At 66.8% G+C, this 43,626-nt stretch carries 41 protein-coding genes and 1 pseudogene; 27 read left to right on the forward strand and 15 right to left on the reverse strand.

Features of this window, described 5'->3' with window-relative positions; genetic code table 11:
* The 5 genes and pseudogenes from APY03_RS43420 to gspG form a co-directional block, all read right to left on the reverse strand.
* Positions 1-218: pseudogene (locus APY03_RS43420) on the reverse strand (type II secretion system protein GspK); the annotation flags it as partial.
* The gene (locus APY03_RS08070; RefSeq protein WP_068675645.1) at positions 215-877 is read right to left on the reverse strand and encodes a PulJ/GspJ family protein; all 663 of its coding nucleotides are present in this window, start codon (positions 875-877) and stop codon (positions 215-217) included. The pseudogene APY03_RS43420 and the gene APY03_RS08070, both read right to left, overlap by 4 nt.
* Complete coding sequence (gene gspI, locus APY03_RS08075; protein WP_068675647.1) at positions 877-1,242, reverse strand: type II secretion system minor pseudopilin GspI; 366 nt, start codon at positions 1,240-1,242, stop codon at positions 877-879. Before gspI ends, APY03_RS08070 begins: the two co-directional genes overlap by 1 nt.
* A 38-nt stretch (positions 1,243-1,280) precedes the next feature.
* The gene (locus APY03_RS08080) at positions 1,281-1,787 is read right to left on the reverse strand and encodes a prepilin-type N-terminal cleavage/methylation domain-containing protein (RefSeq protein ID WP_068675649.1); all 507 of its coding nucleotides are present in this window, start codon (positions 1,785-1,787) and stop codon (positions 1,281-1,283) included.
* Positions 1,762-2,202, reverse strand: a complete 441-nt coding sequence (gspG, locus tag APY03_RS08085) for a type II secretion system major pseudopilin GspG (protein ID WP_068675651.1) — start codon at positions 2,200-2,202, stop codon at positions 1,762-1,764. The genes APY03_RS08080 and gspG overlap by 26 nt, the downstream gene beginning before the upstream one ends.
* Positions 2,203-2,266: 64 nt before the next feature.
* On the opposite strand from gspG, the gene APY03_RS08090 reads away from it, so the two are divergent.
* Positions 2,267-2,800 (forward strand): type II secretion system protein N, encoded by a 534-nt coding sequence (locus APY03_RS08090; RefSeq protein WP_068675653.1) that lies wholly within the window; start codon positions 2,267-2,269, stop codon positions 2,798-2,800.
* Here the strand turns inward: APY03_RS08090 and ilvA are convergent.
* Positions 2,797-4,350: a threonine ammonia-lyase, biosynthetic gene (ilvA, locus tag APY03_RS08095; protein WP_068675655.1), complete on the reverse strand. Its 1,554-nt coding sequence runs from the start codon at positions 4,348-4,350 to the stop codon at positions 2,797-2,799. The genes APY03_RS08090 and ilvA overlap by 4 nt on opposite strands.
* Before the next feature lie 247 nt (positions 4,351-4,597).
* Here ilvA and APY03_RS08100 point away from each other — a divergent pair, with 247 nt between their 5' ends.
* The gene (locus APY03_RS08100; protein WP_068675657.1) at positions 4,598-5,047 is read left to right on the forward strand and encodes an OsmC family protein; all 450 of its coding nucleotides are present in this window, start codon (positions 4,598-4,600) and stop codon (positions 5,045-5,047) included.
* A 13-nt stretch (positions 5,048-5,060) separates the two neighbouring features.
* Here the strand turns inward: APY03_RS08100 and coq7 are convergent, their stop codons facing one another.
* Entirely contained in the window at positions 5,061-5,690 is a 630-nt protein-coding gene (gene coq7 / locus APY03_RS08105; RefSeq protein ID WP_068675659.1) for a 2-polyprenyl-3-methyl-6-methoxy-1,4-benzoquinone monooxygenase, read from the reverse strand.
* A 279-nt stretch (positions 5,691-5,969) separates the two neighbouring features.
* Here coq7 and APY03_RS08110 point away from each other — a divergent pair, with 279 nt between their 5' ends.
* The 8 genes from APY03_RS08110 (at position 5,970) to APY03_RS08145 (ending at position 15,933) form a co-directional block, all read left to right on the forward strand.
* Entirely contained in the window at positions 5,970-7,214 is a 1,245-nt protein-coding gene (locus APY03_RS08110; protein ID WP_068675661.1) for a porin, read from the forward strand.
* Between the two features lie 187 nt (positions 7,215-7,401).
* On the forward strand, positions 7,402-8,982 hold the full coding sequence (locus APY03_RS08115; RefSeq protein WP_068675663.1) for an ABC transporter substrate-binding protein: 1,581 nt from the start codon (positions 7,402-7,404) through the stop codon (positions 8,980-8,982).
* Positions 8,983-9,095: 113 nt separating this feature from the next.
* A complete protein-coding gene (locus tag APY03_RS08120) occupies positions 9,096-10,076 on the forward strand; it encodes an ABC transporter permease (protein ID WP_068675665.1) in 981 nt (326 codons plus the stop codon).
* A 2-nt stretch (positions 10,077-10,078) separates the two neighbouring features.
* Positions 10,079-11,335 carry a M20 aminoacylase family protein gene (locus APY03_RS08125; protein WP_068675667.1) on the forward strand — a complete coding sequence of 419 codons (1,257 nt, stop codon included), beginning with the start codon at positions 10,079-10,081 and terminating at the stop codon, positions 11,333-11,335.
* Positions 11,336-11,360: 25 nt separating this feature from the next.
* Positions 11,361-12,959: an ABC transporter substrate-binding protein gene (locus tag APY03_RS08130; RefSeq protein WP_068675669.1), complete on the forward strand. Its 1,599-nt coding sequence runs from the start codon at positions 11,361-11,363 to the stop codon at positions 12,957-12,959.
* Between the two features lie 60 nt (positions 12,960-13,019).
* Positions 13,020-13,931 (forward strand): ABC transporter permease, encoded by a 912-nt coding sequence (locus APY03_RS08135; RefSeq protein ID WP_068675671.1) that lies wholly within the window; start codon positions 13,020-13,022, stop codon positions 13,929-13,931.
* 17 nt (positions 13,932-13,948) lie between these two features.
* Entirely contained in the window at positions 13,949-14,941 is a 993-nt protein-coding gene (locus tag APY03_RS08140; protein ID WP_068675673.1) for an ABC transporter ATP-binding protein, read from the forward strand.
* The gene (locus tag APY03_RS08145) at positions 14,938-15,933 is read left to right on the forward strand and encodes an ABC transporter ATP-binding protein (protein ID WP_068675675.1); all 996 of its coding nucleotides are present in this window, start codon (positions 14,938-14,940) and stop codon (positions 15,931-15,933) included. Before APY03_RS08140 ends, APY03_RS08145 begins: the two co-directional genes overlap by 4 nt.
* A 51-nt stretch (positions 15,934-15,984) precedes the next feature.
* Here the strand turns inward: APY03_RS08145 and zwf are convergent, their stop codons facing one another.
* On the reverse strand, positions 15,985-17,460 hold the full coding sequence (zwf, locus tag APY03_RS08150; protein ID WP_068675677.1) for a glucose-6-phosphate dehydrogenase: 1,476 nt from the start codon (positions 17,458-17,460) through the stop codon (positions 15,985-15,987).
* 139 nt (positions 17,461-17,599) lie between these two features.
* Here zwf and APY03_RS08155 point away from each other — a divergent pair, with 139 nt between their 5' ends.
* Positions 17,600-18,265, forward strand: coding sequence for an HAD-IA family hydrolase (locus tag APY03_RS08155; protein WP_068675679.1), 666 nt, complete (start codon positions 17,600-17,602; stop codon positions 18,263-18,265).
* Here the strand turns inward: APY03_RS08155 and APY03_RS08160 are convergent.
* On the reverse strand, positions 18,211-18,885 hold the full coding sequence (locus tag APY03_RS08160) for a lipocalin family protein (RefSeq protein ID WP_068675785.1): 675 nt from the start codon (positions 18,883-18,885) through the stop codon (positions 18,211-18,213). The two genes, APY03_RS08155 and APY03_RS08160, sit on opposite strands and share 55 nt — an antisense overlap.
* Positions 18,886-18,992: 107 nt before the next feature.
* On the opposite strand from APY03_RS08160, the gene tal reads away from it, so the two are divergent.
* From tal to APY03_RS08180, 4 genes are all read left to right on the forward strand, one after another.
* On the forward strand, positions 18,993-19,946 hold the full coding sequence (tal, locus tag APY03_RS08165; protein ID WP_068675681.1) for a transaldolase: 954 nt from the start codon (positions 18,993-18,995) through the stop codon (positions 19,944-19,946).
* The gene (gene pgi / locus APY03_RS08170) at positions 19,943-21,496 is read left to right on the forward strand and encodes a glucose-6-phosphate isomerase (RefSeq protein WP_068675683.1); all 1,554 of its coding nucleotides are present in this window, start codon (positions 19,943-19,945) and stop codon (positions 21,494-21,496) included. The genes tal and pgi overlap by 4 nt, the downstream gene beginning before the upstream one ends.
* 42 nt (positions 21,497-21,538) lie before the next feature.
* Entirely contained in the window at positions 21,539-22,813 is a 1,275-nt protein-coding gene (locus tag APY03_RS08175; RefSeq protein ID WP_068675685.1) for a phospholipase D-like domain-containing protein, read from the forward strand.
* 170 nt (positions 22,814-22,983) lie between these two features.
* Positions 22,984-23,325, forward strand: coding sequence for a DUF805 domain-containing protein (locus APY03_RS08180; RefSeq protein WP_068675687.1), 342 nt, complete (start codon positions 22,984-22,986; stop codon positions 23,323-23,325).
* 77 nt (positions 23,326-23,402) lie between these two features.
* Here the strand turns inward: APY03_RS08180 and groL are convergent, their stop codons facing one another.
* Complete coding sequence (gene groL / locus APY03_RS08185) at positions 23,403-25,055, reverse strand: chaperonin GroEL (protein ID WP_068675689.1); 1,653 nt, start codon at positions 25,053-25,055, stop codon at positions 23,403-23,405.
* A gap of 32 nt (positions 25,056-25,087) precedes the next feature.
* Entirely contained in the window at positions 25,088-25,378 is a 291-nt protein-coding gene (gene groES, locus APY03_RS08190) for a co-chaperone GroES (protein WP_068675691.1), read from the reverse strand.
* 500 nt (positions 25,379-25,878) lie between these two features.
* Between groES and APY03_RS08195 the strand changes: the two genes are divergently transcribed.
* From APY03_RS08195 to APY03_RS08215, 5 genes are all read left to right on the forward strand, one after another.
* Positions 25,879-27,927: a TonB-dependent siderophore receptor gene (locus APY03_RS08195; protein ID WP_068675693.1), complete on the forward strand. Its 2,049-nt coding sequence runs from the start codon at positions 25,879-25,881 to the stop codon at positions 27,925-27,927.
* A gap of 20 nt (positions 27,928-27,947) precedes the next feature.
* Positions 27,948-29,132 carry a PepSY-associated TM helix domain-containing protein gene (locus APY03_RS08200; protein WP_068675695.1) on the forward strand — a complete coding sequence of 395 codons (1,185 nt, stop codon included), beginning with the start codon at positions 27,948-27,950 and terminating at the stop codon, positions 29,130-29,132.
* A complete protein-coding gene (locus APY03_RS08205; protein ID WP_068675697.1) occupies positions 29,129-29,323 on the forward strand; it encodes a hypothetical protein in 195 nt (64 codons plus the stop codon). The genes APY03_RS08200 and APY03_RS08205 overlap by 4 nt, the downstream gene beginning before the upstream one ends.
* A gap of 74 nt (positions 29,324-29,397) precedes the next feature.
* Positions 29,398-31,515, forward strand: a complete 2,118-nt coding sequence (locus tag APY03_RS08210; RefSeq protein WP_068675699.1) for a TonB-dependent receptor family protein — start codon at positions 29,398-29,400, stop codon at positions 31,513-31,515.
* A 29-nt stretch (positions 31,516-31,544) separates the two neighbouring features.
* Positions 31,545-32,180: a phosphoribosyltransferase gene (locus tag APY03_RS08215; RefSeq protein WP_068675701.1), complete on the forward strand. Its 636-nt coding sequence runs from the start codon at positions 31,545-31,547 to the stop codon at positions 32,178-32,180.
* A gap of 21 nt (positions 32,181-32,201) precedes the next feature.
* On the opposite strand, the gene metK is transcribed toward APY03_RS08215, so the two are convergent.
* Positions 32,202-33,383: a methionine adenosyltransferase gene (gene metK, locus APY03_RS08220; protein WP_068675703.1), complete on the reverse strand. Its 1,182-nt coding sequence runs from the start codon at positions 33,381-33,383 to the stop codon at positions 32,202-32,204.
* 182 nt (positions 33,384-33,565) lie between these two features.
* Here metK and APY03_RS08225 point away from each other — a divergent pair, with 182 nt between their 5' ends.
* The gene (locus APY03_RS08225) at positions 33,566-34,459 is read left to right on the forward strand and encodes a lysophospholipid acyltransferase family protein (RefSeq protein ID WP_068675704.1); all 894 of its coding nucleotides are present in this window, start codon (positions 33,566-33,568) and stop codon (positions 34,457-34,459) included.
* Positions 34,456-35,340: a lysophospholipid acyltransferase family protein gene (locus APY03_RS08230; RefSeq protein ID WP_068675706.1), complete on the forward strand. Its 885-nt coding sequence runs from the start codon at positions 34,456-34,458 to the stop codon at positions 35,338-35,340. Before APY03_RS08225 ends, APY03_RS08230 begins: the two co-directional genes overlap by 4 nt.
* On the opposite strand, the gene APY03_RS08235 is transcribed toward APY03_RS08230, so the two are convergent.
* Entirely contained in the window at positions 35,334-36,248 is a 915-nt protein-coding gene (locus APY03_RS08235) for an alpha/beta fold hydrolase (RefSeq protein ID WP_068675708.1), read from the reverse strand. The genes APY03_RS08230 and APY03_RS08235 overlap by 7 nt on opposite strands.
* Positions 36,245-36,982 (reverse strand): ribosome biogenesis GTP-binding protein YihA/YsxC, encoded by a 738-nt coding sequence (yihA, locus tag APY03_RS08240; protein WP_068675709.1) that lies wholly within the window; start codon positions 36,980-36,982, stop codon positions 36,245-36,247. The genes APY03_RS08235 and yihA overlap by 4 nt, the downstream gene beginning before the upstream one ends.
* A 72-nt stretch (positions 36,983-37,054) precedes the next feature.
* Here yihA and APY03_RS08245 point away from each other — a divergent pair, with 72 nt between their 5' ends.
* The 5 genes from APY03_RS08245 to APY03_RS08265 all read left to right on the forward strand — a co-directional run bounded on the left by APY03_RS08245 (position 37,055) and on the right by APY03_RS08265 (position 43,116).
* Positions 37,055-37,732, forward strand: coding sequence for a c-type cytochrome (locus APY03_RS08245; RefSeq protein WP_068675712.1), 678 nt, complete (start codon positions 37,055-37,057; stop codon positions 37,730-37,732).
* 103 nt (positions 37,733-37,835) lie between these two features.
* A complete protein-coding gene (locus APY03_RS08250) occupies positions 37,836-39,971 on the forward strand; it encodes a cytochrome c biogenesis protein ResB (protein ID WP_068675714.1) in 2,136 nt (711 codons plus the stop codon).
* 61 nt (positions 39,972-40,032) lie between these two features.
* Entirely contained in the window at positions 40,033-41,349 is a 1,317-nt protein-coding gene (ccsB, locus tag APY03_RS08255; RefSeq protein ID WP_068675717.1) for a c-type cytochrome biogenesis protein CcsB, read from the forward strand.
* A 116-nt stretch (positions 41,350-41,465) separates the two neighbouring features.
* Complete coding sequence (msrP, locus tag APY03_RS08260) at positions 41,466-42,464, forward strand: protein-methionine-sulfoxide reductase catalytic subunit MsrP (protein WP_068675718.1); 999 nt, start codon at positions 41,466-41,468, stop codon at positions 42,462-42,464.
* Positions 42,465-42,471: 7 nt separating this feature from the next.
* Positions 42,472-43,116: a sulfite oxidase heme-binding subunit YedZ gene (locus tag APY03_RS08265; RefSeq protein WP_068675720.1), complete on the forward strand. Its 645-nt coding sequence runs from the start codon at positions 42,472-42,474 to the stop codon at positions 43,114-43,116.
* Between the two features lie 6 nt (positions 43,117-43,122).
* Here the strand turns inward: APY03_RS08265 and APY03_RS43425 are convergent.
* Positions 43,123-43,626, reverse strand: a 504-nt coding sequence (locus APY03_RS43425) for a diaminopimelate decarboxylase family protein (RefSeq protein ID WP_443082804.1), incomplete at its 5' end; no start/stop codon positions are given.

Raw genomic sequence — 43,626 nt, forward strand, 5'->3', positions numbered from 1 at the left:
GCGTCTTCACGCAGGATCAAACGCGACCAGTCGAGCGCGCCGACCAGCACCCAGGCCGATTGCACTCGCGCGCGCTCGGCCGCCTCGACCTCGACGGCGCGCCATTGCTGCCAGAGCGACGCCGCGGCGAAGGTGGCAACCAGCGTGACCGTGAGCATGGCGGTCAGCAAGGCCGCGCCGCGCTGCGGTCGTGAGGCGAGGTGATCAGGCCGCTTCATGAGGACTTGGGCGCCGAGGCGGTGGGCCGCACCCAGTCGCGCGTGAGCACGCCGGCGAGCGCCGGACCGGGCGGAAGGCTCAGCACGAGGCGGACGCCGTCGGGCAGGGGCGTGCCGGCGCCGAGCGCTGCTGCACCGACTGCAGGGCCCCAGACGTCGTTGCGGAAGTAGAAGAGCTGCCAGGCTTCCAGCGGCACCAGGCCAAGCTCGGTGCCGCGCACCTCGTTGCTGCTGCTGTCCTGGCCCCACGCCGCGGCGCGATCCCAGGCCTGCTGCCATTCGGGGCGGCCGGTGAGGCCGGGCGACTGCCAGCGGTACCAGCGCGCGACGCCGGCGGCATCGGCCCGCAGGGTCCACGCCACGACATAGACCACCGGCAGGGCGCTGTCGGTGCTGCGCCGGGTGAGGCGCAGCGTGCGGCCGTCCCAATCCATCGCTCGGGTCTGCGACAGGGCGACCGTTGCGTCGAGGTCGGCCGTCCATTGCGACAGCGCGGTCTGCAGCGTCAGCACGGCGTCGCTGCGCTCACGGTTGATGGACTGGGCGCGCGCCATGCCTTCGAGGCCTTGCCAGCTGACCAGCGCGAGCAGCGCCATGACGGTGATCGCCACCAGCAGTTCGATCAGCGTGAAGCCGCGTGTGGCGCGCCTCGCCGTCATCAGAAGCGCCCCACGACGGTGGAAAGCCGCAGTATCGGCGCCTCGGCCGCATCGCGCACCTGCACGTCGACGCGCCGGAAGTTCGGGTTCAGCGTGGGCGTGGTCGAGATGGTGACGGCGAAACTGGTGTTGACCTGGGTGCAGACCAGGCCGGCATCGCCGATGGCCGGCATCTGGCGCGCGAGGCGGGCCTTGATGAGCTCGTTTTCGGCGCAAAGCTGTGCCAGCAGCAGGTCCGACTGGCGCTGCGCATTGCGCGTGATCGCGTTCGTGGCCTGCGCGCCCGCCGCCAGCGCAATCGCGATGATGCCCAGCGCCACCAGCACCTCGACCAGGGTGAAGCCGCGGCCCGGCCTGCGCTGCATTGCGCAACCGGCGCTACGCGGTGCGATGCCATTCGACTTCATGGCGTGGTCACCGCGAACGGCCGCAGGCCATCGGTCGCGATGCGCAGGGTGCGCACCGGCGGGCCCTCCGCCGTGAGCAGCACCTGCTGCGCCGCGATGATCGGCTCGGGCCCGAGCTGCAGCGCCGCGATCGCCGAGCCATCCCCTGCCAGCGGCTGCGCCACGATGCCGGCGGAAAGCCATGCCGTCGGCAGGGTGCCGGGCGGCAGTCCATCGAAGCTGAAGTTGGTGGGGCCTTCGGGCGTTGTGCGCCAGCGCACCGCCATCCCGCTGGCACGCGACTGGGCGCGCGCCGCTTCGAGCAGGGCCGAAAGACGCTCGGCTTCGCGATCCAGGCTTTCCTGGCCCGTGTTGCGCAGCGCGAGACCGACGCCGGCCGTCGCGATCGCGATGATCGCCATCACCACGAGCAGCTCGATCAGGGTGAAGCCGCCGGGTCCCCGGCGCCTGGCGCCGTCGAAGCGGAAAGCGACGCGCCTATTGCCAGCTGCCGATATCGGCATTCTTGCCTTCGCCGCCGGGTTGGCCGTCAGGGCCGAGCGAGAACACGTCGATCTCGCCCTTCAGGCCTGGGTTCATGTACTGGTAGGGGCGGCCCCAGGGGTCGTTGGGCAGCTTTTCGACGTACTGCTTCCAGTTGGGCGCGGCGGGACCGGTGGTGGGGCGGGCGAGCAATGCCGGCAGGCCCTGCTCGGCGGTCGGATAACGCTGGTTGTCAAGCCGGTAGAGCTTGAGCGCCTGCATCAGGTTGTTGACGTCTGTGCGGGCGGCGGTCACGCGCGCGTCGTCGGCGCGTTCGATCACGTTCGGCACGATCAGCGCCGCGAGCACGCCGATGATGACCAGCACGACCATCAGCTCGATGAGCGTGAAGCCGCGCTGCAGGGCGCGCGCGAGAGGGCGGTGGATAAGGGACATGAAAGTGGGAGGGGGAAGGTGAGGAATGCGCGTTGGTGCCTGCGCTGCATGATAATCCGGCCCCATGTCAGCTTCCTACGCTCCCGCCCGCTGGCCCTCGGCCACCGCGACGACCGTCCTGTGGGCCCTGGCCGCGGCGGCCGTCGTGTTCTGGGGGCTGCGGCTGATGTCTCCGTCCGATGCAGTCGCGCCGCCCGCGCTGAGCAGCAACGCCGCGGTCACGGTGGATACGGCGGCAGTCGCGCAGATGCTCGGTGTGGTGCCGAGCCAGGCCGCGATCGTGGCGGCGCCCGATGCGGCCAGCCGTTTCCAACTGCTCGGCGTGGTGGCCGACGCCGACCAGCAGGGCGCGGCGTTGATCGCCGTTGACGGCAAGCCCCCGCGGCCTTTCCGCGTGGGCGCCACGTTGGCCGATGGCTATGTGCTGCATTCGGTCAGCGCACGGAGCGCATCGCTGGGCGCGAGCGTCGACGCCGCGCCGGCCTTCACGCTGCAGCTGCCGGCGCGGCCGCTCGCCGTCAACGGCCCGCCGCCGTCCGTGTCCGATGCGCCGCAGCCTGTGGTCGCACCGCCTGAGCGTGGCGGCGTCCGGCGCTAGGCCTGCAGGAACAGTCGGTAGACCGGGTTGCCGGTTTCCTCCACGAACGGGTAGTCCAGCGTCCGCAGGAATTCGTCGAAGGCCGCATGGTCGGCCGCCGGGACCTGCAGCCCGACCAGGATGCGACCGTAGTCGGCGCCCTGGTTGCGGTAGTGGAAGAGGCTGATGTTCCAGGTCGGCCGCATGAGGCTCAGGAACTTGAGCAGCGCGCCTGGCCGCTCGGGGAACACGAAGCGCAGCAGCCGCTCATCGTGCGCCAAGCCGCTGCGGCCGCCCACCAGGTGGCGGATGTGCTCCTTGGCGAGCTCGTTGTGCGTGAGGTCGATGGCGCCGTAGCCGTGAGCCAGGAAGGTCTCGGTGATCGTCTTCGACTCGCCGCGCGTCTGAGTGGTCAAGCCCACGAACACATGCGCCTCCTTGGCGTCGCTGATCCGGTAGTTGAATTCGGTCACGCTGCGCGAGGCGCCGGGCAACTGTCCCACCAGCTCGCAAAAGCGCCGGAAGCTGCCGCGCTCCTCGGGAATGGTGACGGCGAAGAGAGCCTCGCGCTCCTCGCCGACCTCCGCGCGCTCGGCCACGAAGCGCAGCCGGTCGAAATTCATGTTGGCGCCGCAGAGAATGGCCACGTACGTCTGCCCCTGCGTGCCGTGTGCCTCGACGTACTGCTTGATCGCAGCCACCGCCAACGCACCCGCGGGCTCGACGATGCTGCGGGTGTCGATGAACACGTCCTTGATGCCGGCGCACACCGCGTCCGTGTCGACGGTGATGAACTCGTCCACCAGCTCGCGGGAGATCCGAAAGGTCTCCTCGCCCACCAGCTTGACCGCCGTCCCGTCGGAAAACAGGCCGACGTCGGGCAGCGTTATCCGTTCGCGGGCAGCGACGGAGCGCAACATCGCGTCCGAATCGTTCATCTGGACGCCGATCACCTTGATCTCGGGTCGCACGGCCTTGATGTAGTTGGCCACGCCCGAGATCAATCCGCCGCCGCCGATGGCGACGAAGACCGCATCGAGCGGACCCTGATGCTGGCGCAGGATCTCCATCGCGATCGTGCCCTGGCCGGCAATGACGTCGGGGTCGTCGAAAGGGTGGACGAAGACGAGGCCGTGGAGCCTCTGTTGTTCCAGCGCGTAGCCGTAGGCGTCGGAGTAGCTGTCGCCGTGCAACTGCACTTCTCCGCCGAGCGCGCGCACGGCGTCGATCTTGAGCTGCGGCGTGGTCACCGGCATCACGACCACGGCGCGCGCGCCGAGCTTGCGGGCACTGAGCGCGACTCCCTGGGCATGGTTGCCTGCCGACGCGCAGATCACGCCCCTGGCGAGCTGCTCAGGACTCAGGTGGGCCATCTTGTTGTAGGCACCGCGCAGCTTGAAGCTGAAGACCGCCTGCTGATCCTCGCGCTTGAGCAGTACCGTGTTTCCCAGGCGCGCGCTCAGGGCCCGCGCCGGCTCGAGCGCGGATTCCACCGCCACGTCGTAGACACGGGCCGTGAGGATTTTCTTCAGGTAGTCGGCAGGCGAAAGCGGGGCAGGCGGCGTGGACATAGGGTCGGGATCATAGGCCTGCCTTCCCCTGCCGCGGCGTCAAGAAAAAAGCCCCGGGCCTTGCGGCTCGGGGCTAAATCCACCAATTGGGAGGGTGGAGGAGACAACTGGTGCACACGTTTCCGTGGGCGATGAAATAAAGTATATCGACTCTTTGTTGCATTGCAACAAGAGAGTGACTCTTTCCCAACACAAGTCGACGTCGGCGTGATTTTTCTTGCTGCGCGTCGTGACTGGAGCCTGCAAGATGGAATGCACAGTGAGCTGGACGGGCAGCGCCGGGACGGTATCGGCCATGGGTTTCGTCGCCGAGACCGGCAGCGGTCATGTCCTGATGATGGATGGCGCGCCGGATGCGGCGAAGCCCGGGAACGGCGGCCAGAACCTGGCTGCGCGGCCGATGGAAACGGTGCTGGCCGGCACCGGCGGCTGCACTGCATATGACGTGGTGCTGATCCTGAAGCGAGGCCGACATCAGGTCGAGCGCGTCAGCGTCAAGCTGAGCAGCGAGCGAGCAGAGAAGGATCCGAAGGTCTTCACCAAGATCCACATGCACTTCACCGTGGCTGGCAAGGGCATCCCGGCCGTCGCCGTCGAGCGCGCAATCGCGCTGAGCCACGATACCTACTGCTCGGCGAGCGTCATGCTGGCCAAGACTGCCGAGATCACGACCAGCTTCGATCTCATCGAGACCTGAGCACGGACTGCGGTCATATGCGATGAGCGACCTTGGTCATCACTCGGGCCGCCAACCGCATGAGAGCCTTGGCTGGCGCCGGTAGTTCCTTTGCGCCTGCGCTCCAGGCCTGTGCCGCATGGCGCGCCTCGTCCAGCTTCATCTGGGTGACCACCGCCCGCGAGGCTGTATCGCCCGCAGGCAGGCGGTTGAGGTGGCCGTCCAGGTGGGCTTCGACCTGCCGCTCGGTCTCCGCAACGAATCCCAGGCTCAAGGGATCGCCGAGGCGGCCGGCTATGAGCCCGAGCCCAAAGGCACCCAGGTACCAGAGCGGGTTCAGCGCCGAGGCGTGCGTGCCCAGTTCCTCGAGTCGTTGCTGCGTCCAGGCGAGATGATCCGTCTCCTCGCGCGCGGCTTGTTCGAAGTGCGCTCGCAGCTTCGGGTCCCTCGTGACCGCCGCCTGTGCCGTGTACAAGGCCTGGGCACAGACCTCCCCGACGTGATTCACCCGCATCAATGCGCCGGCTTCACGACGCTCGGCTTGACCGAGCTCGATACCCGGGCTGGCGGGCTGCGGGAAGGCGCGGGTCGCATGGGGCTTGGCAAACAAGGTACGCAGGGCCGCGTCCGCAGTGCCCAGGAGAGCGTCGAGCGAGGAGGTCATGGGGCGATTGGAACGCATGTGCAAAAGCTACCTGCATGGTGGGTCTTGTTTCATATCGTGGAGTTTCAGGGTTGTGGTCCTTTGTTGCACGAGTGCAACGAAACGGCGAAGCGTGCCGCGTTTTCGGGAGAATTCTTTTGCCCAGACGAAGCGGCTCTGGTGCAATAGCGACAACTTCCCAAAAGGAGGTTGGCCCGGGGTCCGGTGGGAGCACAGAAGTGCCAGTCACGGTGAGCCCTTCGCACCGGAGCCCTATGTTTAACCTTGGAGAAACTTGCAATGAAAAAATCTCTAGTTGCCCTGGCTGCCCTGGCTGTTGCCGGTGTTGCCTCGGCGCAGTCGTCCGTGACGCTGTTCGGCGTGGTTGATGCTGCGATCAGCGGCACTTCGAACAAGTCGGACAACATCAGCTTCCCGACGCTGGCCAATCCCTTCTACGTGGATAGCGTCAAGACCAGCCGCACCGAACTGCGTAACTCGGGCTACAACTCCAGCCGTCTGGGCTTCCGTGGCACGGAAGACCTCGGTGGTGGCCTGGCTGCCAGCTTCTGGCTCGAAGCTCCGATCTCCAATGACAACGGCCAAGAAGGCATTGCGACCTTTGCTCGTCGCTCGACCGTGAGCCTGTCTGGTGGTTTCGGTGAAATCCGTCTCGGCCGTGACTACACCCCGACGTTCTGGAACGACACCGTGTTCGATCCGTTCGGCACCAACGGCGTCGGCACCAACCTGATCAGCACTGCCAACAGCGGCTTTGGTGCATGGCTCGGCGGCGGCACGACCAGCGTCCCTGGCTTCACGAACGTGACTGGCAGCAACTACGTTCGCGCCAGCAACACCGTCGGCTACTTCCTGCCCCCGAACCTCGGTGGCTTCTATGGCCAGGTGATGTACGGCTTCCACGAGCGCACCAAGTACGATCCGGGCGCTGCCACGCCGGACGTGTTGAACAGCCAGCGCACCGGTCGTTATGTCGGCGGCCGCTTCGGCTATGCCAACGGTCCTCTGGACGTTGCTGCTTCCTACGGCCAGAGCACCATCGGTGACGACTTCTTCGAAGGACTTACGAGCTCGGTCAAGACCTTCAACGTCGGCGCTTCCTACGACTTCGGCGTCGTGAAGCTCTTCGGTGAGTACTCGAAGGCCAAGAACGAGATCGACAACGAAGCGATCTTCTTTACCCCGACGGCCGACATCGACCTGAAGGGTTACCTGCTTGGCGTGACCGTGCCAGTCGGCCCTGGCCTGATCCGCGCGTCCTACTCGGCTGTCAAGTACGACCTGAACGTGCCTGCCACCCTGTTCGGCACGTTCGACGATCCGAAGGCCAACAAGTTCGCCATCGGCTACGTGCACAACCTGTCGAAGCGCACGGCTCTGTACGCAACGGTGGCTCGCATTCGCAACAAGAACGGCGCTGGCCTGACCGTGGGCGGCCCGTCCTTCGTGACCTCCTTCGGCGGCTCGGCCTTCCAGCCGAAGACCTCGACGGGTTACGACTTCGGCATCCGTCACGCTTTCTGATCCGAGGCTGGCGCAAGCCAGTTTCGAACGGGAAGTTCTTGAAAGCCGTCCGACGAAAGTCGGGCGGCTTTTTTCGTTTCCGGGCTTCCGCGTACAGGGATATCCCTCGGGTCGGCGTTCTCCCGTCTGGAAAGCTGGCGTGGCTGTTGCATAGTCCGCGTTTTCACTCCGTGACGGAAGGTTACCCATGGGTTCAAAGCTCGTCTTGTTTCCCGTCGCCCTTGCGGCTGCCATGCTGGTTGCGCCGACGCTGCACGCGAAGACCTTCAAGTGGTCGAGTGCAAGCGACATTCCCACGCTCGACATCCACTCGCAGAACAACGCCCTCGGCAATGGCGTGCACGCGGCGGTCTATGACTCGTTGGTCTACTACAACAGCAAGACCTTCAAGCCTGAGGCGCAGTTGGCGAGCAGTTGGAAGAACGTCTCACCCACCCAGGTGCGCTTCACGTTGCGCAGCGGCGTCAAGTTCAGCGACGGTTCCGCGCTCACTGCAGAAGATGTGGTGTATTCGCTCACGCGTGCCATGGCCAAGACCTCCAATTACGCTGTCTACACACAGGGCATCGACAAGGTGGCCAAGGTCGACGACAACACGGTCGACATCCTGCTCAAGGGCCCCAATCCGGTGCTGCTTAACCAACTGACCGAGCTGCGCATCATGAGCAAGGCTTGGGCAGAGAAGAACAAGTCCTTGGAGCCCAAGGACATCAAGACACCCGAGGAGAGTTACGCGCATCGCAACGCGATGGGCACCGGGCCCTTCATGGTGAAGGAATGGCAGCCGGATCAACGCCTGGTGCTGGTGAAGAATCCGCACTACTGGGGCAAGAACGATTCGAACGTGACCGAGGTGGTCTATGCCCCGATCAAGCAGGAGGCCACGCGTGCCGCCGCGCTGCTTTCTGGCGAAGTCGACTTCGTGCTCGATCCCAGCCCGCAGGATCTGGGCCGTCTGCGGCAGAGCGGCAACCTGAAGGTCATCGACGGAATCGAGAACCGCACCATCTTCTTCGGCATGGACCAGTTCCGTGACGAGTTGCCCGGCTCCAACGTCAAGGGCAAGAACCCCCTGAAGGACCAGCGGGTGCGCAAGGCCCTCTACCAGGCGATCGACATCGCGAGCCTGACCCGCGTCACCATGCGCGGCCTGAGCCAGCCCACCGGCGCGCTGGTAGCGCCGCAGGTCAACGGCTGGACCGAAGGGGTGCATAAGCGCCACCCCTACGACCCCGAAGCCGCGAAGAAGCTGCTCGCCGATGCGGGCTACCCCGGCGGCTTCGAAGTGGATTTCGCCTGTCCCAACAACCGCTACATCAACGACGAGGAGATCTGCCAGGCGGTGACCGCCATGTGGGCGCGCGTCGGCGTCAAGGCCAAGCTGCGGACGCTGCCGCTGGTGACCTACTTCCCGATGATCCAACGCTACGAGGCCAGCATCTACATGCTCGGATGGGGCGTGCCGACCTTCGACGCGCTCTACAGCCTGCAGTCGCTCACCCGTTCAGTGGGCAGCGGCGGAGATGGCAACTACAACGTCGGGCGCTACAGCAATCCGAAGATGGACCAGATCGTCGACCGCGTGAAGACTGAAACCGACATCCCGGTGCGCGACCGTCTGCTGACCGAGGCGCTGCAGTTGCAGAACGACGACGTCGCGCACATCCCGCTGCACAACCAGATCATCCCCTGGGCGATGAAGAAGAACATCGAGGTGGTCCACCGCGCGGACAACCGGCTCGACTGGCGTCTCATCAACGTGAACTGATCCCGGCAAGCTCGCCTGCCTTCCTGGCGAGCTCGAGCGGGCCGCAACCCGGGGAACCACCTCTTGGGCATGCGGCTTGCTCTGCTAGCATCGTTGAACACGTGCTCTGCTGAATGATTGCCTTCATATTGCGCCGCCTGATCCAGGCCGTGATCGTCATGGTCGCGGTCGCCTTCATCGCCTTCCTCCTGTTCCAGTACGTGGGCGATCCTGTGGTGTTCCTGCTCGGTCAGGATGCGACGCCCGAGCAGATCCGCGAGCTGCGCGCCGGCCTTGGCCTGGACAAGCCCTTCTTCGTCCAGTTCTGGCATTTTCTGGTCAACGCCTCGCAGGGCGAGTTCGGCCTCAGCCTGCGCCAGGGCAGCAAGGTTTCGCGCCTGATCGGCGAGCGCTTCCCGGCGACCCTGGAGCTTGCGCTGGTCGCCGCCTTCCTGGCCTTGGCGATCGGCGTTCCCATGGGCGTCTATACGGCGCTGCGGCGGGGCACCTTCATGAGCCAGGTGTTCATGACGGTCTCGCTGCTGGGCGTCTCGTTGCCCACCTTCCTGATCGGCATCCTGCTGATCCTGGTCTTCGCCGTGCTGCTCGGCTGGTTTCCCAGCTTCGGGCGCGGCGAGACGGTGCAGTTGGGCTGGTGGAGCACCGGTCTGCTGCGCGCCGACGGCTGGATGCATATCGTGCTGCCGGCGGTGACGCTCGCCATCTTCCAGCTCACCCTGATCATGCGGCTGGTGCGCGCCGAGATGCTGGAGGTCCTGCGCACCGACTACATCAAGTTCGCGCGCGCCCGCGGCCTGTCGGACCGCGCCATCCATTTCGGGCACGCGCTCAAGAACACGCTGGTGCCGGTGATGACCATCACCGGCCTGCAACTCGGCGGCCTGATCGCCTTCGCAATCATCACCGAGTCGGTCTTCCAGTGGCCGGGCATGGGCCTGCTGTTCATCCAGGCCGTCACTTTCGCCGACATTCCGGTGATGGCCGCCTACCTGTGCCTCATTGCGCTGATCTTCGTCGTCATCAATCTCATCGTGGACCTGCTGTACTTCGTGGTCGATCCGCGACTGCGCGTCGGCAGGGCGGGGGGGCATTGACGATGGACGCCCCCCGCTACCAAGCCTCGGGACGGGCCTTTGCGCACATCGCGCGCTTCCATCCCGAGATCACCGCTTTCCGGCGCGACCTGCATGCGCACCCCGAGCTCGGCTTCGAGGAGATCTACACCTCCGGGCGCGTGCAGGAGTCGCTGCGAGCCTGCGGCGTTGACGAGATCCATCCGGGCATCGGCAAGACTGGCGTGGTCGGCGTGATCCGCGGGCGCTCCACGGCCAGCGGCCGCATGATCGGCCTGCGTGCCGACATGGATGCTCTTCCGATGTGCGAGGACAACGACTTCAAGTGGCGCTCCGCGAAGAAGGGCCTCATGCACGGCTGCGGCCACGACGGTCATACCGCCATGCTGGTCGGCGCGGCGCGCTATCTGGCCGAGACCCGTGACTTCGACGGCACGGCCGTCCTGATCTTCCAGCCGGGCGAGGAGGGCTTCGCCGGCGCACGCGCAATGATCGACGACGGCCTGTTCGACCGGTTTCCCGTCAGCGCGGTCTACGCGATGCACAACTGGCCCGGCTTGCCCGCCGGCACGGTGGGCATCAACCGCGGCGCCATGATGGCGGCGGCCGACCGCATCACCATCGAGGTGGAGGGCAAGGGCGGCCACGGCGCGCATGCCTACCTCACCGTCGACCCTGTGCTGGTCTCGGCACACATCATCACTGCGGTACAGACCATCGTCTCGCGCAATGTGCGGCCCATCGATGCGGCCGTGATCAGCATCTGCGCAGTGCAGGCCGGGGACCTCGGCGCCATGAGTGTGGTGCCCGGCAAGGCGACGCTGGTGGGCACGGTGCGCACGTTCAGCGTCCGGGTGCAGGCGCAGATCGAGCAGCGGCTGGTGGAGCTGTGCTCCGCCGTCGCGGCCGGTTTCGGCGCGACGGCGCAGGTGAAGTTCGAGCGCATCTACCCAGCGACCATCAACACCGCGCCCGAGGCGATGTTCGCCGGCGATGTCGCCCAATCCCTGGTGGGCGCGCACAACGTCGAGCGCAACATGGAGCCCAGCATGGGCGCCGAGGACTTCTCCTTCATGCTGCAGAAGAAGGCCGGCGCCTATCTGCGCATCGGCCAGGATGCGCGTGGGGGTGCGTTCCTGCACAACAGCCGGTACGACTTCAACGACGAGATCCTGCCGCTCGGCGCCGCTTTGCATGCCGGCCTGATCGAGCAGGGCATGCCCCTGAATGCCGTGGACCGGCCCGCCATCACCAGCGTGGCCGCGTCGGCGGTGTCCTGAGTTTTCCAACCCGAGGAGTGCTTCCATGAACCTGAGAAACAAGCTGGCCGCGATGGCCGTCATGTCCGCGCTGGGCACGCTTTGCCTGCCGGTAGGCGCGCAGACTATCCGTGTCGCGAATCAGGGGGACGCGCTTTCGCTCGATCCGCATTCGCTCAACGAGTCGCTGCAGCTCTCGGTCGACCTCAATGTGTACGACGCGCTGACCGATCGCAACAAGGACCTGAGCCTCGCGCCCTCGCTGGCCACCTCCTGGCGGCAGACGTCGCCCACGGTGTGGCGCTTCGAACTGCGCAAGAACGTCAAGTTCCACGACGGCACGCCTTTCACCGCCGATGACGTCCTCTTCAGCATCACGCGTGCGGCCGGTGAAGGCTCGGATGTGAAGGCCAAGGTGAACGACATCAAGGAAGTGCGCAAGGTCAACGACCACGCGGTCGACATCGAGACCAAGGGGCCGTTCCCCATCCTGCCCGACGTCTTGTCCGACCTTGCGATCATGAGCAAGAAGTGGTGCGAGGAGAACAAGGCCGAGAAGCCCGTCGACCGCCGCAAGGGCATCGAGAACACCGCCTCTTTCAAGGCCAATGGTACCGGGCCGTTCCGCGTGCGCGAGCGCCAGCCCAATGTGCGTACGGTGTTCGTGCGCAACGGCACCTACTGGGGCAAGATCGACGGCAACGTGCAGGAGGTGATCTTCACCCCCATTGCCAATTCGGCAACGCGTGTGGCGGCCCTGATGTCGGGCGAGATCGACGTGATGGAGCCGGTGCCGGTGCAGGACATCGCCCGCATCAATGCCAGCCCGAACACCCAGGTGGTCGTCGGCCCCGAGCTGCGCACCATCTTCCTGGGCATGGACCAGAAGCGCGACGAGCTGCTGTATTCGAGCGTCAAGGGCAAGAACCCCTTCAAGGACAAGCGCGTGCGCCAGGCCTTCTACCAGGCCATCGACATCAACGGAATCCAGCGCACGGTCATGCGTGGCGCGTCGCGGCCGACGGGACTGATGGTCGGTCCCGGCGTCAATGGCTGGACCGAGGCCCAGGACAAGCGCCTGCCGCAGGACGTCGAGGGTGCCAAGAAGCTGCTGGCGGATGCCGGCTACCCGAACGGCTTCGAAGTGACGATGAACTGCCCGAACGACCGCTATGTCAACGATGGGCAGATCTGCCAATCGGTGGCCGCGAATCTCGCGCGGATCGGCGTCAAGATCAATCTCGCGGCCGAGACCAAGGGCACGTATTTCCCCAAGATCCTGCGTCGCGACACCAGCTTCTATCTGCTCGGCTGGACGCCGACCACCTACGACTCGCACAACGCGCTCGACGCGCTGATGCGCTGCCCCGACGACAAGACGGGCGACGGCCAGTTCAACCTCGGCTCGTACTGCAACCCCAAGCTCGACGAACTGATCGGAAAGATCAAGTCGAGCACTGACAAGACAGAGCGCATGGCGATGATCCAGGAAGCCTTCAAGATCCACGCGGACGATATCGGGCACCTGCCGTTGCACCAGCAGTCGTTGGCCTGGGGCGTGAGCAAGAAGGTCGCGCTGACGCAGCGGGCCGACAACTTCATGCCGTTCAAGTGGATGAGCATCCAGGCGCCCGCCAAGCCTTGAACCTGGACAGCACAACGACTCCGAGGGCCTGCGACGCAGGCCCGCTTTTTGGGCCTCTCGATGAAAAAGACACTGGCTCGCTGGCTCGACAGTGACGTCGGCCACAGCTTCCGAACCTCGCCGGTTGCGATGCTCGCGGCGGCGATCGCCTTCGTCTGCGTCTTCTGTTCGGTCTTCGCCGGGTGGGTGTCGCCGCACAACCCCTTCGACCTTGCCGCGCTGGAGCTCGGCGATGCGCGCTTGCCGCCCGCCTGGGAGGACGAGGGCAGTACCAAGTATTTGCTGGGCACCGACGACCAGGGCCGCGACATCCTTTCTGCGTTGATCTACGGTGCACGCATCTCGCTGGTCGTCGGCCTGGTCTCGGTGGTGCTGTCCGTCGTGGTCGGTGTGCTGCTCGGCCTGCTGGCCGGCTTCTGGGGCGGATGGCTCGATGCCTTCCTGATGCGCGTGTGCGACGTGATGCTGTCCTTCCCGCCCATCCTGGTCGCGCTGCTGATCGCCGGCGTCGGGCGCGCGCTGTTTCCCAACGCGCACGACACCGTCGCCTTCGGCGTGCTGATCATCTCGATCTCTCTCACCGGCTGGGTGCAGTACGCGCGCACGGTGCGCGGCTCGACCATGGTCGAGCGCAACAAGGAGTACGTGCAGGCGGCGCGCGTGACAGGCGTCGCGCCGCTTCGCATCATGCGCAGGCACGTGCTGCCGAACGTGCTGGGTCCGGTGCTGGTGCTGGCCACCATCCAGGTTGCGACGGCGATCATCACCGAGGCGACGCTATCCTTCCTGGGCGTCGGCGTGCCCCCTACCTCCCCCTCTCTGGGCACCCTGATCCGCGTCGGCAACGACTACCTGTTCTCGGGTGAATGGTGGATCACCGTCTTCCCCGGCCTGATGCTGATCCTGATCGCGCTGAGCGTAAACCTCCTGGGCGACTGGTTGCGCGACGCGCTCAACCCGCGACTGCGCTGAAGACCGGAGCATATCGAATGAGTCTTCTGCAAGTCCGCAACCTCGTCGTCGAATTCCCGCACCGCCGCGGCACGCTGCGCGCGCTGGACGACATCAGTTTCGAGATCGCGCCGGGCGAGATCCTGGGCGTGGTGGGTGAGTCGGGCGCGGGCAAGTCCCTGACGGGCGCGGCCATCATCGGCCTGCTGGAGCCGCCCGGGCGCGTGGCTGCGGGCCAGATCGTGCTGGAAGGCCAGCGTATCGACAACCTGCGCCACGAGGCCATGCGCCATATCCGCGGGCGCAAGATCGGCGCCATCTTCCAGGACCCGCTGACGTCGCTGAATCCGCTCTACACCATTGGGCGGCAGTTGACCGAGACCATCCGGACGCATTTGCCCGTGACCGAGGAGGAGGCGCGCCGGCGCGCCATCGGGCTCCTGCAGGACACCGGAATCCCCGGCGCCGCGCAGCGCATCGACCACTATCCGCACCAGTTCTCCGGCGGTATGCGCCAGCGCGTCGTCATCGCCTTGGCCCTGGCTGCCGAGCCCAAGCTGATCGTCGCGGATGAGCCGACCACCGCGCTGGACGTCTCGATCCAGGCGCAGATCATCACGCTGCTCAAGCGCATCTGCAAGGAGCGCGGCGCGGCGGTGATGCTGATCACCCACGACATGGGCGTGATTGCCGAGACCTGCGACCGCGTGGCCGTGATGTATGCCGGCCGCATCGCCGAGATCGGACCGGTGCAGGAGGTGATCCACCAGCCCGCGCACCCCTACACCTCCGGCCTGATGGCCGCCATCCCGGACATGACGATGGACCGCGAACGCCTCAACCAGATCGACGGCGCCATGCCGCGACTGAACGCCATCCCACGCGGCTGCGCCTACAACCCGCGCTGCCCGCGCGTTTTCGACCGCTGCGTGGTCGAGCGGCCCGATCTGCTCAACGCCGGCGCGACACGTGCCGCCTGCTGGCTGCACGACGCGCACAGCACGTCCTCGATCGACGGGATCTCGCGATGAGTTCACCACTGGTCGTCGCCCAGGACCTCGCCAAGGTCTTCGACGTCTCCCCGCCGTGGCTCAACCGCGTGCTCGAGCGCAAGCCGCGCCTGCTGCTGCACGCGGTCGATGGCGTGAGCTTCTCCATCGAGCGCGGCAAGACCCTTGCACTGGTCGGCGAATCCGGCTGCGGCAAGAGCACCGTCGCGCGCTTGCTCGTGGGCCTGTACGAACCCACCCGCGGCGGCTTGCACTTCGACGGCGTGGACGCCCATGCCGCGTTCAAGAGCGCCGAGGGCCGCAAGCTGCGCCGGCGCATCCAGATGATCTTCCAGGACCCGTACGCCAGCCTCAACCCGCGATGGCTGGTGGAGGACATCGTGGGCGAACCCTTGCGCGAGCACGAGATCCTCAAGGAAGGCCCCGCGCTCAAGGCCCGGGTTGGCGAGCTGCTGCAGTCCGTTGGCCTGAGTCCGCTGGACATGGTCAAGTATCCCCACCAGTTCTCCGGCGGCCAGCGGCAGCGCATTTCCATCGCGCGTGCCCTGGCCACCCAGCCCGAGTTCCTGGTGTGCGACGAGCCCACATCCGCGCTGGACGTCAGCGTGCAGGCCCAGGTGCTGAACATCATGAAGGACCTGCAGCGCGAGCGCGGCCTGACCTATCTGTTCATCTCCCACAATCTCGCCGTGGTGCGCCATGTCGCCGACCAGGTCGGCGTGATGTACCTCGGGCGGCTGGTGGAGGTGGCCGACAAGGCGAAGCTCTTCGGGGCGCCGCAGCACCCCTACACCCGCATGCTGCTGGAGGCCATCCCGAAGATGAAGCACGCCGGCGAGGCGCGCACGCCGGTGCAGGGCGAGGTCCCCAACCCGCTCGACCCACCCGCAGGCTGCACCTTCAACCCGCGCTGCCCGCATGCCAACGCTCGCTGCCGGGCCGAGCGGCCGCCGCTGCAGATGCTTCGCGGCGTGCAGGTGGCTTGCCACGCCGTGGAGGAAGGGCGAATCTGAAGACGGACTGCCGCTACGAGAAGAGCGCGCAGTCCTTCGCGTGACCTTCCTTTACAGCTCTTCGCTCCAGGCGAACCCATCGCGCGCGATCATCGCGCTCGATGCGCTCGGGCCCCAGGTGCCCGCTGCGTAGGGGCGCGGGGGGCCGTCCGATGCCCAGCTGTCGATCAGCGGCTCGACCCAGCGCCAGGCTTCCTCCTGCTCGTCGCTGCGCACGAAGAGGTTGAGCCGGCCGTCGATCACGTCGAGCAGCAGGCGCTCGTAGGCGCCCACGCGCTCGGAGCCGAAGCGCTTGTCGAAGTCGAGATCCAGCTGCACCGGCGCGAGCTGCGGCCCGGCATAGCGGTGGCCGTTGTTGCTTCGGTGGCGACCGTCCTGCGCCTGGGCGAGCATATGCAGTTCCAGGCCGTCCTTGGGCTGCAGGTTGATCACCAGCTTGTTGAAGGCGTTGGTGGGCGCCCGGAAGATCGCATGGGGCGTCGGCTTGAAGTTGACCGCGATATGCGCATCGCGCGAGGCCAGCCGCTTGCCGGTGCGGATGTAGAGCGGCACGCCCGCCCAGCGCCAGTTCGCGATCTCGGTGCGCAGCGCGACGAAGGTCTCGGTGCGGCTCTCCGGGTCCACGCCCGGCTCGTCGCGGTAGCCCTGCACGCGCTCGCCGTAGGCCGTGCCGGCGGTGTACTGTCCGCGGATCGCATGCAGCCCGATGGCTTCCGGCGTCCAGGGTTTCAGCGCGCGCAGCACCTTGAGCTTCTCGTCGCGGATGGCATCGGCATGCGCGTTGATCGGCGGCTCCATGCCGATGGCGCAGACCAGCTGCAGCGCGTGGTTCTGCACCATGTCGCGCAGCGCGCCGGTCTGGTCGTAGAAGGCGCCGCGCTTCTCGACGCCCAGGTCTTCGCCGATCGTGATCTCGATGTTCGCGATGTGCTCGCGGCGCCAGATGGGCTCGAACAGCGCGTTGCCGAAGCGCATCGCGAACAGGTTCTGCACCGAGGGCTTGCCCAGGTAGTGGTCGATGCGGAACACCTGGTGCTCCGCCAGCACCTTGCACACCGCCTTGTTGATGGCGCGGTTGGAGGCCAGGTCGTGCCCCAGCGGCTTCTCCAGCACCACGCGGGTTTTCGGGCCGTTGAGCCCGGCCGCTGCGATCTGTTCGACCACCTGTGTGAACAGGGCCGGGGCGGTGGCGAGGTACATCACGACCGTGCTCGCGTCGCGCTGCGTGAGCAGCTCTGCGAGCTTCGCGTAGTCCTCCGTCCGGGACAGGTCCATCCGCTGGTAGTAGAGCAGGGCGGCGAACTTCTTGAACTCCTCGGGAGTTGGCCGCTTGGCGCCTTCCACAGCCTCGAAGCGCGACTGGATCAGCTCGCGGTAGCCGTCGTCGGACAGCTCGTCGCGCGCCACCCCGATGATGCGCCCGCCCCCGGGAAGGCTGCCGTGGCGAAAGGCCTGGAACAACGCCGGCATCAGCTTGCGCCAGGTGAGGTCGCCGGTACCGCCGAAGAGGACGAGGTCAAAACTCATGAATGAATCCGTGTTGTCGTGGTGATGCGCTCAGCGCTCGAAGCCCGTCGGCGAATGGTAGCGGAGGCTGTCGCGCCGGCGACTTCGCTTAAGCTTCGGGCTGGTCCCTCAGGGCCATTTTTCCTTTGAACGAGCAGGCATGAAGAACGTTGTGTTCGATGTTGGTGCAGTGCTGCTGAGCTGGGAGCCGGTGTCATTGGTGCACGCGGTCGTCGCGCCGCACACGCCGACGGCCCAGGCAGCCCATGCGCTGGCCTGCGAGATGTTTCATCACGAGGACTGGCTGGGCTTCGACCGCGGCACGCACAGCCTGGAAGATGCCATCGGGCGCATGGCGCTGCGCCTGTCACTGCCCGTCGAGCGCCTCAACACGACGCTGGCGCCCGTGGGCGAGCGCCTCGAACCTATCGACGTCACCATCGAACTGCTGGGTGCGCTGCGGGCCAGACGCGATGCCGGCGAGGCGCTGCGGCTCTATTACCTGTCCAACATGCCGGCGCCCTATGCGCGCGTGCTCGAGCAGCGCCACGAGTTCTTTCGGTGGTTCGACGGGGGCATCTTCTCGGGCGACGTTCGCATGATCAAGCCGCAGCGCGAGATCTTTCAGTTGCTCGCCTCGCGATATGCCCTCGAGGCGTCCCAAACGCTGTTCATCGACGACTCGGCTGCCAACGTGGCGGCGGCGCGTGCGCTCGGCTGGGAGGCCATCCACTGCGAGGCACCGAGCGAGCTCCCAGCGCAGCTGGCGACCTACCTGCCGGTTCGTTCCATCTTGTCGACGTCGAAGCCCAGCGAGCGTGCGTAGTCGAGCTCGGCCTGAAGCGTCGCCTCGTCCAATTGCGGTGTGCGCGACAGCACCCAGAGGTACTGCCGGTCGGGGGTGCCGACCAGCGCCACCTGGTAGTCACGATCGAGCTTGAGGATCCAATAGTCGCCCCAGGTCAGGGGAAGCCATCGCATCCAGTCCGGCGCAAAACTCACCTCGAGCCGCCCGGCGCCGGGCTGCCCCGCGACCGGAGCCGGGCGGGCAATGCCGGCCGACTCGTCGACGCGCCCATCCGCCAGCATGCAACGGTTGATTACCTGCATGGTGCCATCCCCGAGGAGCGTGTACTCGGCTGTCACGGCACCAGTGCACTTTTTCTGGAAGCGATTGGGCAGCCGCGCCTGTTCGTGCCACACGCCGACATAGCGCTGCAGGTCGACGGGGGCGACCACTTGCAACGGGGCGCGCATCAGCGGCGCCCCATCGGCGGGTCCCGCCATGCGCCCGTTGCTTGCGGCGCGGGCGGTCGTGAATGCCAGGAGGGTCAGCGCGCCGCCGATGCAGAAGGCCGTGGCCAGGGTGCCGATGGACGCACTGTGAACCCGGTCGTCGAAAACCACGCGTTGCGGCGGCGTGGGCGGGGAGCGGCGAGTGAGCATGAGCATTCCTCCAGATCGGACAGGGTCCAACCGTAGCGCCGGGACCGGAAGGGGCCCGTCAGCCGGGGACCACACGAACTGTAGTTTTGCGGCGGGATAATGCCCGCATGAACCAACTCGATGCCCTCCGACAGTGGACCACCGTGGTGGCCGATACCGGCGATTTCCGCCAACTGGCCCAGTTCAAGCCCCAGGATGCGACCACCAATCCTTCGCTCATCCTCAAGGCGGTGCAGAAGGCCGAGTACCGGCCCCTGCTCGACGAGGCGGTGAAGAAGCACGGTCACCTCGCCACCGACGAGGTCATCGACCGCCTGCTGGTGCGTTTCGGGACCGAGATCCTCTCGCTCATTCCCGGCCGGGTCTCGACCGAGGTGGATGCCCGGCTGAGCTTCGACACTGCCGCCACCGTGGCGCGGGCAGAGCGCATCGTGGCGCTCTACCGTGCCGAGGACATCGACACCGGGAAGCGCTTGCTGATCAAGATTGCCGCCACCTGGGAAGGCATCGAGGCGGCGCGCCAGCTGGAGCAGAAGGGCATCCACACCAACCTCACGCTGCTGTTCTCCTTCGCCCAGGCAGTGGCCTGCGGCGCCGCGGGCGTGCGGCTGATCTCGCCCTTCGTCGGGCGCATCTACGACTGGCACAAGAAGGCGGCCGGCAGCGCCTGGGACGAAGCGGCCCGCGCGGGCGCCAACGATCCGGGCGTCAGGTCGGTGCGCCAGATCTTCGAGTACTACAAGAAGCACGGCATCCGGACCGAGGTGATGGGCGCCAGCTTCCGAAACGTGGGCCAGATCGCAGCGCTCGCGGGCTGCGACCTGCTGACCATCAGCCCCGAGCTGCTGGCCGAGCTCGCCGCCAGCGAGGCGCCGCTGGCGCATGCGTTGGACGCGGATGCCGCGCAAGCACTCGACATCCCGAAGCTGGTCCTGGACGAGCCGGCCTTCCGCTTCGCCCTCAACGAGGACGCGATGGCCACCGAGAAGCTGGCGGAGGGCATCCGGGCCTTCGCGGCGGACGCGGTGAAGCTGGAAAAGTTGATGGAGGAAATCGAATGAGCGCCGTCCGGACGCGTTGCGATCGCACCTCGGCGTGGGGCCGCTTGCAGGCGCACTACGACTCGGCCGGCCGCTATTTCGACCTGCGCCAGGCTTTTGCCGCCGATCCGCAGCGCTTCGGCGCCTTCAGCCAGCCGGCACCGCACATCTTCGCCGACCTGTCCAAGAACCTGATCGACGGGAAGACCGAATCGCTGCTGCTGGCGCTGGCCCGCGAAGCCGGCATCGAGGCACATCGCGAGGCCATGTTCGCCGGCGAGCACATCAATGCGACCGAAGACCGCGCCGTGCTCCACACGCTGCTGCGCGCGCCGGCCTCGACAGCCGTGCCGCCCGAACTGGCGAGCGAGCTGGCCCAGGTGCACACCACGCTCGACGCCATGCTGGCCTACGCCGAGCAGGTGCGCACCGACCACACCATCACCGACGTGGTAAACATCGGCATCGGCGGCTCGGACCTCGGGCCCCAGATGGTCGTGCGCGCCCTCGATGCCTACGTGGCGCCGGGCAAGCGCTTCCACTTCGTCTCGAACGTCGACGGCCACGAGCTCGCCGGGGTGCTGCGCGGCCTGGCGCCCGAGCACACGCTGTTCCTGGTCGCCTCCAAGACCTTCACCACGGCCGAAACCATGGCCAACGCGCACTCGGCCAAACGCTGGTTCGAGCAGTCGGGCAATGTCGACATCGCCCACCACTTCGCCGCGCTCACCACCAACGTCGAGGCCGCCCGTGCCTTCGGCATCGACACCACCTTCGGCTTCTGGGACTGGGTGGGCGGGCGCTATTCGCTGTGGTCCTCCATCGGACTGCCGATCGCGCTGGCCATCGGAGCCGAGGGCTTCCGCCGGCTCCTCGCCGGCGCGCACGCGATGGACGAGCATTTCCGCAGCGCCCCGCTGGCGCAGAACCTGCCGGTGCGCCTCGGCCTGATCGATGTCTGGTATCGCAACTTCCACCACTTCACGAGCCGAAGCATCGCGCCCTACCACAGCGCGCTGCAGCGCCTGCCCGCCTACCTGCAGCAGCTCGAGATGGAGAGCAATGGCAAGCAGGTCGATGCGAGCGGCGCCGCGTTGCCCTTCGGCACCTCGCCGGTGCTATGGGGCGAGCCCGGCACCAACGGGCAGCACGCGTATTTCCAGATGCTGCACCAGGGCACGGACGCGATTCCGCTGGAGTTCGTCGCCGTGCGTGACCCGGCGCACGACCTGGAAGGCCACCATCGCAAGCTGCTGGCCAATGCGCTCGCGCAAGCTCAGGCGCTGATGGTGGGCCAGCAGGACGCCGGCGGGCACCGCAATTTCCCCGGCAACCGGCCGAGCACCTTCTTCGTCCTCGACCAGCTGAACCCGGAGACGCTGGGCGCCTTCCTCGCGATGTACGAGCACCGGGTGTTCACCAGCGGCGCGCTGTGGGGCATCAACAGCTTCGACCAGTGGGGCGTGGAGCTCGGCAAGGTGCTCGCCAAGGACATCGAGCCGCGCCTCGCCTCCGGCGACATGGCGGGGCTCGACGCTTCGACGGCCGGACTGCTGGCCCGGTTGCGCTAGGGCGAACCGCAAGTACTTCCACATGAAACGTCGCCTGCGATCATGAAGCGGCGCATCAAGCTCATTGCGTGGACCTTCGTGCTGACAGTCGCGGCCGCCGTGATCGTGCTCAACTTCACTGGCGGCGAGAAGAAGCTCGAGGAGCAGGTCCGGCATGAATATGCGCTTCACGACGAGCAATACCAGCGCGCCCTCGGCGTCCTGCTGGGCCCTGCCATCACCGACGGCAACCGCTTCGAGGCGCTCCACAACGGTGACCGGATCTTTCCGTCGATGTTGGCGGCCATCCGCGGCGCCCGGCACAGCATTACCTTCGAGACCTACATCTATTGGTCCGGCGACATCGGCAAGGCCTTCGCCGACGCCCTGGCCGAACGCTCGCGCGCAGGTGTCAAGGTTCACGTGCTGCTCGACTGGGTCGGCAGCTCCAAGGTCGACGAGGCGTTCCTGACGGAAATGCAGGCGGCAGGCGTCCAGATCCGCAAATTTCACAAGCCGAGCTGGTACGACCTGACAAAGATGAACAACAGGACGCACCGCAAGCTGCTGGTGGTCGATGGCCGCATTGGCTTCACCGGCGGAGTGGGCATCGCGCCGGAGTGGACCGGCGACGCTCAGGATGCGGCGCACTGGCGCGATTCGCACTTCAAGGCCGAGGGCCCCGTTGTGGCCCAGATGCAAGCCGTATTCATGGACAACTGGGTCAAGGCGACCGGCGACGTGCTGCATGGCGAGATCTACTTTCCGGCGCTGGCCGAGGTGGGCCGGCAGCGCGCCCAGGTGTTCAGCAGTTCGCCGTCGGGCGGCAGCGAGAGCATGCAGCTGATGTACCTGTTGTCGATTGCCGCGGCCACCAGGTCGATCGACCTGTCCAGCGCGTATTTCGTGCCCGACGAGCTCACGGTGCGCGCGCTGGTCGAAGCCATGCGGCGCGGCGTGCGTCTACGCGTCATCACGCCAGGGCCCATCATCGATTCGCAGACCGTGCGCGCCGCCTCTCGCGCGGGCTGGGGCCCACTGCTGGAGGCCGGTGCCGAAATCAGCGAGTACCAGCCCACCATGTTCCATTGCAAGGTCTTCCTGGCAGACGGACTGCTAGTCTCGGTCGGCTCGACCAATTTCGACAACCGCTCCTTCCGCCTGAACGACGAGGCCAACCTCAACATCTACGACGCGGCGTTCGCCGCCGAGCAGACGGCGCAATTCGAAGCGGACCTGAAGCAAGCCAAGCGCGTCACGCTCGAAGCCTGGCGCAATCGACCCTGGTCCGAGAAGGCGCAGGAACACCTGGCGGCATTGCTGGGCTCGCAGCTTTAGCGCCATGCAACAGTCGATCAGGGAGTGAATGCCGGGTCGACGTCATGAAGCGCAAGGTCGCGACCTGGACGACCGCGAGCGGCACGCCTGAAGCAGTGAGCTCAGGGAGAGCCGACCCTTATGATTGCCGCGGGAGCTTTCCCGTGGGAACTATCAAGAGGAGCTGTTCGATGAATTTTCAAGAAGCCGTCAAGACTTGCTTCAGCAAATACGTGGACTTCGGCGGCCGCGCCTCGCGGTCCGAGTACTGGTGGTTCGTGCTGGCCTACGTGATCGTCGCGATCGTCGCCGGCCTTATCCACGAGGTCGTTTATGGCCTTGCCATCCTCGCCTTCCTGCTGCCGCTGCTGGCGGTCGGCGCGCGCCGCCTGCACGACATCGGCAAGAGCGGCTGGTGGCTGTTGCTGGGGCTGATCCCGCTGGTGGGCCTGGTCCTGCTGTACTTCATGGTCCAGCCGAGCCAGCCCGAGAGCAACGAATACGGCGTACCGCCGCTTGCGACTGCTGCCTGAAGCGGCTTCGCCAAGCCCATGAAAAAACCCCGCGGCTCGCGCCGCGGGGTTTTTGTTGGCTGAAGCGCCGGGCCGTCTTACATGCCCATGCCGCCCATGCCACCCATGCCGCCCATGTCGGGCATGCCGCCGCCGGCAGGCGCTTCGTCCTTCGGCGCTTCGGCGATCATGGCTTCGGTGGTCAGCAGCAGCGAGGCCACCGAGGCGGCGTTCTGCAGCGCGGTGCGGGTCACCTTGGTCGGGTCCAGGATGCCCAGCTCGAGCATGTCGCCGTAGGTGTCGTTCTGCGCATTGAAGCCGTAGTTGCCCTTGCCGGCCAGCACCGCGTTCACCACCACGCTGGCTTCGCCACCGGCGTTGAACACGATCTCGCGCAGCGGCGCTTCGATGGCCTTGAGCACCAGGCGGATGCCGGCGTCTTGGTCAGCATTGTCGCCCTTGAGCTTGTCGCCCACGGCCTGCTTGGCGCGCAACAGCGCCACGCCGCCGCCGGCCACCACGCCTTCTTCCACTGCAGCGCGGGTCGCGTGCAGGGCGTCTTCGACGCGGGCCTTCTTTTCCTTCATCTCGACTTCGGTGGCAGCGCCAACCTTGATCACCGCCACGCCGCCGGCGAGCTTGGCCACGCGCTCCTGCAGCTTCTCGCGGTCGTAGTCGCTGGTGGCTTCCTCGATCTGCACGCGGATCTGCTTGACGCGCGCTTCGATGTCGGCACCGGCGCCAGAGCCGTCGATGATGATGGTGTTTTCCTTGCCCACCTCGATGCGCTTGGCCTGGCCGAGGTCAGCCAGCGTCACCTTCTCGAGCGTCAGGCCCACTTCTTCGGCGATGACCTTGCCGCCCGTCAGGATGGCGATGTCTTCCAGCATGGCCTTGCGGCGGTCGCCGAAGCCAGGCGCCTTGACGGCAACGACCTTCAGGATGCCGCGGATGGTGTTGACCACCAGGGTCGCGAGGGCTTCGCCTTCGACTTCTTCCGCGATGATCAGCAGCGGACGGCCGGCCTTGGCGACTTGCTCCAGCGTCGGCAGCAGATCGCGGATGTTGCTGATCTTCTTGTCGAACAGCAGCACGAACGGGTTCTCGAGGATCGCGCTTTGCTTGTCGGGGTTGTTGATGAAGTAGGGCGACAGGTAGCCGCGGTCGAACTGCATGCCTTCGACGACTTCCAGCTCGCTGTCCAGCGACTTGCCGTCCTCGACGGTGATCACGCCTTCCTTGCCGACCTTGTCCATCGCGTCCGCGATGATCTTGCCGATGGTCTCGTCGCTGTTGGCCGAGATCGAGCCGACCTGGGCGATTTCCTTCGAGGTGGTGGTGGCCTTCGAAGCCTTCTTCAGCTCTTCGACCAGCGCGGTGACCGCCTTGTCGATGCCGCGCTTCAGGTCCATCGGGTTCATGCCCGCGGCCACGTACTTGAAGCCTTCGCGCACGATGGCCTGGGCCAGGACCGTTGCGGTGGTGGTACCGTCACCGGCGTTGTCCGAGGTCTTGGAGGCCACTTCCTTCACGAGCTGGGCGCCCATGTTCTGGAGCTTGTCCTTGAGCTCGATTTCCTTGGCGACCGACACTCCGTCCTTGGTCACGGTGGGGGCGCCGAAGGAGCGCTCGAGCACCACGTTGCGGCCCTTGGGGCCCAGGGTCACCTTGACCGCGTTGGCCAGGATGTTCACGCCTTCGACCATGCGTGCGCGGGCTTCGCCGCCGAAGACTACGTCTTTTGCTGCCATGAGATATCTCCGAATTCAGGAAAAAGGGGTGATTACTTCTCGACGACCGCAAACAGGTCGTCTTCCTTCATGACCAGCAGCTCGTCGCCGTCGACCTTGACGGTCTGGCCGCTGTACTTGCCGAACAGCACGCGGTCGCCGACCTTGATGTTCAGGGCGATCAGGTCGCCCTTGTCGTTCTTCTTGCCAGGTCCGACGGCCAGGACTTCGCCCTGGTCGGGCTTCTCGGCGGCGTTGTCGGGAATCACGATGCCCGAGGCGGTCTTGGTTTCGCTTTCAATGCGCTTGACGATCACGCGATCGTGCAAAGGACGAAGTTTCATTGCATCTCCTGGATAAGAAACGGGGTTCGTTCTGGGCGGCGGCTGGATAGCTGCCTGCCTGGCCGCTGGAAGCGGGGTGTTGTTAGCACTCCTCTTTAGCGAGTGCTAATGATAAGCGCAATTCTGACGCTTTCAAGGGTAGTCGGTGCATCGGTTTCACCTGACCCTGAACGGCCGCAACCGTCACGCGATGCTGCCAAGGCGCTGCCGTTCGCATTGCGATGTGCCCAGCTCGAGCCCTGGAATGTCGCCGCCCACGTGCTCTTCTGCGAGTTGATGCCGAGGCAATCGATGGTCCGATGTGCGATTGAGCGCCAAGCTCAGGAACGTTTCCTGTCCATTGGCAGCACCGCAAAGCCGCAGCGCGCCGGGGGCAAATGGTTTCCAAGTAGAACAATCGACAATAGAATGCGAATCACTCTCAACACTATTCGCGGGACGAGGACTTGATTTCCAGCTTTTTCAAGCGGCCGAGGGCCGCATCGCTTCTGGCGGGGTACATGGCCATTTCAGCTTCATCGCCGGTGTTTGCGCAAACGACCAGCGGCGGCGCCCTGCCCGAGGTGCGCGTCGATGCGCACGCCGAGGTAGAAACCGCCACCACGCCTGTAATCGGCTACCGTGCGAAGAACGCCGTCACCGCGACCAAGACCGACACACCGCTGGCCGAGACGCCGCAGGCGGTGACGGTGATCACGCGTGACCAGATCGTCGACCAGGGCGCTACCAACCTGCAGGACGCGCTCACCTACGCGGCCGGCGTGCGCTCGGACGCCTATGGCCTGGATGCGCGCACCGACTCGGTCCGCGTGCGCGGCGCCTACCCGGATGTCTTCCTCGACGGCCTGCGACAGGCCTACGGGTACTACACCAGCACCACCCGCACCGAGCCCTACACGCTGGAGCGCCTCGAGGTGCTGCGCGGGCCATCGGGGATGCTGTTCGGGTCGGGCACGGCGGCCGGCATCGTCAACATGGTGAGCAAGCGGCCGCTGCAGGAGACGCAGCGCGAGATCGGCGTGCAACTCGGCAGCTGGAACCGCCGCCAGCTCCAGGCCGACCTGACCGGTCCGTTGACCGCCGACGGCCAGTGGTCGTACCGCCTGATCGCGGTCGCGCGCGAAGCCGATACGCAAGTCGATTTCGTGCCGGACGACCGCCGGTTGATCGCGCCCTCGCTGACCTGGCGTCCGAGCGCGGCCACCTCGCTCACGCTGCAGGGGCTCTACCAAAAGGACAAGAGCGGCACGACCTCGCAGTTCTTGCCGTGGGAGGGCACGATCCTGCCGAATCCGAACGGCCGCCTGCCCCTCAGCCGCTTCATCGGCGAACCCGGCGACTACTACGACAGCGAGCGCAAGACCTTCGGCTGGCTCTTCGAGCACAGGTTCAACGACCGCTTCACCTTCCGCCAGAACTTCCGCCACGCGCAAAACGAGAACGACAACAGCTACCACTACGGCGACTTTTTTTCGATCACGGGGGGGTGGGGCCTGGACCCGGTCTCCAAGCGCCGCCTGGGCCGCGTCCTCGACAGCTACCTCACGCGAAACCGCATCGACACGCTCGACAACCATCTCGAGAGCCACTTCGAGACCGGCGCGCTCAAGCACACGCTGCTGGTCGGCGCCGACTACTCGCGCCAGCGCGAGAACGTCAGGGGCGCCAGCACGTACAGCGACATCGACGCCTATGCGCCGCTCTACGGTTTCCGCCAGGAGCCCGAGCGCGTCGCGATGCCGCGTACGAAGCAGCGCGCAACCGGCGTCTACCTGCAGGACCAGATCAAGCTGGGCAACTGGAACTTCATCGCCGGCCTGCGGCACGACCGCGTCGTCTCGGGCGCCGAGGGCAGCGAGGATGCGCGGGACAGCGCGACCACCAAGCGCCTAGGTGTGCTCTACGCCTTTCCCGCGGGCTGGTCGCCGTACGTGAGCTACGCCGAATCCTTTACGCCGCAATCGCCACGGATGGGCCACGTGTTCACGCCGCTGCGCGGCGAGCAGTGGGAGGTCGGGGTCAAGTACGAGCCCGCCGGCCGCAGCCTCGCCTTCAGCGCTGCCGCTTATGACCTGCGCGAGAAGAACCAGATCTCGCAGCCGCTGCCGAACGTCTATCGGCAGTTGGGGCAGACCAAGACCCGTGGCGTCGAGCTCGAGGCCAAGGGCTCCATCACGCCCAACCTCGACGTCACGGCGCACTACAACTACACCGACCTCGACGAGCAGCTCGAGGGCGTGCCGCGGCACCAGGCCGCCGTGTGGGCCAAGTACCGCTTCGCCATCGCAGGCGTGCCCGGCTTCTCCGCCGGCGCCGGCGTACGGCACATGGGCGCGTTCCGCGACGTGTCCTTCGGCGGCTACGGCCCGCGCATCCCCAGCGTCACGCTGCTGGACCTGGTGTTCGCCTACGAGACTGCCAGCTGGCGCTATGCGCTGAACATCAACAACGCTACGGACAAGGAGTACTTCAGCACCTGCCTGTCGCGCGGCGATTGCTGGTGGGGCACGCGCCGCAACATCGTGGCCAGCGCCACGTACCGCTTCTAGTCCCGAGGAATACCTCCGCGATGAACACCAGACGAATCAAGACCTGGGCCTGGGTGCACAAGTGGAGCAGCCTGGTCTGCACCGTCTTCATGCTGCTCCTGTGCATCACCGGGCTGCCGCTGATCTTCCACCACGAGATCGGCCACCTGCTGGGCACCGAGGTCGAGGCGCCGAAGATGGCACCCGGCACGCCGCGCGCCAGCCTGGACCGCGTGATCGCGACGGCGCATGCGCTGCATCCCGATCGCGTGGTGCAGTTCGTCTCGCAGCCCGAGGACGACGACGGCCTCTGGTTCGTCACGCTCACGCCCACGCCCGCGCCTACCGACGACTTCAAGTCGGTCGCGATCGACGCGCGCACCGCCCAGGTGCTGGCGCAGCCCAAGTTCGACGAAGGCTTCATGTGGGTGATGTTCAAGCTCCACGTGGACCTCTTCGCCGGGCTGCCCGGCAAGCTGTTCCTGGGCTTCATGGGCCTGCTGCTGCTGGTGGCCATCGTCAGCGGCGTGGTGTTGTATGCGCCGTTCATGCGCAAGCTCGACTTCGGCACCGTGCGGCGCGAGCGCCGGCCGCGCCTCAAGTGGCTGGACCTGCACAACCTTCTGGGCATCGTCACGCTGGTGTGGGCCTTCACCGTGGGCGCCACCGGCATGATCAACACCTGGGCCGACCTGGTGATCAAGTACTGGCAGTACGACCAGCTCAGCGCGCTGCTCGCGCCCTACAAGGGCCAGCCCGAGACGCCCAAGGCCGAGCGCGGCTCGGTGCAGCGTTCGCTGGAGGTCGCGCTCGAGCGTGCGCCGGGGATGAAGGTCTCGTTCATCGCCTTTCCGGGCACGGCGTTCTCGAGCCCGCACCACAACACGGTCTTCCTGCGCGGCAACGAGCCCTTCACCTCGCGCCTGCTGCAGCCGGTGCTGGTGGATGCCCGGAGCAACGAAATGACCGCGAGCCCGAAGCTCCCCTGGTATCTCACGGCCCTGCTGGTCTCGCAGCCGCTGCACTTCGGTGACTACGGCGGCATGCCGATGCAGATTCTCTGGGCGCTGCTGGACATCGCCACCATCGTCGTACTGGGCAGTGGCCTCTACCTGTGGCTCAAGCGCGGCAAGGCGGTGCCCACCACAAAGTCCGAGAGCTCGGGCCAGAGCGCCCCGCCGGCCCCCATGTCGCGGCCGACTGTCACGGCCAAGGCGGGCTCATGACGAGGCCACGCCAAGGTTTCTGGCACCTGTGGGGCTGGCCGGTCGTGCTGGGCGTGCTCACTTCCGTCGGCCTGGTGTCGGCGCTTTTCAGCGACGGCGGACTGGGCGATGCGGTCGCCTGGGTCGCACTCGGCATTCCGACGGGGGTGGGCTTCTGGTACGGCTGGCGGCGCCCGCGCGGAGGCTTCTAATTTCAAGGGCGCACCCGGCGCCATAGGGTCTTGCCCGCCACGGCGGCACGGCGGCTGGCCGCAGAATCGCCGCGATGACATCACGCCTCGCCATGGCCGGCCTGCTCGCCGCCGCCTCCTGTGCCGTCCAGGCGCAGGAGGCTACGCCTTCGCCCACGCTGCCCGAGATCACCGTGTCCACTCCGCGCGGCGAAGTACGGCCTTTCGACGTGCCCGGCTCCGTCGACCGAGTCGAGGGCAGCGAGATGCGCGATGCGCGGCTGGGGGTGAACCTTTCCGAGAGCCTGGGCCCGGTGCCGGGGCTGCAGGTCCAGAACCGACAGAACTACGCGCAGGACTTGCAGTTGTCCATCCGCGGCTTCGGCGCGCGCTCCACCTTCGGCGTGCGCGGCGTGCGCCTCTACGTGGACGGCGTCCCGGCCACGCTCCCCGACGGCCAGGGCCAGACCTCCAACATCGACATCGGCTCCGCCGGCCGCGTCGAAATCCTGCGCGGGCCCTTCTCGGCGCTCTACGGCAATTCGTCCGGCGGCGTGGTGCAGGCCTTCACCGAGGAAGGGGAGGGGCCGCCCACACTGGGCTTCTCGGTGGCCGGCGGCAGCTTCGGCACCTGGCGCGCCGGCAGCAAGCTGAGCGGTTCGGCCGGCGCCGTCGACTACACCCTGAGTGCGAGCCGCTTCCACACCGACGGCTGGCGCGAGCACAGCGCGGCAGACCGCGAGATCCAGAACGGCAAGCTGGGCTTTCGCCTGGACGACGGCAGCAAGCTCACCGTGGTCTTCAACAGCGTGCATGTCCATGCCCAGGACCCGTTGGGCCTGTCGGCCGAGCAATACGCGCTCAACCCGCGCGGCGCCGGGCTGGCGACTCTCTTCGACACGCGCAAGACGGTGGACCAGCAGCAGCTGGGCCTCACGTACGAGCGCCGCATCGATGCGCGCAACGCGCTGCGCTTGATGGTCTACGGCGGGCAGCGCAGCACCGTGCAGTTCCAGTCGATCCCCCCTTCCGCGCAACTGAACCCGTTGCATGCCGGCGGCGTGATCGACCTGGCGCGCGATTACGGCGGCGTCGACCTGCGCTGGAGTGCCAACCTGCAGCTGGCCGACCGACCCTTCGACCTGGTCGCCGGCCTGGCGTACGACAACCTGCGAGAGAAGCGCCGCGGCTTCGAGAACTTCTTCGGGCGCGCGGCGGCCCCGCTGGCGCTCGGCGTGCAGGGCCGGCTGCGACGTGACGAGCGCAACGAGGTGCGCAATCTCGATCCCTATGTGCAGGTCAACTGGCGCTTGAGCGACCGCTGGACGCTGGAAGCCGGCGTGCGCCGCAGCAACGTCCGCTTTTCTTCGCACGACCTCTACATCCTCGGCCCCAACCGCGACGACAGCGGCAGCGCGCGCTACGGCAAGACCCTGCCTGTGGCCTCGCTGCGCTACCAGGTCACGCCTGACCTGGCGCTCTACGCCTCGGCCGGCCGTGGCTTCGAGACGCCGACGCTCAACGAACTGTCCTACCGCGCCGATGGCATCGGCGGGCTCAGTTTCGGGCTGCAGCCTTCGGTCAACACCAGCGTGGAGGTGGGCGCCAAGGCGCGCCTCGCAGGTGGGCTGCTGACCGCGGCCCTGTTCCAGACCCGCACGCGCGACGAGATCGTGACCAGCACCAACGTCGGTGGCCGCGCCACCTTCCAGAACGCCGGGCGCACGAAGCGCGATGGCTTCGAACTCTCGTGGCAGCACGAGACCCTGAACCACTGGCGCACGCAGCTGGCCTACACCTGGCTCGACGCGCGCTACCGCGATGGGTTCTGCTCGCCTTCGCCCTGCAGTGCGGGCAGCACGGTGCCCGCCGGCAACCGCATCCCGGGCATCGCCGAGCACGCGCTCTTTGCCTCCTTCGGCTGGGTGCCGCCCGAGGGCTGGCGCGCCGGCGCCGAGCTGCGCGCACTCAGCCGCATCGCCGCCAACGACCGCAACAACGCCCGCGCGCCGGGCTATGCGGTGGCCTCTCTCTACGCAGGGTACGTGAAGCGCTGGGAGCGCTGGGATCTCAACGCCTTCGCGCGGGTCGACAACCTCTTCGATCGGCGCTATGTCGGGTCGGTGATCGTCAACGAAGGCAATGCCCGCTACTTCGAGCCCGCCCTGGGGCGCAACTGGACGGTTGGCATCGGAGCGGCGTATCGTTTCTGATTTCCCGCTGCCAAAGCTGAGGAGCGCAGATGGAATTCAAGGATCGACACGATGCGGGCCGGGTGCTCGCGAGCGCACTGGGCAAGTGGCGCGGCCAGCCTGATCTGGTGGTGCTGGCGCTGCCGCGCGGCGGTGTGCCGGTGGCCTGGGAAGTCGCCCGGGCGCTGCAGGCACCGCTCGACGTGCTGGTAGTGCGCAAGCTCGGCTTGCCGGGGCAGGAGGAGCTCGCGATGGGCGCGATCGGGCCCGGGGGCGTGCGCGTAATGTCCGATGTCGCGCGGATGTGGCCGGTGTCCGATGCCGAGGTCGAGCAGGTGATCGCACGCGAGCAGGCCGAACTGGCGCGCCGCGAGCGGCTCTACCGTGGCGAGCGTGCGCCGCTGGCACTGGCCGGGCGCGTCGTCCTCCTGGTCGACGATGGCCTCGCCACCGGCGCCAGCATGCATGCGGCCGTGCTTGCGGTGCGCGCGATGCACGCGCAGCGCATCGTGGTGGCGGTCCCCGTGGGGTCGAGGGAGGCCGTCCAACTGCTCGAAACGGTGGCCGACGAGGTGGTCTGCGTCCACGCGCCGGAGCCGTTCCGCGCCGTGGGCATCTGGTACGAGAACTTCGGGCAGACCAGCGACGAGGAGGTGCGCGGCCTGCTGCAGGGCGATGGTGCCTAGCCCGCTGAAGGGCCGGGGCCCTTAGCGCCCGGCGGCGGCTCGCAGCGCCGCTGCCTTGCTCGTGTCTTCCCAGGTGAACTCGGGCTCTTCACGGCCGAAGTGGCCGTAGGCCGCGGTCTTGCCGTAGATCGGGCGCAGCAGGTCCAGCATCTGGATGATGCCCTTGGGGCGCAGGTCGAAATGCTCCTGCACCAGCTCCGCGAGCTTCTCGTCCGGGATCACGCCGGTGCCTTCGGTGTAGACCGTCACGTTCATCGGGCGCGCCACGCCGATCGCGTAAGCCACCTGGATCTGGCATTGGCGCGCCAGGCCGGCGGCCACGATGTTCTTGGCCACGTAGCGCGCCGCGTAGGCGGCCGAGCGGTCCACCTTGCTCGGGTCCTTGCCCGAGAAGGCGCCGCCGCCGTGCGGGCATGCACCGCCATAGGTGTCGACGATGATCTTGCGGCCCGTCAGGCCGCAGTCGCCCTGGGGGCCGCCGATGACGAAGCGGCCGGTCGGGTTGATCAGGTACTTGGTTTCCTTGAGCCACTCCTTGGGCAGCACCGGCTTGATGATCTCCTCGATGATCGCTTCGTTGAACGAGGCCTTCATCCTGGTCGGCGTCTCGCTCTGGTCCGGATGGTGCTGGGTGGATAGCACGACGGTGTCGATGCTGTGCGGCTTGCCGTCGACGTAGCGCATCGTGACCTGGCTCTTGGCGTCCGGGCGAAGGAAGGGCAGGCGGCCGTCCTTGCGCAGCTGTGCCTGGCGCTCCACGAGGCGATGGGCGTAGTAGATCGGCGCGGGCATCAGCTCGGGCGTCTCGTCGCAGGCGTAGCCGAACATCAGGCCCTGGTCGCCGGCGCCGGTGTTGAGGTGATCGTCGCTCGCGTGGTCCACGCCCTGCGCGATGTCGTTGGACTGCTTGTCGTAGCAGACCATGACCGCGCAGCCCTTGTAGTCGATGCCGTATTCGGTGTTGTCGTAGCCGATGCGCTTGATGGTGTCCCGCGCGACCTGGATGTAGTCGACGTGGGCATTGGTCGTGATCTCGCCGGCGAGCACCACCAGGCCGGTGTTGGTCAGCGTCTCGGCGGCCACGCGGCTGCGCGGGTCCTGGGCGAAGATCGCGTCGAGGATGGCATCCGAGATCTGGTCCGCGACCTTGTCGGGATGGCCTTCGGAGACCGATTCGGAAGTGAAGAGAAAGTCGTTCGCCATATCGATGAAACTCCAAGCAGTTGAATTGGCGCGTTGCCAATCCATTTGGAGTGTGGCGAACGCTTTAGCAGTGATGTTTAACGTCGCCCTGCAAGTAGTTCCATAACTCAGCGACAATTTCGATTGTATTCGAGCCGCGCGATAGCCCGCGTGCGCCTCCTGGTTTCACCCCCTCCGACCGGATGATCCTTCTGTTTCGATTGCTCGCCCATGTGCCGCTGCGCTGGATGCATGCCGCCGGCCGTTGCCTGGGCTGGCTGGTGTGGTGGGGTTCGCCCACTTATCGCCAGCGCTTCAAGGACAACGCCGAGCACGCCGGCTTCACGCCCGCGCAATACCGCCCCGCCATCGGCGCCGCCGGGGCCATGGCCGCAGAGCTGCCCTGGCTGTGGGCCCGGCCTCAGGGTGAGAGCGTGCTGCCGCGCATCGTGCGCTGGGAGGGCGTGGCCGAACTGGAGGCGGCGCTGGCGGCGCGCAAGGGCGTGATCGTCGCCTCGCCGCACGTCGGCTGCTGGGAGATCCTGGGGCAGGCGCTCGGCGAGCGCTTCGTCGACGCCTATGGCCCGATCACGGCCCTGTTCCGCCCGGCGCGCAAGAAATGGATGGCCGAGCTGATCGATGCCGGCTCGCGCGAGCGGCGTGGCCTGCAGATGCTTCCCACCAGCGTGGCCGGCGTGCGCGGGCTGATCCGCGCACTGCGGGCCGGCGGCTACACCGGCATCCTGCCGGACCAGGTGCCGCCGCTGGGGCAGGGCGTCTGGGCGCCCTTTTTCGGCCGGCCTGCCTACACGATGAGCCTGCTGCCGCGCCTGGCGCAGCAGACCGGGGCGCGTGTCTTCTTTGGCGTATGCGAGCGGCTGCCGCGCGGGGCAGGCTATGTCATTCGCCTGGCGCCCTTCGACGGCACCGCTTTGGGCGACCCGAAGGCCACGCCGGAGGCCGCCGCCGCCGCAATGAACGAAGGCATCGAGGCGCTGATTCGTGCGCTGCCGGGACAGTACGTCTGGGACTACGCACGCTACAAGCAGCCGCGCGGCGAGGCAACAGCGGTGGCCGAAGCGGAGGCCGCGCGATGAGCGTGTTCTCGCGTCTGGGCATCGTCTTCATGCGTACCCTGGCCCATGTCCCGCTGCCGCTGGTCCGCGGCTTTGGCACCGTGCTGGGCCACGTGCTGCACGCCGTCGCCGCGCCGCGCCGGCGCGTGGTCGACGCCAATCTGGCGCTGTGCTTCCCCGACAAATCGCCCGCCGAGCGGCGGCGCATTGCGCGCGAGACCTTCGTCTACGTGGCCCAGTCCTGGCTGGACCGCAGCTGGCTCTGGCATGCGCCCGAAGAGACCGTAGCCGCGCGGCTGCAGGTGACGGGCTCGCCGAAGGAGATCGACGAGATCGCCAACGGGAAGGAGCCGATGATCCTCTTCGCGCCCCATTTCTACGGCCTAGATGCGGCGGCCACCGCGCTGACCATGCACACGGCGCGGCCTTCCACCACCATCTACACCACCCAGCGCGATCCGATGGTGGACGAGTGGATCCGCGAGGGGCGCAAGCGCTTCGGCAACGTGATCACGCTCAACCGGGTCGATGGCATCAAGCCGATCATCGCGGGGCTGCGCAAGGGCGGCCTGCTGTACCTGTTGCCCGACATGGATTTCGGCCGCGACCAGACCGTCTTCGTGCCCTTCTACGGCGTGCCGGCTGCCACCGTGCCCTCGCTGTCGCGCTTCGCGCGGCTGGGGCGGGCCAAGGTGGTGCCGATCGTCTCGAAGCTCACGCCCACCGGCTACGAGATCGAGGTGCTGCCGGCATGGCAGGACTTCCCGACGGAGGATGTGGTGGCCGACACCGCGCTGATGAACCAGCGCCTGCAGGGCTACATCGACACCATGCCCTCGCAGTACTACTGGGTGCACCGGCGCTTCAAGACGCGCCCCGAGGGCGCGGCGCCGGTCTACTGAGTTCGCTGCAGGAAGGCCTCGATCTCGCGGGCCACGAATCCCGGCTGCTCGTGCACGATCCAGTGCGTGGCGTCGGGCACCTTCTTGAGATCGAGCTTCGGCACGTAGTCTTCGAGGCCCTCGAGCAGCCCCGGCAGCAGGGCCTTGTCGTCCAACGCCCAGAAGACGAAGGTGGGCACCTCCACCACCAGGCGTTCGCGCGGCAGCTCGGGGAGCTCTGCGGCTGGCTGGCCGGGCACTGCGGGCTTCATCGGCGTCACGCGGTAGAGGTTGCAGGCGCCCGTGAGGCCGTGGTCCCACACCTCGCGGTACCTGGCCTTGACCTCCTCGGTCAGCCAGCCGTAGCCCTCGGGCCCGGCCTTCATCTGGGTGAACGAGAGCCACATCCGCTTGTAGTCGTCGGCTGAGAGCAGTGCTTCGGCATCGGGCCGCGCGAGGAAATTCATGTAGGCGCTGGCGGCCTGCTGCGCCGGGTTGTTGCGCAGCTCGCGCACGAAGGTGCCCGGATGCGGCGAATTGATGATGACGAGCCGGCCCAGTTTGTCCGCATGCTGGTTGCCATAACCCCAGCCGAAGGCCCCGCCCCAGTCGTGCGCGACCAGCACCTCGATGCGGCCGTCCTCGCGCTCGCTCTGTGCGAGCTGCTCGATGTCCTGGATCAGCAAGTGCGCACGATAGGCCGACACCTCCGTCGGGGAACTCGACTTCTCGAAGCCGCGCAGGTTCGGCGCCACGCAGCGCCAGCCGCCGTGCTCGGGCCGGCTGAAATGCTCCAGCAACTCGTCCCAGATGAAGGCGGCTTCGGGAAAGCCGTGCAGGAACACCATCAAGGGGCGGCCGGGTTCGCCGGCGGCGCGGCAGCTGAGCGTGGTGCCGTTGGGCAGCGCACGGGCAAAGGTCTGGATCATGGGGGACTGTCTCCTTGTGTCGCTTCTGCGGGCAGCTCGTCCTGCGGATGGGCCCAGCGCCACAGCAGTTCGGCCGCCTCGTCCACTCCCTGCTGCTTCAAGGCCGAGAACAGTTTGACCTCGCCGCCGCCGGCCTGCAGTCTCACGATCGACAGCGCCTTGGCGCCGTCCGAGCGTGTGAGCTTGTCGGCCTTTGTCAGCAGCACGAGGAACTTCAGCCCCTCCTCGACCCGCGGGCGGATCACCTCGAGCAGGATCTCGTCGAGCTCGGTGAGACCGTGGCGCGGGTCGCACATCAGTACCACGCCGCGCAGGCTCTCTCGCGTCATCAGGTAGTTGCCCATGACCCGTTGCCAGCGCAGCTTCGCCTCGCGCGGTACGGCCGCGTAGCCGTAGCCCGGCAGGTCGGCCAGCACGGCGTCGTCCACCTTCTGCTTGCCGACGCCGAAGAGGTTGATGTGCTGGGTGCGGCCGGGCGTCTTGGAGGCAAAGGCCAGGCGGGTCTGCTGGGTGAGGGTGTTGATGGCGGTCGACTTGCCGGCGTTCGAACGCCCGACGAAGGCGATCTCCGGCAGCCCGACAGGCGGCAGATGCTCCAGCTGCGGCGCGCTGGTGAGGAAGTGGGCGGTATGCAGCCAACCGCGCGCGATCCGGATGCGTTCGGCCGCTGCGGCATCCACGACAGCGGCCGTGCGGGGGAAGGGGGCGGCCGGCTTGCGGCTCGGGGTGGTCATGGGTGGAGCCTCGGTAACGGGGCGCCATTGTAGAATCGCGCGGTTTTGCGCCATAAATCCAGAGCCCCCGATATGAAGTTGTTTGCCCGTTTCCTGCTTGCAGCCCTCATGGGCGCCGCCGCCAGCATCAGCTTCGCGGCCGACGATCCGGAGGCCAAGCCGGCTGCCGCCGCCGCGCCCGCCAAGGTAGCCAAGCCAGATCCGGCCAAGGGCGACACCATCTTCAACAACACCCCGGCCAACAGCCAGAGCTGCGCCTCCTGCCACAACGCCGACGGCAACTCGGCCATCGCGGCCAACCCCAAACTGGCGCAACAGCATCCCGAATACATCCTCAAGCAGCTGCAGGACTTCAAGTCCGGCAAGCGCAAGAGCGCGATCATGAAGCCCCTGGCCTCGGCCCTTTCGGAGGAGGACATGCGCAACGTCGCCTGGTTCGTCGGCTCCAAGAAGGTCAAGCCCGGCTTCGCGAAAGAAAAAGACCTGGTCGCCCTGGGCGAGAAAATCTACCGCGGCGGTATCGGCGAGCGTCAGATCCCGGCCTGCGCCGGCTGCCACAGCCCGAACGGCGCCGGCATCCCGGCCCAATACCCGCGCCTGGGCGGCCAGCATGCCGACTACACCAGCGTGCAGCTCAACCAGTTCCGCGACGGCACCCGCCAGAACAGCCCCCAGATGACGGGCGTGGCCGCCAAGCTCAACGACCGCGAGATCAAGGCCGTGGCCGACTACATCGCCGGCCTGCGTTGACGGCCACGGCATCAGCGTGAACTAACCGCCGATAACAAACCCCAACAGGGCGGGCCGGTCCAGCAAGGATGGCCCGCCTTTTTGCTTTCTACCGCCCGCATCCATGTCAGCAGTCTCCACCCACGGCCTCCGCGTTCGCCGCGGTCCCCACGCGGTCCGCGCGGCGGTGGAATTGCTGTCGTCGATGCGTTTCGCCATCGCGCTGCTGACCGTCATCTGCATCGCATCCATCATCGGCACCGTGCTCAAGCAGCACGAGCCGATCAACAACTACATCAACCAGTTCGGCCCCTTCTGGGCCGAGGTGTTCCGTGCGGCGCGGCTCGATTCGATCTACAGCGCCTGGTGGTTCCTGCTGATCCTGACCTTCCTGGTGGTCAGCACCTCGCTGTGCATCGCCCGCAGCACGCCCCGCATCTTCATCGACCTGAAGAACTTCAAGGAGAGCATCCGCGTCCAGAGCCTGCGTGCCTTCGGCCAGCGTGCCGAGACCGCGCTCGACGAAACGCCGGACGCCGCGGCCAACCGCATCGGCCAGCTGCTCGCAGGCGGCGGCTGGAAGGTCAAGCTGCAGCACCGCGAGGCCGAAGGCTGGATGGTGGCGGCACGCGCGGGCGGCGCCCACAAGCTCGGCTACATCGCGGCGCACAGCGCGATCGTGCTGGTGTGCCTGGGCGGGCTGCTCGATGGCGACCTGGTGGTGCGCGCCCAGACCTGGTTCAACGGCAAGAGCGTCTACACCGGCGGCGGGCTGATCGCCGATGTGGCTCCGCAGCATCGGCTCTCGCCGAACAACCCCACATTCCGCGGCAACATTCTCGTGCCCGAAGGCGGGCAGTCCAGCGTCGCCATCCTGAACCAGGCCGATGGCGTGCTGCTGCAGGACTTGCCCTTTTCCATCGAACTGAAGAAGTTCATCGTCGACTACTACTCGACCGGCATGCCCAAGCTGTTCGCCAGCGAGGTGGTGCTGCACGATCGCGCCACCGGGGAGCAGGTGCCCGCGCGGATCGAGGTGAACCATCCGGCCAGCTACAAGGGCATCGAGATCTACCAGTCCAGCTTCGACGACGGGGGCTCCACCGTGAAGCTCAAGGCGGTGCCGATGGCGGCTGCGGCCAAGCCCTTCGAGGTCGAGGGCATCATCGGCAACAGTTCCGAGATCACCAACGGCAGCGAGCGGCTGACGCTGGAGTACACGGCGCTGCGCGTGATCAATGTCGAGAACTTCGGCGACGCCGGGGCCCTGACGAGCGGTGTCGACGTGCGCAAGGTCGACCTGCGCAACGACATCGAGTCGCGCCTGGGCGCGGCCAACAAGACCAACAAGCCCAAGGTGCTGCGCAACATCGGCCCCAGCATCGGCTACAAGCTGCGCGATGCCGCGGGCCAGGCGCGCGAGTACCAGAACTACATGTTGCCGGTCGACACCGGCGACGGCCAACCCGTGTTCCTGCTCGGCATGCGCGAACGGCCGGAGGAGCCCTTCCGCTACCTGCGGGTGCCGGCCGACGAACAGGGGTCGATGGACGGCTTCGTGCGCATGCGCGCAGCCCTGGCCGACGCGGATACCCGCACGCGCGCCCTCGAGCGCTACATCGCGCGTGCCGCCGACCCCCAGCGGCCCGAGCTGGCCGGTCAGCTGCGCATCTCGGCCGGCCGCGCGCTCGCGCTGTTCGCCGGTGCCGAGCGCGCGAAGTCCGACGCGGTGAGCGGCGGCGGCTGGCAGGCGATCGCCGAGTTCATGGAGGCGAACGTGCCCGAGGCCGAGCGCGAGCGGGCCGGCGCGGTGCTGGTGCGCATCCTCAACGATGCGCTGTTCGAGGTGCTGAACCTGAGCCGCGAGAAGGCGGGCCTGGCGCCGCTGCCGGCAGACGAGAAATCCCAGGCCTTCCTGACGCAGGCGGTGCTGGCCGTCAGCGACGCCTATTTCTACCCCGCGCCCGTGGCGATGATGATGACCGACTTCAAGCAGGTGCAGGCCAGCGTGTTCCAGGTTGCCCGTGCCCCTGGCAAGAACGTCGTCTATCTGGGATGCCTGTTGCTGATCGTGGGCATTTTTGCCATGCTGTACGTTCGCGAGCGCAGGCTCTGGGTGTGGCTCGCGAAGGACGCGGGCGCCGGCGGCACGACGGCCACCATGGCCTACTCGGTGAACCGCAAGACCATCGACAGCGACCGCGAGTTCGAGCGCCTGAAGGCCAGGCTGCTCGCCATCGGGAAGGACGGCGCTTCATGAGCAGCGGGGTCGCTCCCAGGGTGACTACCGCAGCGCATCGCCCGGCGCAGAGGCTTAAGCAATGACCACCACCACTCTCACACTGAACGACGGCTTCATGTCGCGCCGCAACGCATTCGACTGGGTGTTCGCCGCGCTGGTCGTGGCCGGCGGACTCTTCGCTTTTGCGCGCTATGCGGGCGCGATGGACGTCTACGAAAAGGTGATCCTGCTGGCCACCATTCCCTTCGCCGTCTGGCTGGGCTGGTTCTGGCGGCCGTTGCGGGTGCTGGCGCTCGTGGTGGCCGCGGCAGCGCTGCTGGGCATCGTTTCCTACCAGGGCGACCTGGCCCGCGCCGACACCGTGTTCTGGCTCAAGTACTTCCTGTCCAGCCAGTCGGCCATCCTGTGGATGAGCGTCCTCTTCTTCATGAGCACGCTGTTCTACTGGATCGGCTTCTTCGGCGGCCGGCAGGCCGACACCATGGACCTGATCGGCTCGCGACTGGCCTGGGCGGCGGTCACGATGGCGTTGATCGGCACGATGGTGCGCTGGTACGAAAGCCATCAGCTGGGCCCGGACATCGGCCATATCCCGGTGAGCAACCTCTATGAAGTCTTCGTGCTGTTCTGCTGGCTCACGGCGACGTTCTACCTGTACTTCGAGTCGAGCTACGGCACGCGGGCGCTTGGCGCCTTCGTGATGCTGGTGGTGAGCGCAGCGGTCGGTTTCCTGCTCTGGTACACCCTGGTGCGCGAGGCCCACGAGATCCAGCCCCTGGTTCCGGCCCTGCAGAGCTGGTGGATGAAGCTGCACGTGCCGGCCAACTTCATCGGCTACGGCACCTTCGCGCTGGCGGCGATGGTCGCCTTCGCCTACCTCATCAAGGAGCAGGCGCAGGAGACGCGGTGGTACAAGCTCACGCCGATGTGGCTCCTGGGCGTGGCGCTGTGCTTCGTGCCGGTGGCATTCCGCCAGCGTGTGCAAGAGGCGGGCGGCAGCTACTGGTTCGTCTACGCGGCCATTTCGGCGCTGATCGCGGCGGGCATCCTGCTGGGCCGCAAGCGCATCGCGGCACGGCTGCCGGCCAACGAAGTGCTGGACGACGTGATGTACAAGTCCATCACGGTCGGCTTCGCCTTCTTCACCATCGCCACCGTGCTCGGCGCCCTGTGGGCGGCCGATGCCTGGGGCGGGTACTGGAGCTGGGACCCGAAGGAAACCTGGGCGCTCATCGTCTGGCTCAACTATGCGGCGTGGCTGCACATGCGGCTGGTCAAGGGCTTGCGAGGTACCGTGGCGGCCTGGTGGGCGCTGGGCGGACTGGCGGTGACCACCTTCGCTTTCCTGGGTGTCAACATGTTCCTGAGCGGCTTGCACAGCTACGGGACCCTGTAGCAGGCGCCGCCTGCAGGCGTGGGCAAGCTGAAACCGGCGGAACGTCCGGCGCGTAACCGAATCAGCATTGGGAACGAATAGATCCCAGTACGGCAAAAACAGGCGAAAGGCGATCCATGTTGATTCGATCCAAGGACCAGGGCTTCCTCCATCCTTTTCCAAGCGAGATCACGCCGCGTGCGGCCTACGAAGGGCGGCGCGACCTGCTCAAGCTGCTGGCGACCGGCGTCGCCGGCGCGGCCATGGCATCGTGGGCCGGGCGCGAGGCACTGGCCCAGGCCGCCGCGCCGGGCAAGCTGGCTGCGCTGAAGGGCGAGAAGTCGGCCGTCGCCGGTGCGCAGACCATGGAAAAGCTCACCGACTACAAGGACGCCACCAGCTACAACAACTTTTACGAGTTCGGCACCGACAAGGGCGACCCGGTGAAGAACGCCGGCACACTCAAGACTCGGCCCTGGACCGTCGAGGTCGAAGGGCTGGTCAAGAAGCCCGGCAAGTACGCCATCGAGGATCTGCTGAAGCTCAGCGCACAGGAAGAGCGCATCTATCGGTTGCGCTGCGTCGAGGGTTGGTCGATGGTGATCCCATGGGTCGGCTACTCGCTGGCCGAGCTCATCAAGCGGGTCGAGCCGCAGGGCAATGCCAAGTACGTGGAGTTCCTCACACTGGCCGATCCCAAGACCATGCCCTTCGTCGGCTCGCGCGTCCTCGACTGGCCCTACGCCGAGGGCCTGCGCATGGACGAGGCGATGCATCCGCTGACGCTCCTCACCTTCGGCATGTACGGCGAGGTGCTGCCCAACCAGAACGGCGCGCCCGTGCGCATCGTGGTGCCGTGGAAGTACGGTTTCAAGAGCGCCAAGTCGATCGTCAAGATCCGCTTCGTCGAGAAGGAGCCGGGCACCGCCTGGAACAAGGCGGCGGCGCAGGAGTACGGCTTCTATTCGAACGTCAATCCCAACGTCGACCACCCGCGCTGGAGCCAGGCGACCGAGCGGCGCATCGGCGATGGCAGCGGGCTGTTCGCCAAGCGCCACAAGACGCTGATCTTCAATGGGTACGAGGCACAGGTGGGCCAGCTCTACGGGGGCATGGACCTGAAGAAGTTCTACTGAGCCTGTCATGAACAAGCTGTTGCTGCACCCGGCCGCAAAGCCGGTGCTGTTCGTGCTGTGCCTGCTGCCTTTCGCCTGGCTGGCCTGGGGCGCTTTCACCGACGGGCTGGGCGCCAATCCGGCGGAGTACCTGATCCGCTCGACGGGCGACTGGACACTGCGCTTCATCTGCATCGTGCTCGCGGTGACGCCGCTGCGCGTGATGACCCGGATCAATGCTTTGGCGCGCTTTCGCCGCATGCTGGGCCTGTTCGCGTACTTCTACGTGGTGGTCCATCTACTGAGCTACAGCCTGTTCGACATGGGCTTCGACATCCCGGAGATCGTGAAGGACATCGCCAAGCGGCCCTTCATCCTGGTGGGCTTCAGCGCCTTCGTGCTCCTCACGCCGCTCGCGGCCACCTCGTTCAACCGCGCGATCAAGGCGATGGGCGCGAAGCGCTGGCAGACGCTGCACAAGCTGGTCTATGTGATCGCTGGCCTGGGCCTGCTGCATTTCTTCTGGATGCGGGCAGGGAAGAACGACTTCGCCGAGGTCTTTGTCTATGCCGCCATCATCGCGGTGCTGCTGGGGTGGAGGGTCTGGAACTTCGCGCGGAACAAGAGGGCCGCGGCGCCTGCTCCGGCCGGGCGCGTGCAGCTGAGCAAGTGAGGGCGCTCAGCTATCGATCTGCTCGTTGCGCAGTTGGTCCTCGATGCTTTCGCGGCGGCGGATCAGCGTGGCGCGGTCGCCGTTGACCAGCAGCTCGGCTGCGCGGCCGCGGGTGTTGTAGTTGCTCGCCATCGCCATCGAATAGGCACCGGCCGACAGCACCGCCAGCAGGTCGCCGGCCCGCACGTCGAGCGCGCGGTCGCGCCCGAGCCAGTCGCCGCTCTCGCAGACCGGGCCGACGACGTCGTAGCTGACAGTCCCGCCCTGGCGCGGCGTCACCGGGACGATCCGGTGGAAGGCCTGGTACATCGCGGGGCGTGGCAAGTCGTTCATCGCCGCATCGACGATGCAGAAGTTCCTGGCCTCGCCGGGCTTGGTATAGAGCACTTCCGTCACGCACACGCCGGCATTGCCGACCAGCGAGCGCCCAGGCTCGACGATCAGCCTGCGCTTTCCGAAGCCGCGCGCGTCGAGGCGCTCAAGCAATTGCCGCCACAGCGCATCGGCTGG

It is taken from the genome of Variovorax sp. WDL1 (assembly GCF_001541225.1).
In the GTDB taxonomy this organism is placed as follows: Bacteria; Pseudomonadota; Gammaproteobacteria; order Burkholderiales; family Burkholderiaceae_C; genus Variovorax.

Bases quoted from the DNA above. Each gene is read 5' to 3' on its own strand.
- ilvA (WP_068675655.1), bottom strand. From the start codon at position 4,350: ATGTCCACGCCGCCTGCCCCGCTTTCGCCTGCCGACTACCTGAAGAAA.
- zwf (WP_068675677.1), bottom strand. From the start codon at position 17,460: ATGAGTTTTGACCTCGTCCTCTTCGGCGGTACCGGCGACCTCACCTGG.
- APY03_RS08265 (WP_068675720.1), top strand. From the start codon at position 42,472: ATGAACAAGCTGTTGCTGCACCCGGCCGCAAAGCCGGTGCTGTTCGTG.
- yihA (WP_068675709.1), bottom strand. From the start codon at position 36,982: ATGACCACCCCGAGCCGCAAGCCGGCCGCCCCCTTCCCCCGCACGGCC.
- APY03_RS08210 (WP_068675699.1), top strand. From the start codon at position 29,398: ATGACATCACGCCTCGCCATGGCCGGCCTGCTCGCCGCCGCCTCCTGT.
- tal (WP_068675681.1), top strand. From the start codon at position 18,993: ATGAACCAACTCGATGCCCTCCGACAGTGGACCACCGTGGTGGCCGAT.
- gspI (WP_068675647.1), bottom strand. From the start codon at position 1,242: ATGCAGCGCAGGCCGGGCCGCGGCTTCACCCTGGTCGAGGTGCTGGTG.
- APY03_RS08175 (WP_068675685.1), top strand. From the start codon at position 21,539: ATGAAGCGGCGCATCAAGCTCATTGCGTGGACCTTCGTGCTGACAGTC.
- APY03_RS08200 (WP_068675695.1), top strand. From the start codon at position 27,948: ATGAACACCAGACGAATCAAGACCTGGGCCTGGGTGCACAAGTGGAGC.
- APY03_RS08215 (WP_068675701.1), top strand. From the start codon at position 31,545: ATGGAATTCAAGGATCGACACGATGCGGGCCGGGTGCTCGCGAGCGCA.
- APY03_RS08250 (WP_068675714.1), top strand. From the start codon at position 37,836: ATGTCAGCAGTCTCCACCCACGGCCTCCGCGTTCGCCGCGGTCCCCAC.
- coq7 (WP_068675659.1), bottom strand. From the start codon at position 5,690: ATGACCTCCTCGCTCGACGCTCTCCTGGGCACTGCGGACGCGGCCCTG.
- APY03_RS08070 (WP_068675645.1), bottom strand. From the start codon at position 877: ATGACGGCGAGGCGCGCCACACGCGGCTTCACGCTGATCGAACTGCTG.
- msrP (WP_068675718.1), top strand. From the start codon at position 41,466: ATGTTGATTCGATCCAAGGACCAGGGCTTCCTCCATCCTTTTCCAAGC.
- APY03_RS08195 (WP_068675693.1), top strand. From the start codon at position 25,879: ATGGCCATTTCAGCTTCATCGCCGGTGTTTGCGCAAACGACCAGCGGC.
- APY03_RS08125 (WP_068675667.1), top strand. From the start codon at position 10,079: ATGGACGCCCCCCGCTACCAAGCCTCGGGACGGGCCTTTGCGCACATC.
- APY03_RS08135 (WP_068675671.1), top strand. From the start codon at position 13,020: ATGAAAAAGACACTGGCTCGCTGGCTCGACAGTGACGTCGGCCACAGC.
- APY03_RS08235 (WP_068675708.1), bottom strand. From the start codon at position 36,248: ATGATCCAGACCTTTGCCCGTGCGCTGCCCAACGGCACCACGCTCAGC.
- metK (WP_068675703.1), bottom strand. From the start codon at position 33,383: ATGGCGAACGACTTTCTCTTCACTTCCGAATCGGTCTCCGAAGGCCAT.
- APY03_RS08110 (WP_068675661.1), top strand. From the start codon at position 5,970: ATGAAAAAATCTCTAGTTGCCCTGGCTGCCCTGGCTGTTGCCGGTGTT.
- gspG (WP_068675651.1), bottom strand. From the start codon at position 2,202: ATGTCCCTTATCCACCGCCCTCTCGCGCGCGCCCTGCAGCGCGGCTTC.
- APY03_RS08120 (WP_068675665.1), top strand. From the start codon at position 9,096: ATGATTGCCTTCATATTGCGCCGCCTGATCCAGGCCGTGATCGTCATG.
- APY03_RS08140 (WP_068675673.1), top strand. From the start codon at position 13,949: ATGAGTCTTCTGCAAGTCCGCAACCTCGTCGTCGAATTCCCGCACCGC.
- APY03_RS08230 (WP_068675706.1), top strand. From the start codon at position 34,456: ATGAGCGTGTTCTCGCGTCTGGGCATCGTCTTCATGCGTACCCTGGCC.
- APY03_RS08155 (WP_068675679.1), top strand. From the start codon at position 17,600: ATGAAGAACGTTGTGTTCGATGTTGGTGCAGTGCTGCTGAGCTGGGAG.
- APY03_RS08225 (WP_068675704.1), top strand. From the start codon at position 33,566: ATGATCCTTCTGTTTCGATTGCTCGCCCATGTGCCGCTGCGCTGGATG.
- APY03_RS08130 (WP_068675669.1), top strand. From the start codon at position 11,361: ATGAACCTGAGAAACAAGCTGGCCGCGATGGCCGTCATGTCCGCGCTG.
- APY03_RS08090 (WP_068675653.1), top strand. From the start codon at position 2,267: ATGTCAGCTTCCTACGCTCCCGCCCGCTGGCCCTCGGCCACCGCGACG.
- groL (WP_068675689.1), bottom strand. From the start codon at position 25,055: ATGGCAGCAAAAGACGTAGTCTTCGGCGGCGAAGCCCGCGCACGCATG.
- pgi (WP_068675683.1), top strand. From the start codon at position 19,943: ATGAGCGCCGTCCGGACGCGTTGCGATCGCACCTCGGCGTGGGGCCGC.
- groES (WP_068675691.1), bottom strand. From the start codon at position 25,378: ATGAAACTTCGTCCTTTGCACGATCGCGTGATCGTCAAGCGCATTGAA.
- APY03_RS08145 (WP_068675675.1), top strand. From the start codon at position 14,938: ATGAGTTCACCACTGGTCGTCGCCCAGGACCTCGCCAAGGTCTTCGAC.
- APY03_RS08180 (WP_068675687.1), top strand. From the start codon at position 22,984: ATGAATTTTCAAGAAGCCGTCAAGACTTGCTTCAGCAAATACGTGGAC.
- APY03_RS08205 (WP_068675697.1), top strand. From the start codon at position 29,129: ATGACGAGGCCACGCCAAGGTTTCTGGCACCTGTGGGGCTGGCCGGTC.
- APY03_RS08080 (WP_068675649.1), bottom strand. From the start codon at position 1,787: ATGCCGATATCGGCAGCTGGCAATAGGCGCGTCGCTTTCCGCTTCGAC.
- APY03_RS08100 (WP_068675657.1), top strand. From the start codon at position 4,598: ATGGAATGCACAGTGAGCTGGACGGGCAGCGCCGGGACGGTATCGGCC.
- APY03_RS08115 (WP_068675663.1), top strand. From the start codon at position 7,402: ATGGGTTCAAAGCTCGTCTTGTTTCCCGTCGCCCTTGCGGCTGCCATG.
- ccsB (WP_068675717.1), top strand. From the start codon at position 40,033: ATGACCACCACCACTCTCACACTGAACGACGGCTTCATGTCGCGCCGC.
- APY03_RS08245 (WP_068675712.1), top strand. From the start codon at position 37,055: ATGAAGTTGTTTGCCCGTTTCCTGCTTGCAGCCCTCATGGGCGCCGCC.
- APY03_RS08160 (WP_068675785.1), bottom strand. From the start codon at position 18,885: ATGCTCACTCGCCGCTCCCCGCCCACGCCGCCGCAACGCGTGGTTTTC.